63 protein-coding genes and 1 pseudogene are annotated in these 49,910 nt (G+C 70.7%); 23 read left to right on the forward strand and 41 right to left on the reverse strand.

The features are described from left to right. Nucleotides 1–219: 219 nt before the first annotated feature. Nucleotides 220–513: a hypothetical protein gene (locus tag ABT034_RS31250; protein ID WP_351220440.1), complete on the reverse strand. Its 294-nt coding sequence runs from the start codon at nt 511–513 to the stop codon at nt 220–222. A 312-nt stretch (nt 514–825) separates the two neighbouring features. Between ABT034_RS31250 and ABT034_RS31255 the strand changes: the two genes are divergently transcribed. The 3 genes and pseudogenes from ABT034_RS31255 to ABT034_RS31265 all read left to right on the forward strand — a co-directional run. Then, nucleotides 826–3,372 carry a DEAD/DEAH box helicase gene (locus ABT034_RS31255; protein ID WP_351220441.1) on the forward strand — a complete coding sequence of 849 codons (2,547 nt, stop codon included), beginning with the start codon at nt 826–828 and terminating at the stop codon, nt 3,370–3,372. Between the two features lie 87 nt (nt 3,373–3,459). After that, nucleotides 3,460–3,801, forward strand: a complete 342-nt coding sequence (locus ABT034_RS31260) for a PadR family transcriptional regulator (protein WP_351220442.1) — start codon at nt 3,460–3,462, stop codon at nt 3,799–3,801. Nucleotides 3,802–3,810: 9 nt separating this feature from the next. Continuing rightward, a pseudogene (locus ABT034_RS31265) lies at nt 3,811–3,996 on the forward strand (hypothetical protein); the annotation flags it as partial. A 485-nt stretch (nt 3,997–4,481) separates the two neighbouring features. On the opposite strand, the gene ABT034_RS31270 reads toward ABT034_RS31265, so the two are convergent. Then, nucleotides 4,482–5,009 carry a hypothetical protein gene (locus tag ABT034_RS31270; protein ID WP_351220443.1) on the reverse strand — a complete coding sequence of 176 codons (528 nt, stop codon included), beginning with the start codon at nt 5,007–5,009 and terminating at the stop codon, nt 4,482–4,484. Nucleotides 5,010–5,353: 344 nt separating this feature from the next. On the opposite strand from ABT034_RS31270, the gene ABT034_RS31275 reads away from it, so the two are divergent. Beyond that, nucleotides 5,354–5,554: a hypothetical protein gene (locus ABT034_RS31275; protein WP_351220444.1), complete on the forward strand. Its 201-nt coding sequence runs from the start codon at nt 5,354–5,356 to the stop codon at nt 5,552–5,554. 56 nt (nt 5,555–5,610) lie between these two features. Here the strand turns inward: ABT034_RS31275 and ABT034_RS31280 are convergent, their stop codons facing one another. The 3 genes from ABT034_RS31280 to ABT034_RS31290 all read right to left on the reverse strand — a co-directional run bounded on the left by ABT034_RS31280 (nt 5,611) and on the right by ABT034_RS31290 (nt 7,752). Beyond that, nucleotides 5,611–5,838 carry a hypothetical protein gene (locus tag ABT034_RS31280; RefSeq protein WP_351220445.1) on the reverse strand — a complete coding sequence of 76 codons (228 nt, stop codon included), beginning with the start codon at nt 5,836–5,838 and terminating at the stop codon, nt 5,611–5,613. A 236-nt stretch (nt 5,839–6,074) separates the two neighbouring features. Then, nucleotides 6,075–6,299: a hypothetical protein gene (locus tag ABT034_RS31285; protein ID WP_351220446.1), complete on the reverse strand. Its 225-nt coding sequence runs from the start codon at nt 6,297–6,299 to the stop codon at nt 6,075–6,077. 55 nt (nt 6,300–6,354) lie between these two features. After that, complete coding sequence (locus tag ABT034_RS31290) at nt 6,355–7,752, reverse strand: replication-relaxation family protein (RefSeq protein ID WP_351220447.1); 1,398 nt, start codon at nt 7,750–7,752, stop codon at nt 6,355–6,357. 691 nt (nt 7,753–8,443) lie between these two features. Between ABT034_RS31290 and ABT034_RS31295 the strand changes: the two genes are divergently transcribed. Beyond that, complete coding sequence (locus ABT034_RS31295) at nt 8,444–8,881, forward strand: hypothetical protein (RefSeq protein ID WP_351220448.1); 438 nt, start codon at nt 8,444–8,446, stop codon at nt 8,879–8,881. Between the two features lie 427 nt (nt 8,882–9,308). Here ABT034_RS31295 and mobF read toward each other — a convergent pair whose 3' ends face one another. Beyond that, nucleotides 9,309–11,276, reverse strand: a complete 1,968-nt coding sequence (gene mobF / locus ABT034_RS31300) for a MobF family relaxase (protein ID WP_351220449.1) — start codon at nt 11,274–11,276, stop codon at nt 9,309–9,311. A 290-nt stretch (nt 11,277–11,566) separates the two neighbouring features. Here mobF and ABT034_RS31305 point away from each other — a divergent pair, with 290 nt between their 5' ends. Next, entirely contained in the window at nt 11,567–11,956 is a 390-nt protein-coding gene (locus tag ABT034_RS31305; protein ID WP_351220450.1) for an ATP-binding protein, read from the forward strand. Between the two features lie 17 nt (nt 11,957–11,973). On the opposite strand, the gene ABT034_RS31310 is transcribed toward ABT034_RS31305, so the two are convergent. Both ABT034_RS31310 and ABT034_RS31315 read right to left on the reverse strand, forming a co-directional pair. Then, the gene (locus ABT034_RS31310) at nt 11,974–12,147 is read right to left on the reverse strand and encodes a hypothetical protein (protein ID WP_351220451.1); all 174 of its coding nucleotides are present in this window, start codon (nt 12,145–12,147) and stop codon (nt 11,974–11,976) included. Between the two features lie 27 nt (nt 12,148–12,174). After that, entirely contained in the window at nt 12,175–12,531 is a 357-nt protein-coding gene (locus ABT034_RS31315) for a PRC-barrel domain-containing protein (protein WP_351220452.1), read from the reverse strand. A gap of 333 nt (nt 12,532–12,864) precedes the next feature. On the opposite strand from ABT034_RS31315, the gene ABT034_RS31320 reads away from it, so the two are divergent. The 7 genes from ABT034_RS31320 (at nt 12,865) to ABT034_RS31350 (ending at nt 19,615) form a co-directional block, all read left to right on the forward strand. Then, nucleotides 12,865–13,557: a hypothetical protein gene (locus ABT034_RS31320; protein WP_351220453.1), complete on the forward strand. Its 693-nt coding sequence runs from the start codon at nt 12,865–12,867 to the stop codon at nt 13,555–13,557. Nucleotides 13,558–13,979: 422 nt separating this feature from the next. Continuing rightward, the gene (locus tag ABT034_RS31325) at nt 13,980–14,189 is read left to right on the forward strand and encodes a DUF6207 family protein (protein ID WP_351220454.1); all 210 of its coding nucleotides are present in this window, start codon (nt 13,980–13,982) and stop codon (nt 14,187–14,189) included. A gap of 134 nt (nt 14,190–14,323) precedes the next feature. Then, the gene (locus ABT034_RS31330; protein ID WP_351220455.1) at nt 14,324–14,839 is read left to right on the forward strand and encodes a lamin tail domain-containing protein; all 516 of its coding nucleotides are present in this window, start codon (nt 14,324–14,326) and stop codon (nt 14,837–14,839) included. 487 nt (nt 14,840–15,326) lie between these two features. Beyond that, the gene (locus ABT034_RS31335) at nt 15,327–16,193 is read left to right on the forward strand and encodes a hypothetical protein (protein ID WP_351220456.1); all 867 of its coding nucleotides are present in this window, start codon (nt 15,327–15,329) and stop codon (nt 16,191–16,193) included. Nucleotides 16,194–16,258: 65 nt separating this feature from the next. Further along, on the forward strand, nt 16,259–17,413 hold the full coding sequence (locus ABT034_RS31340; protein WP_351220457.1) for a ParA family protein: 1,155 nt from the start codon (nt 16,259–16,261) through the stop codon (nt 17,411–17,413). 80 nt (nt 17,414–17,493) lie between these two features. After that, the gene (locus ABT034_RS31345; protein ID WP_351220458.1) at nt 17,494–18,567 is read left to right on the forward strand and encodes a ParB/RepB/Spo0J family partition protein; all 1,074 of its coding nucleotides are present in this window, start codon (nt 17,494–17,496) and stop codon (nt 18,565–18,567) included. A gap of 610 nt (nt 18,568–19,177) precedes the next feature. Continuing rightward, the gene (locus ABT034_RS31350) at nt 19,178–19,615 is read left to right on the forward strand and encodes a hypothetical protein (protein ID WP_351220459.1); all 438 of its coding nucleotides are present in this window, start codon (nt 19,178–19,180) and stop codon (nt 19,613–19,615) included. A 415-nt stretch (nt 19,616–20,030) separates the two neighbouring features. Here the strand turns inward: ABT034_RS31350 and ABT034_RS31355 are convergent, their stop codons facing one another. The 33 genes from ABT034_RS31355 to ABT034_RS31515 form a co-directional block, all read right to left on the reverse strand. Next, nucleotides 20,031–20,195: a hypothetical protein gene (locus ABT034_RS31355; protein ID WP_351220460.1), complete on the reverse strand. Its 165-nt coding sequence runs from the start codon at nt 20,193–20,195 to the stop codon at nt 20,031–20,033. Further along, nucleotides 20,192–20,674: a hypothetical protein gene (locus tag ABT034_RS31360; protein WP_351220461.1), complete on the reverse strand. Its 483-nt coding sequence runs from the start codon at nt 20,672–20,674 to the stop codon at nt 20,192–20,194. Before ABT034_RS31360 ends, ABT034_RS31355 begins: the two co-directional genes overlap by 4 nt. Then, entirely contained in the window at nt 20,671–20,877 is a 207-nt protein-coding gene (locus tag ABT034_RS31365; protein ID WP_351220462.1) for a hypothetical protein, read from the reverse strand. Before ABT034_RS31365 ends, ABT034_RS31360 begins: the two co-directional genes overlap by 4 nt. 24 nt (nt 20,878–20,901) lie before the next feature. Continuing rightward, on the reverse strand, nt 20,902–21,168 hold the full coding sequence (locus tag ABT034_RS31370; protein ID WP_351220463.1) for a hypothetical protein: 267 nt from the start codon (nt 21,166–21,168) through the stop codon (nt 20,902–20,904). After that, complete coding sequence (locus tag ABT034_RS31375) at nt 21,165–21,611, reverse strand: ASCH domain-containing protein (RefSeq protein ID WP_351220464.1); 447 nt, start codon at nt 21,609–21,611, stop codon at nt 21,165–21,167. Before ABT034_RS31375 ends, ABT034_RS31370 begins: the two co-directional genes overlap by 4 nt. Beyond that, complete coding sequence (locus ABT034_RS31380) at nt 21,608–22,282, reverse strand: GGDEF domain-containing protein (RefSeq protein WP_351220465.1); 675 nt, start codon at nt 22,280–22,282, stop codon at nt 21,608–21,610. The genes ABT034_RS31375 and ABT034_RS31380 overlap by 4 nt, the downstream gene beginning before the upstream one ends. 89 nt (nt 22,283–22,371) lie before the next feature. After that, complete coding sequence (locus tag ABT034_RS31385) at nt 22,372–22,677, reverse strand: hypothetical protein (RefSeq protein WP_502973098.1); 306 nt, start codon at nt 22,675–22,677, stop codon at nt 22,372–22,374. 102 nt (nt 22,678–22,779) lie between these two features. Further along, nucleotides 22,780–23,127 carry a hypothetical protein gene (locus ABT034_RS31390; RefSeq protein ID WP_351220467.1) on the reverse strand — a complete coding sequence of 116 codons (348 nt, stop codon included), beginning with the start codon at nt 23,125–23,127 and terminating at the stop codon, nt 22,780–22,782. Between the two features lie 31 nt (nt 23,128–23,158). Beyond that, a complete protein-coding gene (locus tag ABT034_RS31395; protein WP_351220468.1) occupies nt 23,159–23,368 on the reverse strand; it encodes a hypothetical protein in 210 nt (69 codons plus the stop codon). After that, nucleotides 23,365–24,339, reverse strand: a complete 975-nt coding sequence (locus ABT034_RS31400) for an AAA family ATPase (RefSeq protein WP_351220500.1) — start codon at nt 24,337–24,339, stop codon at nt 23,365–23,367. Before ABT034_RS31400 ends, ABT034_RS31395 begins: the two co-directional genes overlap by 4 nt. Nucleotides 24,340–24,344: 5 nt before the next feature. Continuing rightward, nucleotides 24,345–24,695: a hypothetical protein gene (locus tag ABT034_RS31405; protein WP_351220469.1), complete on the reverse strand. Its 351-nt coding sequence runs from the start codon at nt 24,693–24,695 to the stop codon at nt 24,345–24,347. Next, on the reverse strand, nt 24,692–25,201 hold the full coding sequence (locus ABT034_RS31410; RefSeq protein WP_351220470.1) for a hypothetical protein: 510 nt from the start codon (nt 25,199–25,201) through the stop codon (nt 24,692–24,694). The genes ABT034_RS31405 and ABT034_RS31410 overlap by 4 nt, the downstream gene beginning before the upstream one ends. 109 nt (nt 25,202–25,310) lie before the next feature. After that, nucleotides 25,311–25,604, reverse strand: a complete 294-nt coding sequence (locus ABT034_RS31415; protein ID WP_351220471.1) for a hypothetical protein — start codon at nt 25,602–25,604, stop codon at nt 25,311–25,313. Continuing rightward, complete coding sequence (locus tag ABT034_RS31420) at nt 25,601–25,849, reverse strand: hypothetical protein (protein WP_351220472.1); 249 nt, start codon at nt 25,847–25,849, stop codon at nt 25,601–25,603. The genes ABT034_RS31415 and ABT034_RS31420 overlap by 4 nt, the downstream gene beginning before the upstream one ends. A gap of 20 nt (nt 25,850–25,869) precedes the next feature. Further along, entirely contained in the window at nt 25,870–26,298 is a 429-nt protein-coding gene (locus ABT034_RS31425) for an RRQRL motif-containing zinc-binding protein (protein WP_351220473.1), read from the reverse strand. 198 nt (nt 26,299–26,496) lie between these two features. Continuing rightward, nucleotides 26,497–26,733 carry a hypothetical protein gene (locus ABT034_RS31430; protein ID WP_351220474.1) on the reverse strand — a complete coding sequence of 79 codons (237 nt, stop codon included), beginning with the start codon at nt 26,731–26,733 and terminating at the stop codon, nt 26,497–26,499. Between the two features lie 113 nt (nt 26,734–26,846). Then, on the reverse strand, nt 26,847–27,101 hold the full coding sequence (locus ABT034_RS31435; RefSeq protein ID WP_351220475.1) for a hypothetical protein: 255 nt from the start codon (nt 27,099–27,101) through the stop codon (nt 26,847–26,849). A 39-nt stretch (nt 27,102–27,140) separates the two neighbouring features. Next, the gene (locus ABT034_RS31440) at nt 27,141–27,956 is read right to left on the reverse strand and encodes a hypothetical protein (protein WP_351220476.1); all 816 of its coding nucleotides are present in this window, start codon (nt 27,954–27,956) and stop codon (nt 27,141–27,143) included. A gap of 118 nt (nt 27,957–28,074) precedes the next feature. Further along, a complete protein-coding gene (locus ABT034_RS31445) occupies nt 28,075–28,632 on the reverse strand; it encodes a DUF6197 family protein (protein ID WP_351220477.1) in 558 nt (185 codons plus the stop codon). Between the two features lie 93 nt (nt 28,633–28,725). Next, nucleotides 28,726–28,872, reverse strand: a complete 147-nt coding sequence (locus tag ABT034_RS31450) for a hypothetical protein (RefSeq protein WP_351220478.1) — start codon at nt 28,870–28,872, stop codon at nt 28,726–28,728. Between the two features lie 103 nt (nt 28,873–28,975). Beyond that, complete coding sequence (locus tag ABT034_RS31455; RefSeq protein ID WP_351220479.1) at nt 28,976–29,164, reverse strand: hypothetical protein; 189 nt, start codon at nt 29,162–29,164, stop codon at nt 28,976–28,978. Nucleotides 29,165–29,238: 74 nt separating this feature from the next. Next, complete coding sequence (locus ABT034_RS31460; RefSeq protein WP_351220480.1) at nt 29,239–31,383, reverse strand: chromosome segregation protein ParM; 2,145 nt, start codon at nt 31,381–31,383, stop codon at nt 29,239–29,241. Between the two features lie 68 nt (nt 31,384–31,451). Further along, a complete protein-coding gene (locus tag ABT034_RS31465; protein WP_351220481.1) occupies nt 31,452–31,868 on the reverse strand; it encodes a conjugal transfer protein TraB in 417 nt (138 codons plus the stop codon). A 23-nt stretch (nt 31,869–31,891) separates the two neighbouring features. Next, nucleotides 31,892–34,096: an ATP/GTP-binding protein gene (locus ABT034_RS31470; protein WP_351220482.1), complete on the reverse strand. Its 2,205-nt coding sequence runs from the start codon at nt 34,094–34,096 to the stop codon at nt 31,892–31,894. Nucleotides 34,097–34,225: 129 nt separating this feature from the next. Then, nucleotides 34,226–34,534, reverse strand: a complete 309-nt coding sequence (locus ABT034_RS31475) for a hypothetical protein (RefSeq protein ID WP_351220483.1) — start codon at nt 34,532–34,534, stop codon at nt 34,226–34,228. Continuing rightward, a complete protein-coding gene (locus tag ABT034_RS31480; RefSeq protein WP_351220484.1) occupies nt 34,531–35,004 on the reverse strand; it encodes a hypothetical protein in 474 nt (157 codons plus the stop codon). The genes ABT034_RS31475 and ABT034_RS31480 overlap by 4 nt, the downstream gene beginning before the upstream one ends. 114 nt (nt 35,005–35,118) lie before the next feature. Beyond that, the gene (locus ABT034_RS31485; protein ID WP_351220485.1) at nt 35,119–37,005 is read right to left on the reverse strand and encodes a DUF2637 domain-containing protein; all 1,887 of its coding nucleotides are present in this window, start codon (nt 37,003–37,005) and stop codon (nt 35,119–35,121) included. Nucleotides 37,006–37,250: 245 nt separating this feature from the next. After that, the gene (locus ABT034_RS31490; protein WP_351220486.1) at nt 37,251–37,610 is read right to left on the reverse strand and encodes a hypothetical protein; all 360 of its coding nucleotides are present in this window, start codon (nt 37,608–37,610) and stop codon (nt 37,251–37,253) included. A 112-nt stretch (nt 37,611–37,722) separates the two neighbouring features. Then, the gene (locus ABT034_RS31495) at nt 37,723–37,899 is read right to left on the reverse strand and encodes a hypothetical protein (protein ID WP_351220487.1); all 177 of its coding nucleotides are present in this window, start codon (nt 37,897–37,899) and stop codon (nt 37,723–37,725) included. Between the two features lie 113 nt (nt 37,900–38,012). Next, a complete protein-coding gene (locus ABT034_RS31500; protein WP_351220488.1) occupies nt 38,013–38,315 on the reverse strand; it encodes a WhiB family transcriptional regulator in 303 nt (100 codons plus the stop codon). 160 nt (nt 38,316–38,475) lie between these two features. Next, nucleotides 38,476–38,661, reverse strand: coding sequence for a hypothetical protein (locus ABT034_RS31505; protein ID WP_351220489.1), 186 nt, complete (start codon nt 38,659–38,661; stop codon nt 38,476–38,478). A gap of 82 nt (nt 38,662–38,743) precedes the next feature. Next, nucleotides 38,744–38,920, reverse strand: a complete 177-nt coding sequence (locus ABT034_RS31510; protein ID WP_351220490.1) for a hypothetical protein — start codon at nt 38,918–38,920, stop codon at nt 38,744–38,746. A 168-nt stretch (nt 38,921–39,088) separates the two neighbouring features. Then, nucleotides 39,089–39,694, reverse strand: a complete 606-nt coding sequence (locus ABT034_RS31515) for a hypothetical protein (RefSeq protein WP_351220491.1) — start codon at nt 39,692–39,694, stop codon at nt 39,089–39,091. 348 nt (nt 39,695–40,042) lie between these two features. On the opposite strand from ABT034_RS31515, the gene ABT034_RS31520 reads away from it, so the two are divergent. The 10 genes from ABT034_RS31520 (at nt 40,043) to ABT034_RS31570 (ending at nt 49,819) form a co-directional block, all read left to right on the forward strand. Next, entirely contained in the window at nt 40,043–40,801 is a 759-nt protein-coding gene (locus tag ABT034_RS31520) for a GntR family transcriptional regulator (protein ID WP_351220492.1), read from the forward strand. Beyond that, entirely contained in the window at nt 40,798–41,385 is a 588-nt protein-coding gene (locus tag ABT034_RS31525) for a P-loop nucleotide/nucleoside kinase family protein (protein WP_351220493.1), read from the forward strand. Before ABT034_RS31520 ends, ABT034_RS31525 begins: the two co-directional genes overlap by 4 nt. A 116-nt stretch (nt 41,386–41,501) precedes the next feature. Then, entirely contained in the window at nt 41,502–42,932 is a 1,431-nt protein-coding gene (locus tag ABT034_RS31535) for a helix-turn-helix domain-containing protein (RefSeq protein ID WP_502973099.1), read from the forward strand. A gap of 4 nt (nt 42,933–42,936) precedes the next feature. Continuing rightward, nucleotides 42,937–43,617, forward strand: a complete 681-nt coding sequence (locus tag ABT034_RS31540) for a RibD family protein (RefSeq protein WP_351220494.1) — start codon at nt 42,937–42,939, stop codon at nt 43,615–43,617. Beyond that, nucleotides 43,617–44,081, forward strand: coding sequence for a deaminase (locus ABT034_RS31545; RefSeq protein ID WP_351220495.1), 465 nt, complete (start codon nt 43,617–43,619; stop codon nt 44,079–44,081). Before ABT034_RS31540 ends, ABT034_RS31545 begins: the two co-directional genes overlap by 1 nt. 149 nt (nt 44,082–44,230) lie before the next feature. After that, a complete protein-coding gene (locus ABT034_RS31550; RefSeq protein WP_351220496.1) occupies nt 44,231–44,464 on the forward strand; it encodes a helix-turn-helix transcriptional regulator in 234 nt (77 codons plus the stop codon). Between the two features lie 944 nt (nt 44,465–45,408). Continuing rightward, nucleotides 45,409–47,292 carry a hypothetical protein gene (locus tag ABT034_RS31555; RefSeq protein WP_351220497.1) on the forward strand — a complete coding sequence of 628 codons (1,884 nt, stop codon included), beginning with the start codon at nt 45,409–45,411 and terminating at the stop codon, nt 47,290–47,292. Beyond that, nucleotides 47,292–48,131 carry a DciA family protein gene (locus ABT034_RS31560; RefSeq protein WP_351220498.1) on the forward strand — a complete coding sequence of 280 codons (840 nt, stop codon included), beginning with the start codon at nt 47,292–47,294 and terminating at the stop codon, nt 48,129–48,131. The genes ABT034_RS31555 and ABT034_RS31560 overlap by 1 nt, the downstream gene beginning before the upstream one ends. A gap of 122 nt (nt 48,132–48,253) precedes the next feature. Next, complete coding sequence (locus tag ABT034_RS31565) at nt 48,254–49,120, forward strand: GIY-YIG nuclease family protein (RefSeq protein ID WP_351220502.1); 867 nt, start codon at nt 48,254–48,256, stop codon at nt 49,118–49,120. 249 nt (nt 49,121–49,369) lie between these two features. After that, entirely contained in the window at nt 49,370–49,819 is a 450-nt protein-coding gene (locus ABT034_RS31570; protein ID WP_351220499.1) for a DUF6042 family protein, read from the forward strand. Nucleotides 49,820–49,910: the final 91 nt, after the last annotated feature.

A 49,910-nucleotide genomic window follows, 5' to 3' on the forward strand; every position in this document is an offset into this window, starting at 1 on the left:
GCGGGGCGGCGCCCGGGGGTTGTTGCTCGGTGCGCGGCCCTCCGGGCGGGGGTGGGCCACCCCCCCCCCCGCCGGCCTTCCGCTTCGCTCCAGGCCGGCTGTGGCGGGTCCGCTGCGCTCCCCCGCCGAGGGTCCTTCGGCTGCGCCTTCAGGACCTTTGGGCCCGCTGACGCGGGCCCGGCTGGCTACAGGATGGTGGGTGCTCTGGGCTTGCGGGGTTCAGGCGTTTGCGTGGCGGGGGGTGACGGCCCGTCGGGGCGCGGCGTGATGGGCCGGCCGGTGCCCTGGGGTGGTTTGGAGGCGGTACAACCACAGGGATGCGGTGGCGAGCAGGCCAGTGAAGACGGCCAGAAGGAGAAGCGAGACCCACATCTGCTGGCTTCCGGGATGGGTCCATCCCGTCCAGGCCGCGGCGGCCGCCCACAGCAGGACGCCTGCCGTATAGAAGGCACGGATCCGGCGCAGCTGCCGTACGGCCCGCAGGGACATGAGGTGTTCAGTCTTCGGTGCCATGCCTGCCCGTGTACCCCCATCCACGCGATCCACCGGACGAAGGTCTGGTCTCTGGTCTGCTTGTCTCGCCTGCCGTCCGGGCGTCCACGTGACTTTTCGGTCCGGGTGCTTCATTTTAAAGAGCTAGATATACTCTGGGATCAGACAGCACCACTGCTAAGGTCAGAGATCGGTTTTCGATCTCGCTCCCCCGCTACTGGTCCGAGGATGTGACCGGGTTCCGGTGAGATTCACCGTAGCCGATCGCACGCTGCCTACGTGCAGGTTTCCGGTTTCCTGTCCCACCGAGAGCCCAGGAGAAGGAATACGGATATGTTGACCACGAGCCGAACCGATCAGCGTGAGGCGGCGCAGCAGGAAGCCATTGACGCGGTTGTCCGTGCTCTGGAATTGCCTGCAAGATTGCTTGCGCCCGAGAGGGGGCTGCGGACTCAGGTGATCATGGCGACCGGGTCCGGGAAGACCCGGGTCGCGGCCCGCAGCGCGGAGAAGCTCCGTGCGGGCCGTGTGCTGGTGCTCGTCCCCTCGCTGGACCTGCTCACCCAGACCGAGGCCGCGTGGCGCGAGGGAGGCCGTACGGGCCCGATGATCGGGGTCTCGTCCCTGCGGGGCGAGGACGTGTCCTTCCCCAACACCACGGACGTGGAGGAGCTGGTCGACTGGGTGCGGCCGTTCGACAAGGTCACCGTGTTCGCCACGTACGCCTCCCTCGGGCTCGGCACCCTGGAGCGCGCGCATAAGGCCGGCCTTCCGGGCTGGGACCTAATCGTGGTCGATGAGGCGCACCGGACCTCCGGCCGGATCGGAAAGCCGTGGGCCGTCGTCCACGACAACACCCGCATCCCGTCCCTGCGCCGCCTCTACATGACCGCCACGCCCCGCCTGTGGCAGCTGGACGAGGACGCCGGCCAGGGCGCGCCAGGCGAGCTGGTCGCATCCATGGAGGACGACCCGGACGGCCCGTTCGGCTCCCGCTGCTTCACGCTGACGCTCTCGGAGGCGATCGACCGGGGAATCTGTGCTCCCTACCAGGTGGTGTGCGTGGACATCACCGACACCCAGCTCCAGGCCGCACAGCTCCTGGGCGCCGGAGGCCGCTCGGACGAGGTCCGCGGGGCCCGGCTCGCCACCCTCCAGACCGCCCTGCTCAAGGCGTCGGCCGAGGAAGGCTTCCGCAGGACGCTCGTCTTCCACCACGTCGTGAAAGAGGCCGAGGCGTTCGCGGCCGGCCTTCCCGACGTCGCCGCGCAACTGCACGCCGCCGACCCCGAGCTGTACCCGCGCACGATCTGGGCGGACTGGCTGTGCGGCGACCACAAGCCGGGCCACCGGCGGCGGGTACTGGGCGAGTTCGCGGCCGGGATCGCCACGGACGGCACGGTCGTGGAGAAGGGCTTCCTGGGCTCGGTGAAGGTGCTCGGGGAGGGCGTGGACACCCGGGAGTGTGACTCCGTCTACTGGGCAGACGTCCGCGGCTCGATGCCCGACCTCGTCCAGGCCGTGGGCCGGGCGCTGCGGATGCACCCGGGCGAGGGCAAGGTGGCCAGCCTGGTTGTGCCGGTCCTGCTCGGGCCCGGCGAGACGGCGGACAACATGCTCACCAGCCGGGCGTTCGGCGGGCTGGCGAAGCTCCTGGAGGCGCTCAGGGCGCACGACGCCCGGGTGGTGGAGCAGCTTGCCGAGCAGCAGGCTCCGAGCGCCTACAAGCCCGTGCAGAAGGCCGCGCAGGGCCAGGAGGGCCAGGGTGAGGGGAACGGGTCCGGCGGGCCGTCGGCGCCCGCGCGGAAGCTGCTGAAGTTCTCCACGCCGCGCGACCCGGCGCAGCTGGCGGCGTTCATCAACCTGCGGGTCCTCAACCCGGAGCACGAGCACTGGCGGCGCGGGGTGGAGGCCGCCGTCATCTACGCCCGCGAGCACGGCGACCTGAAGGTGCCGTTCACGTACCGCGTGCCCGAAGGTGAAGAGGCGGAGGGGGTCGGGTGGCCGGCCTCGCTCGCGAACTTCCCCCTCGGGCAGTGGATCGCCGACGCTCGCCGGTTCTACGCCCGCGGGGACATGGGCGAGGACCGCGTCGCCCAGCTGGAGAAGCTGGGCATGGTGTGGTCGCACTTCGACGTCGCGTGGGAGGAAGGTCTCGCGGCAGCGCGCAGGTGGGCCGAGACGAACGGGCACCTCCTGGCCCCGCTCAACGCCGCCCACCAGGGCTACCGGGTGGGCATCTGGCTGAAGAACGCCCGCGCCGCCGCCCGGCGCGCTCTGGAGCTCGAGCAGCGCCAGGCCGAAGGGCTGCCGGTGGAGTCGTGGGCCGGCGCTCTGTCGCCGGAGCGGCGTGAGCAGCTGGAGGACATCGACCCGTCGTGGTGCCCGGCCTGGCCGGTGGAGTGGCAGCGCGCCTTCCACCTCGTCCGGCTCCATCTCGAAGAGGCCGGCGGCACGCTGCCGACCGAGCCCGGCAAGGACATGCACCAGGGCGAAGACCTCGGACGATGGGTGCGGGCGCAGCGGCTCGGCTGGGACAAGCTCACGACCGTGCAGCAGTGGATGTGCGAGCAGGTCCTCGGAATCGACCCCGCGACCGAGGACGAGAAGCCGAAGCCACGCCGTACACAGGCCGACAAGTGGGCGCTGAACTATGAGGCCGCCCGGCAGTTCTTCGAGCGCGAAGGACACCTTCGAGTGCCGAGGAAGCACATCGAGCGGATCGTCATCGGCGGCCACGGGAACGGCGGCAGCGGCGAGGACCAGGAGGAGCGGGAGCTTCGGCTCGGTGCATGGATCGGGAACCAACGCAGCCGGGCCGCGACACTGACACCCGAGCGGATGGAACAGCTGTCAGCGATCGGCATGCGCTGGTCGTAGGTGGTGGCAGTTCGGGGTGCGGCATCTGCCAGAGGCAGATGCCGCATTCTGCTGTTGCACAGGTGGATCCCATACTAGAGTTCTTGCATGGCAAAGACGCCGCGTATGACGCTCCAGACACAACTGGTGCTGCGGACCCTGCTGGAGAGCCCTGCCGAGGCCCGTTACGGCCTGGAACTCTCCCAAGCAGCAGGCCTTCCCACCGGCACCATCCACCCGATCCTCGCCCGCCTAGAGAACACAGGATGGCTTGAGTCCTTCTGGGAAGACCAGAGCGAGATCGAGAAGACCGACCCGCCCCGGCCCCGCCGCCGCTACTACCGCTTCGCCCCAAGTGGTGCCGAGTCCGCCCGCGTCGCTCTCGCCGCCGCCTACCAGGGGGGCGCCACCTCTGCCCGACTTCGCCCTGCTGACGGTCTGGGGAGTTGAGGCCGCGTTATGCATGGCGCCGACAATGAGGTCAGCGAACCGTTCACGCTCCCCTGGTTAGTGATCCGCCAGGACGACAACGGCAACCGGTACCGGGTCGGTAGGTATGCCACCCGCGACGAAGCCCAAAAGATCAGCGACAGTCTCGATGACCGCGGTCATCGGCAGCTCTACTGGGTGGAAGGCCTCGGACAAGGTCATGCGACTCCCCGTGCCGACGGCCGTGACTCTGGGCTCAACGTCGTGCGAGGTCACTCCCTGGGCAACTGGCGCGGGCTCGGGCAGAAGCCGCCCCCGCCCCAGGAATCCGCTGACACAGTCAGGGATGATCCCGCAAGCGACACGGAGGATTACGCTGGCCAGCGCCTACAACGGGCACGGCCTCTGTTCGAAGCACTCTCCCGTCTGCTGCCTGCGGACGCCCGCGAGCGCTGGTCCGAAGAGTGGATGGCAGAGTGGGTCGACCTCGGCAGACAGCCTCTGCGTACCCGGGTGGCGTGGCTGATGCGGGTCACACTGCGCGGCGGACTGTACTTCGCCTGGGCTCTTCGCCTCGCGGCGCGACGGCAGCGTGTCCAATGAGGTCCCAGGTAACAGGAACCACCACGCATACCTCGCCGCTTCCTCGTCAGGACAACGTGGCTGATCACAGGCGATTGGCGGGCCGCAGGTGCACGCGCCTAGAAGGGTTCGTCGGAGTAGTCGCCCTTGGCTGGAGTAGTCGGAGCCGGCGTGGGCGTGGTGGACCATGGATCATCCTGGGTTGGCTGGGTACGGGTGCCGCCCCATCCCGAGTTGGACCGCGCCGGCGGGACAGGAGCCGGAGCGTTCTCTGGTTCAACGCCGTCGATGTCGTCGTTCAACAGCTGGCGCAGGCGCTCCCTACAGGTGGTCGGATCTCCGTCGTCGTTCCAGTCGGACGACTCCGACCAGCGCCTGCGGTCAGGGTCCTGGCCACCGATGTGGCACAGGGCGCGCAGGACCGCGTCGACTCTCTCCCATGTGCTGACTGTCTGCCCATTGAGGAGCCGGCGGATGGTTTCCCGGCTTACTGGAAGCGGATCCTGCATGGAGCTGGTCGTCGCTGCGATGCGGGCGGGTGTAGGGCGCCCTGCTTCCTTGAAGTGGATGAACAGCTCGGCTACAAAGTCGCGCCTGGTTCCATCAGGCAGGTCGGCTTTGCTGGGCATCCGCAGCATCTGAGGCATCCACCAACTCTGGCACGCTTCAACTCAGTTAGACCCACGATTCCTCACGAATACTCGGTAGGACTCCCCAGGTGAGCCTGGGATTGCGCGTGTTGAGGTCACAAAGACCTGAGTAGAACCGCATTGGCATCTCGTTGGCACAGATGGACTTCTTTCGACAATTCACCGTTTCCGCTGGTCAGAGTGGGTTTCGAGGTGCTTTTGTTTGTCTCGTCCACCCCACGAGACCTAGAAGATCTCAATCGGTGGGCAGCGGCACGGCCGTCACCGGAAACGGCGACGGCCCCCTGGTGGGCAGGGAGCCGTCTGCAGAAGACCGAACATCCCCGACGAAGGAGAAGCTCATGTCCAAGCCCGAGCGTACGGGCAAGAGCCCGGACCCGGAACCCCTCCCGAAGCCGGATGGCGGATCGTCGAGGGCCCGGTGGGCCCGGCGTGCCCGGCGGCTCCGCAACGAGGCCGGCCTGCATCTGATCCGAGGGGCCGCAACCGCGGTCGGCGGCGCCATCGTCGCCTACGGCGGCCTCTGGATCCAGTCGCGCTGACAGCAGCCAGACGGATCGAAGCGTGGCCGACGGCAGCCTGCATGGCCGTCGGCCCGCTACGGGCGGTCCTCAAGCCGGGCAAGCAGGCCAGCTGCGGTGGCGACTGCCGCAACGGCGTCGGCGCGGGTCCAGACGAAGTTCTCGGTCGTGCCCGAGTCGTCGTGCGGGGCACCGCTGAACAGGGCAAAGGCGCTCTGGATGAGTACCGCCCAGCGCTCCTCCTGGTCCCGCTCCGCAACCTTCTTCTTCGCCGCCTGGTCGTGGCCCCCCCAGCACGCCCGCACCCGCACCCGCCGTAAAGCCGGCGCTCCTGTCGCAGCGCACCGCGCTAATCCTCTTCATAGCCGTTGGCGTCGGCATCGGCTTCGGCGTGCTGACCTTCTTCGCCGAGAAGTCCCACCCCAAGGCGGTCCTCGCCGGTGTCCTCGCCGCTGGGGCCTGCACGGTAGGGCTGCACAGCCTGATCGACTGACCTGCGAGGTCGGGCAGGTTCTTCCTGTCCGACCCCGTGGCGCGGACGTCAGGCGGCGCTGAACTCGTGGGCGGGGCCGCCGCGCCACTCAACCCACTGCGGGTCGTCCCAGATGGCCTCGGGTTCGGCGACGCCAGCGCCCTCGAGGAACACGTCCAGGTCGTGGTCGCTGTAGGCGGTGCCGAGGATCTCGTCCTGGCCGTGGCTGTGCACGGTGACTCTCCGGCCGCCCGAGAGGGAGGGCCGGTGCACGACGATCGGCGCGCTGGTCACGCTTTCCAGCGTGCCCCGGGCCGGTTCGCTGGGCGAGTCGGCCCGGGGCGTCATGTCACCTGCGGAAGCGGGGGAGCCAGGTGCCGCCGGCCTTCTGCTCGGGCACGGCCTGGTCGTGCTCCTGGTGCTCGGGCCCGGCCTGCGCGGCTTGGCGTTCGGCGGTGATGGCGCGCTGCTTGCAGTCGTCGCACAGGTGCGGGTGGGTCTCGCGTGGGGCGCCCCACCCGGCGGGCTCGATGGCCTTCCACCGTTCGTCGGTGAACCGGGTGCCGCAGCCAGCGCACACCGGACGGCTGGCCTCTCGCTCGGCCTTGTGCTGTGCGGCGATGCGGCGCAGCTCCTCCTGGTGCTCCCGCTGGCGGGCGGCGTACTCGGCCTGCTGGCGGATGTCGTGGGCTTCGCGGCGCGGGTTGCCGATCGCCTCGAGGAGCGTCTGGTTGTGCGGTCGACCGAAGCGCCGGAAGACCGCTCCGGCCGGGCCGTGCTCCTGGAGTTGCTTCATGCCGGTGACGACGATGGGCAGCTTGCCGTCGTACATGTGGAAGCCGCCGTCGTACGCGGTGCCCTTCCAGTGCCGCTCGGTCAGCTCGGCCAGCTGCGCGATGACGGTGTTGGGGTTGCGCGGGCCGATCCGGTTGAAGACGAGCAGCAGCGGCGGGTGCGGCTGGTCGCCGTGGCGGCCGTCGGGCACCCACCAGCGGGTGCGCCACATCGGCCGCTCCTTGCCGTCGACGTCCTTCACCTTGCGCTGGCAGAACCGCATGTACTTGTCGATCTTCGCGGCGAGGACCTGCGCGGACTCGAAGCAGTTGTCGATCTCCACGAACAGCAGCGGCACCCCGTCCTCGGGCGCGGTGATGACGATGTCCGCCTGGGCGCCGCCCTTGCCGGGGTTGGACCAGGTGCCGGTCGCGGGCAGCGCCACCTCGGTCGCGTAGGAGGCGATGGTGCCCAGCCCGGCGGGCGCGTCGACGGCGGCCTGCGCGGCGGCGCGGACATCGGCCGGCTCGCCTGTGAGCTCGGACAGGTTCGGCTTCGGGCGCAGCAGGGCGAGCACGGCTTCGTTGACCGTCATCGGGTGGGAGGCACCAGTGCGGCCCGCGCCGCGGGCCGTGTCGCCCATCTCCCCCACCGGCCGCCCCAGCTCGCGAGCCGCGGCCTTCAGGCCCATCGGGGTGAGGTTGCGCAGCCTGTCCCCGCCCGGGAGCTGCCCGCCGTTCTCCGCCAGGCCGTGCTTGCGCAGATCGGACAGCGCCCCGGTGTGCGCGGCGGTGCGGGCCTGTTTGCGCTTCGACGGGGTCGGCTTGTCGGTGTGCCGGTAGCTCAGGTGCGGGGCTGAGATCTGTTGGATCTGTTCGACGGTGGCGACCTTCAGCACTCCGAGCACGCGCAGCACGTCGCCGCGCAGGTTGTTCGACGACCCCGCCGGGTTCTCCTCACTCTTCCCTGCCATCAGCTGCGCTCCCTCTCCGTCGTCTGGCGCGCGCGGCCGTCTGCCGAGCGCCGGCCGCGCCCGGCCGCCAAGGGCATCCGGCCCCCGGACCCGATGATCTCCTCCTCCACGGACATCACAGAGAAGTTCAGGAGGAGAGAAGAGGGTTGTGACAACGCGGCGCGCGGCCGAATCTGCGTGGTGACCTGGGCTTTCTTCATCCGGCTTGGTGCCGGGCACCAAAGTGGGTTCCACAGTGGCCTCCCAAGTGCGCACCGCAGGAGGGCGGGACGGGTTGGCCGGCGCTGGTCGGGCCCGTGGTCGGGGCGGGCGTGCCGGGCGCCTGGTGGGGGTTGGTGCGTGGTCATCGCGGTGGCTCCTTCGCTTCCGGCCCGCCCTGGTGGGCGGGACCTCGAGGGAGCAGCGTGCAACCGACCCCCTTGTCCGCGGTCTGACCGTGGCCGGCAGCGGACGCTGTCTAGGGGAAACGCGGCCGTGGGCGGGGCGGTAGCAGAGGTGGACAAGGGGTCGGGGCCGAGTTCGCGATCCGGCCGGCCCTGGCGGACAAGGGGGCCCGGGTTGGCCCTTGCAGACCCGATTCGCCGGTTTCGGCTCGGGGGAGAGTTCTCCGTCCCTCTGTCCACAGGGCAGCGCGCCGACCATACGAAGACGACACCGTGAGACGCACGGCGGTCATCGTGAGGAGCGCTTCATGCCGTACCTGATCCCGACCCGTACGCCGCTGACGCCCGAGCAGGTGGAGCGGGGCTTCGACTACCTCCTGACGCTGCAGACGGGCGGCGGCACCTACGCCGCTGGTCGGGTGGAGGCGACCCCGGAGCTGGCGTTCACCCTGCTGCGGCTGGCCGAGGACATCATCTGGCCCGTCACGGCCGTGGACGGAGAGGCCGCCGACCTGTGCGCGGACTCCTTCGCGCTGGACGAGGTCGGGTGCGCGCTGCGGGACTGGGCGCGCGACTCCCCCACCACAGCGGTGCCCGGCATCGCCCGCAGCATCATCCGCTTCGTCGAGAACGTCATCCCCGACCCCGATGACCACGGAGACACCCTCGCCACCCTGGAGGCGATGCGCGACGAGCACCTGGCGCTGGCGCACGCGGTGCACTCCGCACCCGGTGCGCACCGCTGACCGCACCACCGCACCACCGCACCGGGTGGGAGCGCACCGGTGCGGTGGAGCGCGCCCCCTCGGTCCGCACCGGTGCGGTGGAGCGCCCAGCCGGTGCGCACCGAGCCCATCCCGTGCGCACCACGATGCGCACCACCGGCCGTCCGGTGCGCTCCACTCGGTGGGCGGCGCGCGCACCGGTGCGGCCGGCGCGCGGAGTGGTGCGCACCGGGTGGAGACGGTGGAGGCGGTGCGTTTCTCCTTGACCTGAGCTGAAGTCAAGGCGAAACGCACCGGGTGGAACGGCCCTACGGTGCGCTCCACTCGGTGCGCACCACTCGGTGGAGTGGGTGCGGAGCGCGGTGGCGTCCACTCCCGGGCGGTGGGCTCCACTCGGTGGAGTGGACGAGGGCGCACCACCGCACCGGGTGCGCACCATCGGGTCCACTCAGTGGCCGACCTCCCGGCCGCGGTGCGCTCCGGATTGCTGTGGGCGGTGCGCCTGCTGGTCGTCCGGGCGCACCGGGTGCGGCGGCTCGGAACCGTCGCGGCGCACGTAACGGTCCATCGTGGTGTGGGCCCGGTCGGCCGCCTCGGCGAACGCGTCCTGGAGGTGGCGCAGGCGTTCGGCGGTGAGGTCCAGAGCTTCCACATCCGTGCGGGACTCCCGCAGGGCCCGCAGTGCCGTCAGGTCCAGGGCCTCTCGGCGGCCAGGCTTCTGCTCCTGGTCGTCGTGGTCGGGGTCGGCCGGCTCGGGCGCAAGCAGCTGCTCGGGCATCGCCGCCTGCTGGTGGGCGACGACGTCATACGCCCGGCCCCGCACTGCGGTAGCGGTGGTGCGCAACTTCTGCCGGACCACCGCGCCGGCGAGGACGGCGCGCTCGTACTGGAGCGGGACGCGGGGGATCTCCCACTCCCCCGCATCCTGATCTGGGGGCCGGGGTTCGGCCGGCTCGCCGGGATCGGCCGGGGGGTGCCGGTCCGGGTCGGGCGCGGGGGCCGAGGGGCGGCGGCGGGCGGGGAGGTCGGACAGGGACCACCGGGCGGTGTAGAGGCGGTAGCCAGCCTCCCGGCCGCGTACGGTCTTCGGCTCGGTGATGTCCAGGCAGTGGGTGGAGATGGCGGCAGCCACGATCTCCTCGTCCAGGCCGGGGGCGCGGCGGCGGCCGCGCAGGACCAGGGCGAGGTGGCGGCGGGCTTCGGCAAGCAGGTGCCGACGGTGGAAGCGCCCGCCGTCGTTCATCACGAACACCGTCGCGGTGACGTCGACGGCCGCCAGGGCGACGTCGACGACGGCCGCGACCCGGACCCGGATCGCGGTGGCCGCGGCGCGGGCGTGCTCGAGGAGAAAGGTGATGACGTCGGCGGCGACGCCGGAGGTGAGGATCGCGCTCACCTTCCACCAGACACGCAGCTGCGCGAGCGGCCGGGCCGACTGCTTGGGCGGGCGGGTCTTGCGGGCGGCGATCCGGTTCATCTTGGCGCGGGCACGCTCCGAGACCACGGGCAGGAACTTCAACTCGCCGTCGTCGTCGACGGCGGTGACGTACTCGTGCTCCAGCTCGGCCAGGCAGGCGGCGATCTGGTCGCTGCGGCGGGCGGTCCAGCGGATCAGCTCGTGCGGTATCCCGGCGATCTCCATCACCGGCCGGCGCCCCGGGGTGACGGTGCGCGGCTCGGTCGCCAGCCCGAGCGTCTCGCAGACCTCAGCGGCAATGAGTTCGTTGTAGAGCGCGGAGGCGGCCACGGTGTTCTCGTGCAGGGCCGTGGTGTGGATCGAGCCCCACTTCCCGTCCAGGCGCTGCCCCTTCACGTTCAGAAGCAGATGGTCATGGAGCAAGGGCCGCCCGGAACGCGCCTCGTAGTGGCGGAAGCGGGCGGCGACCAGACCGCCGGGCGGCCGAACCCGGTAGATGCCGTCCTTGCCGTACCGGATCACCGCGACCTCGTCCTCGATCCACTCCAGCACCCGCTCGATCGCCCGCTCGTGCGCGGCCTCGATCACCCGTCGCGTCTCCTCATCCCCGAACGCCCACAGGAGGTAGATCGTCGGCTGCGGCCGGAAGACGAAGTCGACGCCGGTGACCGTCACGCGGCGTCCGAGGGCGCCGGCCTTGAACGCCTTCTTCGGGGAGTCGCCCGCGGCGAGCCGGTCGGCCTCGATCCGGTCCGCGTACGGGTGCCGGCCCCGCTCGCCGAACAGGTTCCGCAGCTGCGCCTCGGTGACCTCCTCACCCAACGCGAGTCCGAGCGCGGCAAGTCCCCGGCCCATCCAGCGCCCGCCCGGGACCCCGGCTTGCTCCTGGGCGACGCGCAGCGGCGTGCGGGCCGGGCGGCGGGCGTCGCCGACAACGGTCTCGCGGAGGTAGTAGCGGTACATCTGACCGGCCCGGATGACCCTGATATCCACTGTCATGCAGACCACGCCACACGGCTCTGACCTGCAAGAAAAGGCCGATCAGTGGTACGTCCCGCCAGGCGGGAGCAGCGGCCGAACTTTCTTCTCAGGTGCCCGCCTGGCGGGAAGCGGCCCCGGGCCGGACGCGAATATCATCGCTCTCCGGCAGCCCTCACATCACGACCCGGACGACATGCCATCGAACAGTGATGGATGCCGGGACGAGCCGGGTTAACGGACCGCCGCCGGGGCACAAGCCCCGGGCAGGCAAGACCAGACGTCGACGATCCAGAGACCGGGGTGCCCTGATGGACACGACGAGCGTCAAAGTCGCAACCCTCCGCTCGGCGACATCCGTAGCCGGCGCCCGCGACAGCGCTCGGGAGTTCCTCGAAGGTCTCCTGCCGGCGCTCGCACGCGAGGCCGCCGACACGGTGGTGCTAGTCGTCTCCGAGCTCGTCACCAACGCCCTGCGCCACGGCGGCGGTACCTGCACCATGGACCTGACCGCGCACCAGGACAGCATCGAGGTGGCCGTGCACGACCCCAGCCCGCAGGCGCCGCGCATGCGCACCCCCGATCTGAACGGCGGCACCGGAGGCTTCGGCTGGCCCATGGTCAACCGCCTCGCCCGCACCACCGCCGTGACCCGCCAGACGACCGGCGGCAAAACCGTGAGCGCCCTACTGGCCCGGTAGCGCCAAGACGCAGGCGGTCAGCGGAGCGTGCGGCTGCGGCGGCCGGAGCGCCGCAGGTGCATCCCCAGGTAGACCAACGCGGCGGCGAACACCACGATGCCGATGACCAGCAGGTAGAACAGCCCTTCGGCGACGGCGCCGATGATGCCCAGGATGATCGCCGCAATGACGAGGATCAGGAACAGAATCATGGGTCAGACACCTCCTCGGTGAGCCGGTCAGCGGCGGGCAAGCTGCCGCTCACCGTTCGTGCCGGGCTGGTAGGGCAGGCCGTAGTGCGAGAAGATCGCGGCTTCGTCCTCGGCGGGCAGGACGTCGTCTGTGCCGATCGCCGGGCACTTCTTCACCAGCGACTTATCGTAGTTGACCTTGACGTAGCCCGGCCCCACGATCGCGTCGGCCAGCGGGACGAAGACCAGGTGGCGGCGGGTGGGCAGACCGACCAGGACGGTCGCCATGGCCGGCTCGTCGCTGCTGGTGTCCACATAGACGGCTTCCAGCACGCCGATCTTGTTGCCACCGACGTCGACGACGTCATGGGTCCGCCACTCACGGATATCCGCACTGTGAATCATCAACGGTTCCCTTCACATGGCGGTGTACCCCGACCGGTGCACTTCTCAGCCTGCCCTCCCGACACCTGCCCACACCAGCGGTGCGCGAAGCAGCGTGGCCGCCGGCCTGCCGGGCTGTGAAAACTCACCTGGGCATCGGACGGGCGCGCGACACGGCCCGGAGGCAGTCCGCGGCGCCCGCCACATCGTGTGGCACCGGATCGGGACCCACAGCATCCTGGACCGACCCCTGACCGAAGGCCGTCTTGCGGGCCCAGGGATGGGGCGGATCACGGACGTCATCATGTGATCAGCGCGCACCACCTCGCGCGGTCACATCTCGTTGGGCGGGACATGAAGCTGACTACCGGACCGGGCAGGGTCGAGGCACTGGCAGAGGAGGCCGTCGTCGCGGCGTGCACGCTGGCCGACGCCGCCGGCCCGTCGCGCTGGAGCGCGGACGCGGTAGAGGACGTGGCCGCCGCCCTCGAGGTCCTGGCCGGTGCACTTGCCCAGCTCGACCCGGAGTGCGCGGAGATCCTCTCCGTCGTGCCGATCGCCGCGACCGCTGTCGTCGAGCGCGCCGAACAGGTCGCAGCCGGGACGAGTGAATCCGTCGGCGGCAGGGCGACGGCCGGGACGAGTGTGGCGCTGCGCCAGGCACTCGCCGCTCACGGCCTGACCCGGCACCGTGTCCACCAGCTCGGGGCCGCGCTGGTCACCGTGACGCTGGACGCACCCGAGGCGCAGGCCCTGGCTGTGCTCCTCAGCCGACGCGAGGCCCTCCCCCGACAGGCGCAGCAGGGAGACGAGGACGGCTGGGGTGCCGGGCCGGCGGAGACCGCGGCCGCCGCGCTCGCCGACACTCTCCGCGCACACGGCACGGGCGCGTACGCGCGGGTCCTCGCCTCCGGGCAGGTGAGCGTCGGCCTCACCCCGCAGACCGCCCAGGCGGTGGTCGCGGCCCTCACCGCCCGGCCCGCCGCCGCGCCGCGTGGCAAGCGGCGCGGGCTCGGGTCCGGCTTCAAGGGCATCGCCGCCCGGTAGGCGGCACCGCCGCACTGGCCCCTCCTACCGTGATACGTGCGGGAGATACCGCCCTCGTACGACACCGGCTACCACGACGCTTCAACGGAACTCGGCCTCGAAGACGGGGGCGCCGGGCAGGACGCCGCCGGGGCCGGGGACGGTCTCCTGGGGCTGGGCGAGCATCGGCTCCACGGTCAGGCACAGCACACCAGGTCCTCCCGGAGGGGAGCCGTGCCGCTCGGGGGAAAGCACGGCTCCCCGACAAAGAGGCGCGCAGCCCGCCCGGTCCTGTCAGCGAAGCGCGGCCGCCCCCTCCTGTCTACGGCCACGCCACCCTCCGCGCGACCGGCGCCGAACGAGTGGGCGGCTTGAGTCCCTCGTACGGGTTGTCTCCCCGCGATCGGCGAACCGGCCAACCGGGCGGAACCGTCGGTCGAGGCATGGAGATCGATCAGCAGCGCATCGCCGAACCCGGGCTCGTGGTCCTGGACGTCGCCGCTGCGGACGAGGACACCGTCCGCGCGGTGATGGAGGTCCTTCAGAAGCAGTGGGCGACCTCCGGCATCACGCCGGTGTGGCGTACACCGGGTGAGCCCGGCGTGAGGGCGCGGGTGTACGCCGACGTACGTCGTCCTGGCACCGCGCGCTAGCGGGCCGCTCGTACGGCGTGAGCAGCTGCTGACCGTCGTTCCGGTTTCCACATCGGCGGAGCTCGTCGGGTGCGAGCATCGCACCCGACTGGTTGCCGCCCCCCGTCCCTCTTATTACTGCTGAAAGGCCCTTGGTGAGCCGTACCGTACGCACCACCGCACTCGCTTCCGCCGCGCTCGCGCTCGTGGCCCTGGCCACGCCGAGCCAGGCCGCCTCCACCACCGGCGCCCTGATGCTCACGCACGTGCGGCCCAACGCCGCCGGAGCCGACACCCGCGACGGCGCACAGCTGAACCTGAACGGGGAGTACTTCGTCATCAAGAACGTCACCACGAGGACGGTCAACACCGGCGGCTACGTCCCTGACATCACCACCAACACCTACGGCCGTGCCCTGCCCTCCTATAATCTGCCAGCCGGAGCGAGGGCATACGTGCACACCGGCAACGGCCGCCACTACCGCGACAGCAGCGGCGCCCACCACATCTACCGCGGCTACGCCCGCCACGTCCTGCTGAACATCAGCACCGCCAAAAACCCGGACCTGCGGCTGAAGAAGCCCGGCAGCCCGGACAACAACACGAGCACCGGCAGCATCACCGCCTGCAACTGGAACACGGCCGCCGACGGCACCACCTACGCCTGCTGACACCACCGCAGGCCCCGTGCCGCGGCAGTTTCGGGGCTGGGCGCAGGTCGACTCCGCGTAGTCGATGTTGGTGACCGCACCCAGCCCTGGGCTCGTCGGCCGGCTACCACCATGGGCGCGTTCCGGAGGTGTCGGCTACAGCTCTCTGATCCTCCAGTGGGGCGACAGCGGTTCGCCGTGATCCGACGCCACCGTGCCGAGGACCCTACTGATTCGGTTCCTCGTCCGCGTCCGCGCTGGTGCGGAGCAGGAGCGCTGTGCTGGTCACCCGATCGTGTCTTTCTGGCGAGGTGCCGTTGGCGGCCGGGGTGTTGAGGCTTAGGGTCGGCATCGTGCCGGTCAGCGAAGGCCCGGCGAGCCACCCCGTTATTCCCGGACTGGCGAGTGGTGTGTAGAGGGTGTGGGGCGCCCACTTCGTTCTCATGGAACCGTCATCGCGATATGCGTGCGACCGTCTGCTGACCGGGCAGCTCAGGGACGAAGCATCATGTCTCATTCCTCACGCCGGTCCCTCGCCAGCCTGCGGGCGCGCTACACCGGTGAAAGCTCCTGCGCAGCGGCACTCGGCGTTGCGCGAGGGGCTGGCAGCATCGGCCTGGATCACTGCACGTCAGCGCAGCGCCGCCTGCGCTTCCTCTTGGCTCTCGGAATGCTCAACGAGGGGCTGTGGCAGGCGTGGCCTGGCGAGTGGGCTGTCCACGGGATCGTCAGGTATGAACTCGTGATCGCCCCGCAGAACGAACACCTGGCCTTCGTGTGTGCCACCCCCTACAACGCTGTCCGCTGGTTGGTGACGACCGGCCCGGAGGGCACGGTGAGAAGGCTGCCTGGGCTGCGCCTTGAGGAACAGATCGGTGACACCTACCGGCTGCGCCACCTGCCGACCGGAGCCACGATGTCAGTGACCGCCCAGTCGAGTACACGCCCCGACTCTGACTCTGGTCATGAAGTGCGAGACCGGCGCATGTGGCGCACGGACACACCTCTGAATGATGCCGAGCGGGACTCGTTGGCTGACCTGCCTTCCGCTGGCCCCGCCAGCGAGGCCCTTCTTGCCGGACTGCTCGTCCGTCTTTGCCTGCAGGACCCGGGCCGGGCCTGGGCGGTGGGAACCTTCTTCGACGATCCCCTCAACCGGGAGAAGGCTTTGCTCCCGGGCGCAGTCTCGCGTCGGCTGTGGGGCAACGGCACGCGCTGGGAGCTCGAATGGAGCTCCTACCCCGACGAAGAGGACCTGGTGTCGGCCCTGACCGACCCCGTCGCCGGCCTGAGCGGTGCAAAGGCGGCCAAGGTGCGGCGGGGGTGGGACATCACGTTTGATGACGCGCTGCTCGCCCTCAGGCCACGCCGGTAGCCCCATTCCGGGCTATTCCGGGGGTGGTGCCTTGCCACCACACGGAGGGTGAGTAAGGTACCCACATGACCGCCCCTTACAGTCCCGACGATCGGGAAAAGGTAGTTGCCAAGTTGCCTGCCGCTCTGCGGCAGGAACTCAAAATCCGCGCAGCCGAGCTGGGCGTGGACATCAAGGATGCCGTCACCGAAGGTGTCCACGCCTGGCGAACCGAAGAGGCCCCCCGTGCACAGGTCGATACCGCAGGCGGGGCCTCGTTCGCCACATACCTTCCCACCGGGCTGTACGGGGAGTTCAAGGAAGACTGCAAGTCGCGTGGCATTGCCTTCAACCAGGGCATCGCCCAGTCGATCCGCCTGTGGCTCGACTCGCACCCCTCCCCTCGCCGCATCCCCCGCACGACGGGCGCCCGCCGCCTGATCTTCGGCAACCAGAAGGGAGGCGTCGGCAAAACCGCAACGTCCGCCGGCGTCGCAGAAGCACTCGCGGAAGCCGGCCAGCGCGTGCTGCTGATCGACTTCGACCCCCAGTGCCACCTGACGAAGCAGCTCGGGTACCCGATGCTCGACATCGACGACCCCAGCCTGGCCAAGCACATGCTGGGCGAAGGCAAGGGCAAGCTGCGCGACCTCCTCGTCCCGATAGAGGAGGGAAGCTTCGGCGGCCGACTCTTTCTGCTGCCCGGCTGCAAGGACGCCTTCCTGCTGGACGCCAAGCTGGCCACCACCCGCCACGTACGAATCAAAGAAACGGCCCTGGAGAAGGCGCTCGAGCCACTGGAGAGCGAGTTCGACTACATCGTCATCGACTGCCCGCCCAGCCTCGGCTACTCCATGGACACCGCCCTGTACTACGGCCGCACCCGCGACGGCGAGCAGCCCAACGCCTCCGGCGTACTGATCCCTGTCCTGGCCGAGGACTCCTCCGCAGACGCATACGACATGCTGTTCGACCAGATCGAGGACCTGACCGCCGACCTGGACATCGAGATCTCCAAGCTCGGATTCATCGTGAACATGTACGACAGCCGCAAGGGCTACATCGCCACCTCCTCACTCGACAGCTGGAAGGCCATCGGAGACCCACCGGTCCTCGGCGTTATCCCCGAGCGCAAGGAGCAGCGTGAAGCTGCCCGTCTTAAGCAGCCGCTGTTGACTTCCGCACCTGATTGCGAGCAGTCCGAGGTCATGCGCACGATCGCCCTGGCGGTGAACGGATGAAGGCCGCCGATCGATTGGGCACAGGAACCTCCTTCGGAAATGTGCCGCGTGGCCGCAGCGCGCGAGGCCGGGCGAAAGCCGTGACCCAGGGCGACATCCCGGCCTACGAGCTTGTGCGCTTGCAACTGGTCGATGTCTCCCCCACGCCGCTCAACCCCCGCCGCAACTTCGGCACCACGGAGGAGCTGGCCCGTTTCGGCGAGGAACTGCGGGCGGCGCAGTTGGCCGCGTGCGTGGCTGTCTCGCGTGATGTCTACCTGACCTTGTGGCCTGATCATGAAGACCACGTCGGCGGCGCCAAGTACGTGCTCGTCAATGGGGAGCGCCGCTACCGCAGTGCCTGCCAGGTCGGGTTGGAAGCGCTGGACTTCGTCGTCCGTGACGAGCTGGCGGCCTCACGCGAGACGTTCATAAACCATCTCCTCAAGGAGAACCTGGACCGCGCGGACTTCGACATCATCGAGCGAGCCCGCGGTATCAATGAACTCGTCGCGGTGTGTGCCGAGGAGTCGGAGCGGGGAGCTCGTGCCCGCGCTGCGGACCACTTGGGCAAGGACCGTTCTTGGGTCACGCACCAGTTGTCTCTGCTTGAGCTCCCCGAAGAGATTCAGGCGATGCTCAGCTCCGGTGACCTTCCGGAGCGCGACGGGCGCTTCCTCGTCCGGCACGTCAGAGACAATCAGGGCCTGTCCGCAGCGGAGCTGCTGCAGGTGTTGAAGCAGGAAAAGGCAAGGCAGTCTGCGGAACGAGAGGCAGAACGGACCCTCCTTGCCGAGGCACGAAACCGCACCGAGAACGCCGTAGAGCGGACGGATCGACAAGCCCCAGCACCCCAGCCACCCGTGGCAGACGCCACAGAGAAGACTTCCGGCTCCCCCACGCCGGTCGTAGGGGCGGGTGAGATGGCCGCTGGTAAAGAGCCCAACACCAGGCAGTCCCGTGCTCCGCAGGAGACGGGCGCCGTCGGCCAGCAGTCGACCGTGCCGGTGCAGAACAAGGAAGGGCGCTCCGCTGTAGCGCCGACGCGGGCGGTGATCGAGCTTGGCAGTGTGGATCAGGTTGCTGAGGCTCTGGCTGATCACCTGTCCGCAGAAGAGCTGATGGAGCTCGCCGAACGTCTGATGGAACGAGCAGACAGCAAAGTGGACGCCTGACTCCGTTACGGGCGCTGTCACTCACGGGCTGGGATGTTGTACGCGTACAACATCCCAGCCCGTTTCCCATCCCCTGCCAGCCCGCAGCGGCAAGATGCCTCTATGGCTTCCAGCACCCAGCTTGAGGTTGTACGTGTACAACATTCACGCTCCGGCCGAGTCGATCCGCAAAGTTGTACGCGTACAACTTTGCTCCCCCGCGGCCTGTGGCTGACAGGCTCACCGTTGGGGAGCAAGTGCTACGCCGTACCGACCTTGGTGCCCTTAAGGTCTCGGACTGGCACCTGCCGGGCGGAAGCGAGGCCGGGCTACCGAGCGAAGATAAGGCGGAGCTCGACACCGGCCTGCTGCACCACCTGGGGCCACTCGACCTTGCCAGGCGGGCACTGGGAAGAGGGCCAACTCCTGAGGCGGTCGATACCGTCCTTGCTATGGATGAAGGTGACTGGATTGCCCTCGTAGCGGTTGTCGTGTCTGTGACCGCTGCCGGCATCAGCATTTGGCAGGCATGGATCGCCCGCAGGTCGGCAGACGCTGCCAAGGAACAGGCCCGCTATGCACGCGAGCAGGAGAGGCCGCGACCCAGGCGAACGAGCTGACCCGTCAGCAGATGGACCGCGAAGAGGTCCGTATTCAGCAGGCTGCTGCCGAAGCGGAGTCGGCAGCCTTGCGAGAGGCTGAGAAGGTGAAGTTGGAGCTCGCTGGTAGCGGCGGCTCCGTAGTGGTGTCGATCACGAACAACGGCATGGCTTCCATCACGGAAGTGGAGTTGCTGCGGGTGTGGGCGCTCCAGGAAGGGCCGTGGGCGGCGTGGAGCGTGAACCGCAACATGCCTGGAGGGCCGCTGACTCAGACCAGGCGCAGCATCCTGCATCCCTACGAGGAAATGAAGGTGGCCACGTGGCTCCTCGACCGTGACGGGCAGCATGTACGACAACTCCCCGAGGCCGTGGAAGCCCTTGTTCGTTTTCGCGACCAGGACGGCCAGGGGTGGGAGGTCACTGCTGGAGACGAGCCGCCCGCACGGGTTAGCCCGCCCACGGCGTGAGCGGCTGCATCGCTCGCGCACCCGCACGAACCGCCGAGGTCACCACGCGGGCCCGCCCTGCACCAGATCCTGGTCGCCGTACCCCGATGGCCACACCCGCAGCAGCTTCAAGCGCTGGGACACCGGCGTGGACAAGGACGCTCATGGCCGAAGTCATCGGCTAATCAGCCTCAGCGGACCTGGACCGCAGACACGTTTGTATGTTCCCCCCTGGCCTGCCAGGTGAATCAAAGTTGTACGCGTACAACTTTGCGGCCTGGCTCGGTCGGAGGGTGGATGTTGTACGCGTACAACATCTTGGCTGAGCGCAGGCCCGGCGCCCCGACGTTGTACGCGTACAACATCCGCTCCGTGGAACGCAAAAAGGCCCCTGCTCCGGTGTTCACCGGAGCAGGGGCCTTCTGTACTTGCGGGGTCAGGTAGTGGATGCAGGAGGAGCGTCGGTGGCGGCCACAACGGTGTGTGGCTGCTCGATGTCGGTGTGGCGCTCCGGGAGCGGGTGTAGGGCGATGGAGTCGGCGGCGATGCCGACGGGGAATCGTTCCAGGACGGTGCGCTGCGCGGGGAGGGTGGTCGTCATCGGATGCCGCCTTCCTCGTAGACGTCGATGAGGTCGCTGATGGCGTCGGCGGTGGTGGCCTCGCCGACCCAGCGGCCGGATGCGGTGAACACCGGGACCTGGTCGCGGTCGGCGTCGAAGACGACGACGTAGTTCCCGAACCGCTCCAGTACGAGGCCGTAGACCATAGGGGCCGGGGCGGCCTCGAGGACCTCCAGGCCGTCGACGGTGAAGCGGGCCGGGGCCTGGGGGTCGTCGGTCTGGACGAGGGTGCCGGTGACGCGCAGGAGGTCGCCGGGCTGGATCTCGCGCAGCAGGACGTCGGCGATGCGCGGGTCGCCGGTGGTGCAGGCGTACACGGTGTCCGGGGTGTCGGGGGCGATCCGGTCCGCGTCGGCGGGGGAGTGGATCAGGTCGAAGCGGGCGGTGCCCCAGCTGGTGCCGGGTGCCGGGATCGCGTCGACGTAGCCGTCTATGGCTAGGTGCGTCTGGGGGTTCATCGGTTGGCCTCCGCCAGGGTCTTGGTGGAGCAGGGGGAGCGGGGTCGGGGGGAGCGCTGTGCCAGGACGAGCAGCTCGCGGTTGCGGCGCTGCTGCTCGGGGGTGAGGGGACGGACCGGCGGGCCGGACCGGTGCCAGAGCGGCGAGGCCGGCGGCTCCGGGTAGGCGAGGGCGTTGTCGACGTCGGGCTGGGTGCTGCTCATGGGGGCCTCCGTCTGGGGGAGAGGTCAGGCGTGGTCGGTCGTCTGGCCGCCTTTGGGCGGGTCGGAGACGAACCGGGTCTCGCCGGGGTGCGCCCCGTTCCAGAGCTCCGCGCAGACCTTGTGAGCGGGCGCTTTGGCGTGGGACCTCAGCGGGGTGGTGGCGCCGCACAGCGCGCACGGGGCGGGCGGCCCGAAGTGCGAGGAGTGGCGCCAGTTCAGGAGCTGAACCGGCGCCACGGGCTGCTCCGGCTGTGCGGGCACCGCGCGCAGGTGGCGGCGCCGGGTGGTCACGGCCGCAGGTGCGGGAGCTGCTGGAGGACCTGGTCGACCAGATCCTCGGTGGGCCGCCAGGGGCCGAGCTGCCCGCGCGCCGGGATCGGCAGGGCGAGGGCCTGGACGTCGCTGAGTTCCAGATGCCATGCCCCGGGCTGCGAGAACTCGGTGCAGGACGGGGAGCCGTCCGGGTCCTGGTGGCAGCCGGTCAGCCGGGCGACGCCGATCACCGCGCCGGTCGGCAGGTCGCGGCCGCGGACCGTACGGCCGATCAGTGGCACGCGCAGGGCGGAGCGGTCGATCTGCTGGCTCGTGTGCAGCAGCAGCCAGCCACGCCACGACCACGCCCGGGGCCGGTTCTCGATCGTCTTGGCCCCGGCGAGGATGCAGGCGGCGTGTGGCTGCTTGACGCTGATGCCGCGGATCCAGTCGCCCGCCGGCGTAAGGGTCTCGGTCCTCATGCCGCTCGCCCCCACATCGCCGTGCCGGGCCTGCCCGCGCGGCGCCCGTTGAGGGACGGCACGGTGGCGTGCGCGGCGGTCGCCAGGACCGCTCGGCCCGAGTGCTTGCCGTCGTACAGGGCGGCGTCGGCTGCCCTCTGCAGGCGCGTCAGGTCGCGTGCGCCCATCACGTCCGGGGTCGCGGCACCGACCGAGGCGGCGACGTCAACGGTGCGGCCGTCGTCCAGGACGACCGGGGTGTGCAGCATCCGGACCAGCTGCTCCAGGCGGAGAGCGCGGCGGTCGGAGGGCAGCTCCAGGACCACGGCGAACTCATCGCCTCCGAGCCGGCCGACCGCAGCACGCGGGCCTGCCCACGCGGTGAGGCGGGCCGCGATCGACGCGAGGACGCGGTCGCCCGCCGCGTGCCCGAGCCGGTCGTTGATCTCCTTGAACCTGTCGGCGTCGACCATGACCACGGCCACGTGGCCGTGGCGGGCCAGGAGGCGGCGGGCGCGGGCGGTGTAGGCGTCGCGGCGCAGCAGGCCGGTCAGGGGATCGCGGCGGCTCGCGGCGAGCTTCTTATGCAGGGCGATGGCGTGTACGGCCCAGCCGGTCAACGGCACGGCCGCGGTCGTCAGCAGGAGTGCGCGCTGCCCGAACCGGGACTGTGTGCGCAGGACGGAGTCCATACTGGGATCTCCCTCTCGTCTCGTACGGGATGGGAAAGCCCGGGGCAGGCGATCGGTTTGGACGCCTGGACGCCTGTCCCGGGGCGGATCTACAGCTCGAAGTCGCCGTCGTCGGCGCGGGTCCAGCTGTACGGGTCGTTCCAGCGGCCGGCGGTCGCCGCCTTCCAGTCGAGCTCCCAGCCGGGCCGGTAGCCGCGTGCCGTCCATCCGTCCAGCCGCCTGCCGGGGGCCTCGAGCCCGGCCTGCCGCGCGGCGGCGGCCTGGTCGTAGACCTCGTGGGCGATCCGTACTGCGGCGCTGCGGCTGTCGGCGTGGCCGGTGAAGACGTGCACACCGCGCAGGCCGGCGGTGTTCCTTATGGGGACGTCGACCTCGTAGAGGGGGAGCAGGGTCATGACGTCCATCTCCTTTCGTTGTTCTCGGCGGTGAGGGACCACCGCGACCGCCCCGGCCTGCGTCGTACGCGGGGCCGGGGCGGCACGGAGGACCATCACCGGCTACGGCACAGCCGGCTCCTCGGTGGGGACCTCGTAGACGTCGATGACGTCCTCGCCGCCGGACCAGGTGCCGGGGGCGTGGCGGATGTAGACGATGCGCAGCGGGGAGCCGTCGCGGGTGGTGACGTCGTACTCGTGGACCAGGTGCTTCTTGAGGGCCGAGCGGACGGCCGGGGCCACGGACCGGGCGGGCATCCGGGACGGGAACGGCAGGAGGCGGGCGCCGTTGACGGTGGTGTACTGCAGGGCCTGGCGCGGCCAGAGGCGGGCGGCGTTCATCGCGCCGTGGTCGCGCAGGGCCTGGAAGTGGGCGTCGTAGTACGCCTTCGCGGCGGCGGACATGGGCATGAGCGGGTCTCCTTCGGCGTGCCGGTCCGGATCAGAAGTCGAGCTGGATCGTGATGGGCCTGCGGTGGTCGCCGTAATCGCGGCGGGGGTCGTGGACGGTGCGGCGGTGCGCGGCGAGGCCCGCCGCACCGCCCTGGACCGGGATGCGGCACTCACCACAGCCGTGCCACCACTCGTCCCCGGCCGGCAGGTCGGCCGGGGTGAGCGGGTGCGGGTGCGGGCCGTCGGCGGCGCGGCTCATTCCCGGACCGCCGCGGCGTACTGCTCTTCGAGGTCGGCGCGGCCGTCGGGGTCGTCGTCCATGCTGGCCGCGTGGTCGTCGGCCTCCTGGTCGACGTCGTCGTAGCCGCCGTGGACGTCGCAGACGATTTCGTCGCGGTGGTCCAGGTCGCCGGTGAGCGCGCGGTGCAGGCAGGTGACGCTGTAGGCCGGCGTCCAGGCGGTGTTGCTGCACTCGGGGTCGAACGGGCACGGCACGCGCACGTCGAACCCGATGTCGCCCTCGCCGTCGACGTCCATACGCAGGGCGAGGGTCAGGTGCTGCTGGCCGAGGCGGATCTCGCCGACGCGGTCGCCGTCGGCGATGTCGGAGTCGTCGTTCCACCGCCACATCGGCAGGATCTCCTCGCCGAAGAAGCGGCATACGAGGAGCAGGTGGCCCAGGCCGTCGCCGCCGTCCAGGCCCAGGTCGGCCTGGCGGGCTGCGCTCAGCCGCCGCAGGTACGGCTCCAGCCGGTTCAGGTCGTGGGCGAAGAGGACCTGGGTGAAGCCCTCCCGGGTGAGGCTCTGGTGGGAGAAGGTCATCGCCTCGTGCTGGCGCCGGACGACGTCGCCGGGGACCCGCCGGTTCGCCGGGCGCGGTTGCTGCCGCTGGAGGCACAGCGACAGCGGCGTGGAGACGACGACCGCGACCGTCGGCACGCCGTACTTCTTCGCCGTCATCACCAGCTCGACCCTGATGGCCTCTTCGACGTTGGTCGCGTCGACGACCGTGTTCAAGCGGCGGGCCATCCGGCGCTCCAGGATGAGCTTGAGGACGTCGGCGGCGTCGGCGGTGGCGGCCTGATTGCCCGGGTCGTCGCTGACCGTGCCCCTCAGACCGTCGAGGGAGAGGACCTGGGAGGCCGGCCAGGTACGGGCCAGGGTGCTCTTCCCGGCGCCGCTGGCGCCGATCAGCACCATGAGCGCGTTCTCCGGAAGCCGCGGGTGCATCTGACTCACGTGTCGTCTCCTTGCGGGTCAAGGGCGCGGGCGGCCCAGTTCATGCGCTGCCCGGCGTTGTCGGTGATCAGGGCGGCGGCCTCGTGCAGGGAGCGGGAGGCGACGCCGTCGCGGTAGGGCTCGAGCTGCTCCGCCCGGCGGGCGGCGGTGCTGACGAGCTGGGCGAGCGCGGGGAAGAGGCCGCCGGGGACGTCGATGTCCTCCTGGAGCTCGCGCAGGATCGCGGCGAGCTCGGGGGCCTCGATGTCGTCGGCGCTCAGGTCGTCCTCGATCTGCTGGAGGGCGAGCTGGGCGATGCCGAGCGAGGCGCGCACCCGGTCCAGGCGCGTGCGGGGGCGGGCGGTCATCGGGTCTTCGCCCCGATGGTGGCGACCAGCGCGGCGGCCGTCTCCCAGCCGTGGTGCCAGGCGCTGTCCAGGCAGTACGCGCCGTTGATGCCGTGATCGGCCAGGCGCCAGAAGTTGCCCTTGCCGGTCTTCGCGGCGAGCGTCTCCAGGAGCCCGCCCTCCACGCGGCGGTCCGCGGCGTAGTGCGTGAAGAAGGACAGGGCGAGCGCGGCCCCGGCGGCGGCGGGGTGCAGCCGGATGCCCAGGGTGCGGGCGCCGGCCCCGACCGCGAGGGCCTGGGTGGCGGTGTAGGTCAGGCAGTGCCAGGCGCATGCCTTGATGCCGTCCTTGGTGCCGTGGACGGTCGGCTCGTCGTCCGGGTCGTCGGTGGTGAGGTACACGGGCTGGTCGTCGGTGGCGCCCTTGACCCGGGCGCAGTGGTCGCTCTGGATCCAGTGGTCACCGATGTTGGAGCCGGCGCGGCCCAGGCCGAGGACGGCGGCGAAGAGCGCGGGGCGGTGCGTCATGCTGGATTTCTCCTGATCTCGAAGAGTGAAGGAGCGGGGGGCCGGCCCTTTGCCGATGCGCGGCCGCCCGAGGTCCGACCCCGGCCGCACCGGCCGGGGTCGGGTCGTTTCAGAACGGGGGCTCGTCCGGCCAGGCCGGGACGGGCAGGAGCCGGAAGCGCCAGGTGGGCCGGTTCGCCCAGCAGCCGCACGCCTCCATCTCCGGGTTCGCGCCGTCGACCCACCAGCCGCCGTCGCCCCGGCAGTCGGGGCAGGAGCGGCGGGGCTGGGGCGTCAGCTCGATGCGGTGCCGGTCGGCGTGCAGCCGCCGGTGCCCGGCCTTGAGCGCGACGGCGACGGCCCCGGCCACGGCGGCCGGGAGCGCGGCGAGCAGCAGGGCGGCCCGCAGGCGGCGGCCGGTCACGTCAGCGGGATCGCGCGGCAGGCGGTGGCGTGGTCGTTGGCGTCCGGCCGGATGCGGAACAGGTAGCTGACTTCCGGGCTGCGGGAGGAGTCGCCGCAGCCGTGGCAGCTCCAGCGGTTGTCGTGGGCGTTCTCGCCGGAGCCGGTGACGTCGACGTACGAGCCGCCGGTGGTGACGGACCGGATCAGCAGGTCCTTGGGTCGGGTGGGCTCGGTAAAGGCGGAGGCGCGAACGGCGGTGCTCATTGGCTGGTGGTCCTCTCAGTTCAGGCGGCGAGCCGGTGGTCCGGCGTCGGGGGAGCGATGTAGGAGTTGGGGTCGGCGGGCGTGCCGTCGAAGCACTCCAGGCAGGACCCCAAGGTCTTCAAGGGGATGCAGTGGAAATAGCGGCGGCGGCAGGCCCCGCAGGTCTGGCGCTTGGCCATCGCCTTGTCGAGCGCCGCCTCCTTCGCGAGCGTCATCGGGCGCTTGGGCTTCGCCAGGTCGATCCGGTACAGCCACGCCCACCGCTTCCCGCCGCGGCATTCGATCCGGGCGACCGGCTCGGCTCCGCCGGGGCGCAGTCCCATCTCCCGCAGCTGGCGGCGGGTCGCGAGGTTCGTACGCCCGGCCTGGCGCCACCGGTAGATCGACAGCGTGCCGTCGCGGGGGTCGTTCGGGTCGATGTCGACCAGGTCCTGGTCCTGGCCGTTCATAACCTGCTCCAGGTGCCGGGGAGGCGGGCGGGGGGCTGCGGGTAGCGGGGGCCGGGGCGCTGCGGGCGGGGCCGGCCGATCCGGCGGCGCGGGCGGGGGATGAGCACGAGCGGTCTCCTCCAGTCGTCGGTGGGCAGCCCTGCGTCCCGCCGACGTCGTGCTGGTGTCGGCGGGGCGCAGCGGGGTGGTGCGGCTGGGTTATGCGGCGAGGCCGTGGGCCGTGTGCGTGGGGTGCTCACCGGAGCTGGCCGGGGCGGGCGTGGTGCGGCCCGGCTGCGGCTGGTCCGGCTGCTGGGGGGCGCCTGCCAGGTGGGTGCCGATCAGGTAGCCGATCAGCAGCCCGGCGACGCCGTAGACCTGGTGGCGGTTGGCCTTCCACCAGGTCGGGGCCGGGGGCTCGGTGAGCACGCCTATGACGGTCGGGGCTTTCGCCAAAACGGGGTCTCCTTCTCGCTCGGAACGGGATGGTGCGTGCGGCCGGGCGGCCTGTCCGGTCCTCGCCCTTCCCGCGGGCGCGGGGTGGGGCGAGGGCCAGGCAGGGCGTCAGGTCAGCGGGCGCTGCGGGTGCGCAGTCGGCGGGTGGTCCACTGCCGCAGCCGGTCGAGGCGCGTGGGGTGGGTGTGCCGCCAGGCGGTGGGGAACACGCCGTCCTCGGTGAGGAAGGACTGGGAGGCGCCGCAGGTGCAGATCCAGAAGTAGGGCTCGGGGCGGGTGTCGTCGCGTACGGCGGTGACCTTGGCCTGGGCGCCGTCGTGGCGGCCGTGGAAGGTGCCGATGCGGAACTCGGTGCCCTTCAGCTGCATGGGATGTCCCTTCGTCAGTTCGGTACGGCGGGGTGGGGTTCAGCCCTGGAGCGGGTGGAAGTTGACGGGTTCGTCGCCGAAGTCGTCTCCGGCCGGGGTGGGGGCGGGGAGGGTGGCGTGGAGGTGGAGGGCGGGGCTGAACACCGGCGCGGGTGCCGGGTGGTTGTGGACGATGGGCCGCAGGGTCAGGCCGCGCAGGGCGAAGATGCTGGCGAGGGCCCACATGAGGGCGGCAAGGCCGGTGGCGGCGGCGCGGCCGCCGGCCGGGGTGGCGGACCAGATCATGGCGAGGGAGCCGATCCCGAACAGCAGCCAGGCAATGCGGGCTCCGGCGTTGCCGAAGAACCCGCCGATCAGACCGAGCAGCCCGGTCAGCTGCCAGAACGCGTACAGGGCGGCCGGGGCGACGGGCAGGTGCGCGGCCTGGTCGGCGAGGAAGACCCTGATCGGGTGGTCGACCGTGCCCCACAGGCCGCTGCCGTCCACGGCGCCGGAGGCCGGGACGTCGGACAGGCCCTTGAGCGTGGCGGAGGCGATGTCGCCGACGGCGTCCAGCATCAGCACGATGAGGCTGAGTCCGCCGAACAGGAGAGTGGCCTTGATCCAGGTGGCGATCTCGTACCAGCTGACGTGCCGGGCCTGGCCGACCTCCTCCCACCGCTCGTAGAGGAAGCCGCCCTCCTTCCAGGTCTTCTTCCACGCGGCGCGCAGCCACGCGAGGCGCCCGGCGCCGTGCTGGCCGTCCGGTTCGGGGGCCGGCGGCTCGGGCGGCAGCTGGTTGAACAGTTCGAGGAAGCTCAGCTTGTACTGACCGTTGGTGGGCTGGCCGTTGGTGGGCTTGTCGTCGGACTGCATGGCGGGGCGACTCCTCGCTCGGGTGCGTGTGATGGGTGGTGGTGCGCAGGCCGGACGGCCTGGCCCGCACCCGGCCGTGAGGGGTTCGGGTGCGAGGCAGGTGGTCCGGAGCAGGGGGTCAGAGGCCGCGGGCGTCGGCGAGGCCGGCGGCCTGGTCGAGCATGCGCATCGGGACGCGGCCGGAGCCGTGGGCGTCGTTGAAGGACGGCACGGAGTCGACGTGCTCGCCGAACGTGCGGCGGATCGCGTCCAGGAGCACGGAGGCGGCGTCGGCCTCCAGGCCGCTGTCGCCTCCGGCCTCGGCGCGGATGGCTCCGAGCATGCAGCGGGCGCCGTCCTCGTCGACCAGGGCGCCGGAGCACCAGCCGCCGGTGAGCAGGCGGTGGTGGGCGCGCTGCAGAAGGGCGGCGACCGGGGTCGGGTAGGAGGCCGGTGGCGGCTGGAGCGTCGGGGTCAGCGGGACGGTGACGACGTCGGCCAGGTCCACGGGCTCGATGGGGATGTGCGCGGTGTTGACCGCGTGGGCGACGGCCGCTTCGTTCAGGCGCGCGGTCATCTCCATGTTCACGAGGGTGAGGCGTTCCTCGAGGGTCAGTGCCGCCGGCGGCGCGGTGGCGGCCTGGCGGGTGGTCGGGACGGGCGGGTGTATCGCGGGGGAGGGTGCGGTGTCGGGCATGGCGGGCTCCAGGCGGGAACGCGAAGGGCGCCGCCGGGATCGTTCTCCGGCGGCGCCCTTCGGCGTCGTGCAGCGGGGGAGGGGAGGGACGCGTTAGTCATCGGGGGTGTAGTTCAGCGCGCCGCAGTTCCAGCAGTCCCATTCGTCGGGGACGTCGACCAGGTCGCAGCAGTTACAGCCGTCGCCGTGCACGATGCAGTCCTCGCCGCAGCTCCAGCAGGTGTAGTGCAGGTGTGCCATGCCCTTGTCCCTTCCCCCGTGATCGTGGTGGGGCCCGACAAGAGCATGCGCCAGCTACCGGCGTTTTACTGCGGAGTTGATGAAGCTGGCCGGACGGGCTCGGTCAGAGGCTGGCGATCAGTCCGGCGAGCGAGGTGAGGCCGTTGTTGATGGTGGGGGCCAGGCCGGTCGCGGCGAGGGTGAAGCCGAACAGGGCGCAGGTGGCGGCGGAGCCTACGCGGACGTAGCCGCCCTTGACGAGGACGACGACGATGATGCCCAGCAGGACGGCGGCGGAGATCGACAGGGCCACGGCGGGTGCTCCTTCGGGTTGGGGGTGGGGCCGGCCGTGCTCGGGCAGGCCGGCCCCGGGGTGGATGCGTGTGATCAGGCGTCGGTGAGACTCTTGATGGCCTCCAGCGCCTGGCGGGGCGAGGTGACCTGCGGCTCGGAACGGCGGCTGCTGCTGCGCTTGCCGCCATCGCCGCCGCCCTTGCCGCCGCCGCCGCGTCGGCTGGACTTGCCCTCGCCGTCGTCGCCTTCCTCGGGCTCGGGCCAGAACTCGCCCGGCCTGACGGGCTCGTTCCAGTCGAACCACAGGCCGCGCTTCTCCAGCTCGCTGATCTCGTAGTCGGTGAGCCGGACGACCTCGTCGGGGAAGAGGGTCGCGAGGTCGGTGTCGAAGTCCGCGAAGAGGCTGCGCATGAGGACGGCGCGGCCGTTGTCGAGGACGATGACGGCGACGCCGCCCGTGCTGACGCCGTTCTCCGGGTCGGCCTCGCCGCGCATGGCCCGCTCGATCGCGGAGCCTTCGCTGCGGGAGTAGCGGGCCGGGATGGTCGGCACGTCGTGCGGGTTCTCCATCGTGCCCTCCGCCGCCTTGCGGGTGGCGCCGGGCGAGCCCATGTTGAAGATGACCGGGCGGGAGTTCTGCCGGAGGTTGTCCTTCATCTCCGTGGAGAACCCGTTGTGCGCGAACGGCGACTGGCCGGCGGGCTTGAAGCCGATGCCGTACTTCAGGCCGGTGACGGTGAGGTCGTCGCCGTCCGACTGGATGAACTCGCCGAAGTCCCCGTCCTGGGCGGCGGTCATGAACTCGTCCGCGTACACGTTCAGCTGCCGGTAGGGGCAGCGCGGGTCGCCCGGCTTGTAGTCGTGCGGCTTGCCGTCGTGCGGCCAGGGCATCTCCGCCCTGATCTCGCACAGCGCCTTCGCCGCCCGCAGCTGGCGGGCCATCCACAGCGCGTTCGAGCCCTGCCGGTCGATGTACTGCCCGAGCGTGGTCGTCTTCTCGTCCTTGCGGACGGTGGACAGCCACACCACCTGACCGGCCAGGGACTCCGACGCCATGTTGATCGCGAAGAATTGCGTCTTGCCCGACCGGCTGACACCGAGGACCAGGCCGTGGGCGGCGGCGTTCTTGTCGTGCTGGAACACCATGTTCTTCACCGGCTGTCCGGTGATGGTGAACCCGCAGACGAACATGCCCTTCTCGTCCGGGGTCAGCAGCTCGCGGGTCGCGGGGAAGATCTGCGACAGCGGCGGCGCGTCGAACGCGCTGATCAGGAACTCCGCGCCGTCGATGAGGACGAACACGCAGGAGTCGTCCTCGGGCAGGCCCAGGCCGCGGCAGACCTTGGCCAGGTCGATGCGCGGCGTCTCGGTGGAGTCGGCCATCTTCGCCCGGTAGAACGTCACGCCCCGCTCGGTGTCCCGGGTCCGGTGGACCAGGACGGAGCCGGGGGCGCCGCCCTTGGGGCCGGCCACCCGGTCCACCCAGCGCTCGGCGTCGGTCGGCTTGGTACGCCGCCGGACGTTGGCCTCGGGGGTGATGCTGGCCTCCATCCAGCCGGGACCGCCCTGGCGGCCGGGCTGGAGCGGGACGTCCGCGAGGGTGACGTCGGCCGCAGGCACCCCGAAGGCCGCGCCGACGGCCTCCGGTGACAGGCCGGTGATCGGCCGTCCGGTCTCCGAGGCCCGCAGCAGCAGGGTGAGGTCGTGCCGCATGCCGGGGTGCCGGGTGGCCTTGACGACGTGGGTGCGGGCGGGCATCCCCGCGCGCTCCCACAGCATCCGTGCCTCGTGGGTGAGCCGGTCCGCGCCGTCGTCCGGGAGCGCCACGGTCGGCTCGGGGGTGGCCTCGGCGGGCGCCAGCTGCGGGGCGGGGGCGGCGACGGCGGGACGGTGGCGACGGCGGGCGTGACGGGAGTACGGCATCACCAGGTAGCCGGCCACCGCCCATCCGGCGGCGAGCAGGCCGTCCATCCAGTACGGACCCCAGCCGGTGGTCGTCTTGGCGGCGACGTCGACGGCGGCGGCCAGGACCAGCGGGGCCCACCGCAGGATCTTGCGTCCGGCGCCGGTCTCCTCGCTCTTGGCCGCGAGGACGATGCCGCCGATCCCGGCGGCGCCGGCCAGCTGCACGACCTGGTTGACGGGGCTGTCGGGGTAGAGGTTCGGGGCCACGGCCAGCACGGGCGCGGCGAGGGTGTAGGCGAGGCGTTCGAGCGCGACACTGCGCGGCGTGGTCACCGGGAGGCTCCTTCGGGAACGAGCGCGGGCGGCCCCGCAGTTCGCGGGGCCGCCCGTGGGGGAGGGGGTCAGCGGTTGAAGAACCCGGGCCTGGGCGTCCTCTCGCGCCGGTTGGAGCGGATGTCGTCCAGCGCGCCGTAGAGCCTGGCGTGGGTCCGCCGGGTCTCATGGGTGAGGTCGGCGGTCTCCTGGGCGGTGTCGCACAGCGTGCGGACCTCGCGGGCGGCGCCGACCAGCGCGGTCTCCACGTTGTTCGTGAGTGACACGAACTTCGGGTCGAGGTGGGCGTTGGCGATGTCCTGCGCCATGTCGCCGGTGTCGTTGGCGTTCTTCTGCATGCTGCGCTGCAGCGCCTCCAGCTCGAGGCCGGCGTCGTCCAGGGCCTGACCGAGCTTGTCGAGCTTCGCCTGGACGGCCTTGTACCGGTTATCGTCGTCGGCCACGACGGGGGCCGTGCTGCTGCGGGGCGCGAGATCGCTGCTCATCAGCGGGATTCCTCCAGGTCGTTCTAGTCGTGGTGGGCGGCGGCCGACGCGTGCGCGAGACCGGCGTCCTCCTTGGCGGCCATGTCCTCGCCGTACACGCGGGCGACTTCCTTGGCCGCGAGCCGGGCGGCCTCCTTGGCGATGCCGCACTGCTCGGCGCACCGCTCGGCCTGCGCCTTCATGCGGGCCGCGGAGTCGGCCAGGTCCGCGATGAGGTCGGTGACCTTGGTGTCGATGTTGTGGTCGCCGACCAGGTCGGCGGCCATCTCCCGCAGCGCGTCGGCGAGCTTGCCGAGCGCCTCCATCAGTGCCTCGGCGCGCTCCTGGTCGGAGGCGGCCTTGACGGCGACCTTCGCCATTCCCATCAGGTACTCGTCGAACGTGATGTCCGTGCGGTGCTGGGCGGCCAGTCCGCTCGCACCGGACGGCCTGCTGACTTCCGAGCTGCTCACGCTGCTCCCTTCCGTGCTGGTCGGCCGGCTGCTGCCGGGCCGTGCGGTGTGCGGTTCCGGCGCGGGCGGCAGGCCCTTCACGCCGGTGGTCACGGCCGCGGGCCCGTCGGGGACGATGTCCGCGTCGACGATGTCGTCCTCGCCCTTGCTGCCGGTGCGCGGCGGGCGGGTGGGCCGGTCGGGCCACTCCACCGTCGGCGTGGAGTCCTCCTCGCCGAACGGGCTGTCCGCCGGGCGGCCGCGCCGCCGGGACCGGCCAGCACGCCCGCTTCCCGCCCGCCCGATCCGGCCGGTGCGACGGGCGCGTCCACGCCCACCGGCCCGGGCGGCTCCGGTGCGTCGCCGCCGGAACCGGCGCCGCTTCTTCGAGCCGTCAGACGCCCCGTCACCGGTCTTGGAGTCCTTGTCCGGCTCATCGGTCGCCTTGCTGTCCTTCGCGGCGCTGGAGGCCCCGTCAGAGCCGTCCTTGGCGGTCTTCTCGCCCGCGCCGTCGGCGCCCTTGTCCTTGGCCTCCTTGTCCTTGTCCTTGGTCAGGCTGACCTTCTCGGTGCCCGCCTTCCCGTCCTTCGCGTCGGCCCGGCGCTTGTCGAAGCGGCGCTGGGCCTCTTCCGCGACGGCCTGGCCCAAGGTGGTGCGACCCGGCTCGGACGACGCCGCGGATTCCCGCTTCGCCTTCCGCGCCGCGTCGCGCTCCGCCCGCTTCGCCCGCCGGTCCTCCCACGCCTGCTGCCGGTTGGCGCGGGCCTGGTCGCGGTCCTTGGACCGGTCGGCGAGGCCGGCGGTGTGACCGGCGCTGCGCCGCTCCTGCCGCCCGGACTGCCGGACCCCGGCGCGGTCCTGGCGGCCGCGGGCCCGCTCGGCACGGGCGCTGGACGCCGGACCGCGCTCTGCCCGGCCGCCGCCGTCGCCCTTCGAGCTGCCGCTGCGGCCGGAGCCTCCAGAGCCCGCCTGGGAGCCTTTCGACCCCCCGGACGCCCCGTTGCGCCCCGAACCGGCTGTATGGCCGCCAGAGGACCGTTCAGGGCCCTTCTTGCGGTCCTTGCCGCCTCCGCCGCTCCCGGTCGATCCGGCCCCCGAACGGCTGCCGGACGCACCGGAGTTGGGGCCGCGCGAGGCCCCGGGCTTGTTCGGCCCCGGGCTCGAGTTGGAGCGGGAGGGCCCCGTGCCGCCACCGCCGCGCGAGGACCCGCCGCCACCGCCGCCGGCCTTCGAGCGGCCCTTGTCCGCGCCCATGCCGGAGCTGGACGACTTCGTGCGGTCGGCGTCGGCCTTTCCGCGCGCCGCCGCCTTGTCGCCCTTCGCTTTCATCATCGCGGCGTGGAGCTTTCCGTTCTGCTCCATCATCGCGACTTCCTGCGCGGTGCGGCCCTCGATCAGCGCGGCCTTCCGTGCGATTTCAGCCTCACGGAAAGGCGCTTCGCCTTCATGAAGCGCCCGCGCCTTTTCCAGCCGGAATTCGAGCCAGTCACCGAGACGATCGGCGAGAGAACGAGGCTGGGCGTATTCGCCTTCCTCGTATTCGCCGTATTCCTCGGCGGCTTCCGGTGCAGAAATTCCTTCCGACCGCATGGCCAACGCCGGGTCCGGGGCGGCCGGAATCGGCGGCAACTCCATCGTCGTCTCCTCCGGGGACTCCGGCGGAGCCTCCGGAATGTCACGCGGCGACGGAATGGTGTCGGCGAAATCCGGGATCGGCGGCGGCGCGTACGAGGAATCACCGCTCCAGGGGCCGCGGACCAGGGTCCCGCTGCCGGACTCATCGGACTCGTCGGACACGGTGCACCTCCCTCCAGGGGGACTTGACAGACAGTGGGGTCTCGTGTGCACGCGCGTGCACGTGCACGTGTGCACGCTTTACGCGCGCGAGGCCCCGCCGGAGCCCGGCGGGGCCTTCGTTGGTGACGTTCAGTTACGCGGGCCGTGCTGCTCCAGCACCTGCTGCGCGTACTGCATGAGGTGGTTCCACAGCCTCGCGTCGCCCTCGGCCCGCTTGTCGATCGCGAGCTTGAACAGGCGGCACACGCTGGTGAATCCGGGGATGACGTCATTGCGTCCGGCTTTGACGTCCTTGGAGATTCGGGACCGAGTAACGCGGAGCCAGAATTCCATCCGGCCGATCTCGCCGCGACTTTCGATCGCCCTGCGCTCTTCTTCCTGCAACCAGCTGTTCCGCCCTTGAATGGAGCGTTCGACGCTGGTGAGGGGGCGCGTCATGCCGACTCCCGACCCATGTCGTAAATCGACGTGGGGCCACCATAGCCGAGATTCCGGCTCTGCGCACCCTCCTGCGGCGGATTCGGTGCGGCCTGGAGCGGCTGCGGGTTCTTCTTACGCTGCTTTTCCAGCTCCTTTCCCTTCCTTTCCTTGAGCGTATTCACCACGGCCTCGTCGTGGGCGCGGCGCTTATAGGCGCTCTTTTCCAGGCCCTCGGTGAGGTTCTTGAGGTTCTTGAGGACGTTTCCGAGGGCCCTTTCGACGGGCATCGCGCGCAGCCTGGCGTGGTACCAGCGGTCGCCCTCCACGTGGGTGTCGCGCAGGTGCACCTGGGTCTCGATCGAGAGGGTCTCCAGGTTCTTGCCGATGTCCAGCAGGACCCGCTGGACGTCGGCCAGGTACCGGGCGGTGGCCTCCGGGCTCTGCGCGACGTCGCGCAGGGGGGAGTAGTTCGGGTCGTTGCTGTTCACGGCGGGGATTCCCTCCTGGTGTACTGGTGGGGCTGTGACTGCTTCCGGCAGTCGCAGCGAGGGCCAGCCCGATTAGCGCGGGCTGGCCCTCACTGGTGTGTGCCGGACGGTGGATCAGGGGCGGTAGCCGCCGGCGAGCAGCTCGGCCGCCTCCTGGCGGTACTCCGAGGCCGTGCCGGGCGAGGTGACCGCCAGCTCGTGCTGGATTTCGGAGAGCGGCAGCCGGTCGGCGTCGCCACCGGCGGCGAGGATCATCCGGGCGACCTTGCGGACCGCCCGCTCGCGCGGCTTGAGCTTCGCGGCGTCCTCGGCTTCGACCGCGCGCCGCTCGATTTCGGCGGCGGCCCGCCGCGTTTCGGCAGCGGCCCGCTCGGCTTCGGCGGCCTCCTTCTGGGAGCGCGCGATGTCCGCGAGAGCGGCCGCCTGGCGGCGGTCCTCCTCCGCCTTCTTGCGGTCGGCTTCGGCAGCGGCCCGCCGCGTTTCGGCAGCAGCCCGCCGCGTTTCGGCAGCAGCCCTCTCCGTTTCGGCAGCACGCCGGTCCGCTTCGGCAGCGGCCTCGCGGGCCTCGGCGATGGCCTGGGTCTCGACGGCCTGCGCCTCCGCCGCGGCGACCCGGTCGGCCTCCGCAGCTTCCTTCCGCTTCTGCGCCGCCTGGCGCTCCAGCTCGGCCGCCTCCAGGTCGGCGGCGGCCTTCACCTTGCGCGCCTCGGCGATCCGGGCGGTCTCGATCGCGCCGGCCTCCGCCGCCGCGACCTTGTCCGCCTCGGCCGCCGCCCTGCGCTGCTCGGCGGCCTTCCGCTCGAGCTCGGCCTTCGCCAGGTCGGCGGCCGCCGCCGCCTTGCGCTCCTCGGCCTCCGCTCGCTCCGCCTCGGCCTCACGGGCGCGGGCTTCGGCGACCACGGCGTTGTCGAGGGCCTGCAGCTCCAGCTCAGCGGCCCGCTCTGCGGCGCTGACCTGGGCTCGGGCGTGCGCTCGGGCCTGCCCGGTCTGGCCGTCGACCTCCGCCTGGACCAGCTCCACCTTGCCCTTGGCGCGCAGCCGCTCGGCTGCGGACTCCGCCTTGGCGACCTCGCTGCGGGTCTCCGCGTCCAGGCGGCGGCGCTCCGCCTCCTCCTCACGCTCGGCGGCTGCCTGTTCCTGCTCGTCGGGCATGGCCAGGGCCTGGGCGACGGTGTAGCCGTACGGGGCCATCTTCATCGGCAGCAGCTCGTCCTCGGTGGCCTGGGAGATGTCGCCCTCGTACTTGCGCTTGAGCCACTGCTCGTAGGCGATGAGGTCCTGATCGCGGCGGATCATCTCCGGGTAGGAGGTGACGCCCCACAGCCGCATCCGGCGAAAGATCCGGGCCGTCGCCACGGGGGCGAGCACCCACCGCAGCCATGGGATCGAGTCGCGTTCGGCCTGGTCAGGGCGGACAACGCGGTCGATCGCGTCGCGGCCGAGCTCCACCACCATGATGAACAGGACCGGCACGACGCCGTGGGCGCCGGCCGCGACGTAGTCCATCAGCGCCCACGCCCGGTCCCGGGGAGCGCCGGACGCGGCGTTGAGGACGACTGTGACGGCCGTCAGCAGCCACACCGGGTAGCGGATCCAGCTGATGGGGCGCTTGAGCCAGGCCATCAGCAGGTCGACGGCGATCATGACCATGATGCCGACGTCGACGCCGACCGCGAACATCTGGCCCTTGCCCAGCGAGCCGAAGCGGAGCCGCTCGAAGGCGAAGACCGCGACGTGCCCGAAGGACAGGTACAGGCCGATGCCCGCGAGGACGAGCGCGGCGATCACGATCGCCCCGGCCGCCCACTTCTGAGTGCCGGTCAGCTTCCCCGGGGAGGGCTTCGCTCCGGTTCCGCTTTCCGTCTCCGAAACGAACTCCGCCGCCTCCGAAACGACGTCGGTCGTCCGCGAAACCGGCGTGGACGTTCCCGAAACGGCGGCCGGTGAGGCCGTCTCGGGGTCGGGTTCAGCCGCGGTTCGCGGCCAGTCGGTGATCGTCATGAGGGCCTCCGAGAGGGGTCATTCAGGTGTGCGCGAAACGGCTGGGGCTGCTCCCGAAACGCGGTGAGGCGTTCCCGAAACGGCCCGGGGTGGGGATGGTTGCTTGCGAACTGGACACCGGCTCTACCCGCTCCGCACCCACGGAAAGGCCGACGGCCCGGGGGGCGGGCGGCCGTGCTCGCGAAGCAGCGCGGGGCGGGCTCGAAACTCGGTGCGGCTCCCGCCGGGCGGACGCGAAGTCAGCGTCAGCGCTCGGGGAACTGCGCGCCGTGCCGACGAAGGTCGGCGGTGGTGATGCCGAAGTGGCGGCACCGGTCGATCAGCGGCTGGAGCCTGGTGCCCTCGGCGAGCGCCTCGGGCGAGCCGACGCCGTACAACCTCTGCATGGCGAACAGCTCGTTGAGCGCGGTCGCGGTGCGGGCGGCGTGCCGTACGAAGCGGCCCTCGCCCACCCACTCCTCCGCGATGACGTGGAGGGTGGTGCGCCAGCTGCCGTCGTAGTCGTCGGGGTCGATCGGCGGGATGTCGCTGCCGAAGATCGCGAAGGCGCACGCCTGGGCGGCGGCTTCCGTGCCGGGCTGGAGCGGGGTCATCGTCGTGGCCATGAGGGCCTCCCTCGACTGTTCGGTCCGGGCTGTCCGGCTCCCCCTCACCGCTCGTCCCGGCCGCCGTGGTGTGCGGCGGCCGGGACGAGCGGATCAGGCAACCGGCAGTCCGTCACTGCGGGTCGGTGGTGACCTCGTCGCGGGTGGGGAAGTTGTGGCGGCCGTCGTCCATGCGGACCGTCAGGTGGCCTCCGGTGTGCACCTCCTCAACGGTCCCCTGCTCTCCGGCGCGGTGCCGGGTGCCCAGGGCCTCGATGTCCGCGGTGAGGGTGATGCGGTTTCCGCGCATGTCGTCCTGCCTTCCAGGAATCGGTCCGGGCTGTCCGGCTCCCCGTCACCGCCCGTCCCGGCCGCCGTGGTGCAGCGGTCGGGACGGGCGGATCAGGCAGCCGCCAGAACGGATCAGGCAGCGCGGTTGCGAGCGGCGCGGCGCTTGAGGGAGCGGCGTTCCCTCTCGGACAGTCCGCCCCACACGCCGGCGGTCTCGCCGCGCTCCAGCGCGCCCTGGAGGCAGGACTCCATCAGCGGGCAGCGACGGCAGATGGCCTTGGCCTCTTCCTCCTGGAGCAGGGCCGGGCCGCTGTCGCCGATGGGGAAGAACAGCTCCGGGTCCTCGTCGGCGCAGGCCGCGCGGGGACGCTGGGGCGCGGTAGCGGTGGAGACGGCGCCGTAGTACGGGGTGCGTACGATGGACGTGCGATTCATCAGGGCCTCCCAGAAGGTCCAGTGCAGAAGACAGCCCCGGGGCGGCCACCCCGGGGCTGTTGCGTTGTACGGCGGCCGGACGGCCTGAGCGGGCGGGAGTTCCCGGCGCTCTCCGCCGGCCCCGGCCGGGAAGGCGCGGGGACGACGGGCAGGGCCGGGTTCAGCGCTGCTGCTTCTGTCGTGCGAGGTAGGTGTCCTGGAGGCGGGCGAAGCGCTCGTGGATCGGCGCTCCGGTCTCGCACGGCTGCTCGGCCTGGCAGGCCGCGCAGGCGCCGAGGTGCGTCGTCGAGTCCTCGAAGGACGTCATGTAGCGGACGTACAGGTCATCGGTCGGTCGGGCGCTCACTTCTGGTGCCTCTCCGACCGCTGGTTCTGCTCCCGGTTCTTCTGCGAGAGCACCTCGCGCTCGGCGTCGGTCAGGCTGGTGATCACGCCGCCACCTCCCAACCGGCCACCACCGGCGCGGCGATGGGCACGAGGACCAGGGCGACGTCGACGTGGGCGACGTCCTCGGGCTCGTAGCCCCGGGAGTCGTCCTCGCGCTCGATGTCGTCGATGATCCCCGCCTGCGGCTGCGCCGCGGTGCGTGCCATGCTGTTCTGCATCAGGTCCTCCAGTCAGGTCCTGGACAGCCCGTCGGGCCGCAATCCCAAGGGCTGTCGCGATCACTCACTCCCCGATTGGGGAGCTGACTGCTTGTACGAGCAGCCACGGCCCCGGCCACCCCGGTTTCTTCGGGGTGGCCGGGGCCGTGGTCGTTCGTCCGGAGCAGATCAGCTCGCGCGACGCTCGGGGTGCAGCGTCTTGAGCGGCACCGGCGGCGCTCCCAGCGGCGCAGCACCGGCGGGCAGCTGCGCGCGGCGGGTGTCGGCGTCGCGAACCGCAGGCTCGGTCGCCGCCCACTGTTCCTTGCGCAGCCGCCACAGGGGCCGGCCGTTGCCGCGCTCGTCGTTCGCCGGCGCCTGCTTCTGCGCGGCGATCTGGCTGACGGCCGGGGCGACCGCGACCTTGGGCTTGCGCCGCACGGTGGTCCGGCGGCGGTGGCCGGTCTCCGCGTGACCGTCCTCCAGGCGCTCCGCCCACTTCTTCACCGTGACGTCGACCGTGACCAGGCGGTTGCTGCCCAGGCGGCAGCGGACGGCCGGGGCCTCGAACGCGCGGCCGGTGTCGTGCGGCACGAGCTTGGGCTTGGTCTGGAGGCCGGTGATCGGCACCCACGTCTCACAGTCGGGGCAGACCAGCGACGCGCAGGCGGGGCGCAGGTCGTACTGGTTGGGCTTGAGGGTGGAGAGGGCAAGCGCCGGGCGGGCGTTGACGGTGCGGGAGCGGGTCCGGCTCTTGCGGGGCCGGGCGGTGCGCTCAACGGTCGAAGCAGACATCTGAACTCCTCGTGACGGAGCGGCAGGGGGAGCGTCGCGATGCTCTCTCCGCCCTCCGGGCCGCACGGCACAAGGCCGGCGTCCCGCAGGACAGACAGCGCACAGCGCTGCGACGTGCACGCAGTCGTCGTGCCGTCAGGCTCCGGGGGAGTTCGATGGTGCTCTCGCGTCCTGGGTGACCCCGAGGACTACCCCGCCGCCCCGAAGAGCGGACGACTACTGCGGTGGTGCGACTACGCGGTGTTCCCGGGGGATCACCGCCTTACCTACATCAGGTTGCCTCAGGTACCCTCAGGTGTCAAGCGGTATAGTGAGGCACCTAGACGGAAGAGAAGGAGGCGAGGCGACATGCCAGGGCAACCGCGGGCCGACAACCGGCCGCCATACGCGCGCATCGCGGGCCACTACCGCGACCTCATCAGCTCCGGGGAGCTGGCGCCGGGCGACCTGCTGCCCAGCATCCGTGCCCTGGCAGATCAGTGGCAGGTCAGCACCGCAACGGCCGACCGCGCCATGAAACTGTTGCGAGACGAGAAGCTGGTCAACGGCATCCCGGGCGTTGGCACCGAGGTCATGGCGCGTCCCGTGTCGCTCGCGTCCGGATCGGAGCGCCACGATCGGAGCGCCACGACGAAGTCGTCGTGGGGCGTGGGGGAAAAATCCTCCGGCCACACCGCGGGCATGGTGCCGGCCCCCGAGGACGTCGCGGATGCGCTCGGCATCGAGCCTGGTGAGGACGTGATTCGTCGAAGCCGTGTCTACCGAGATGCTCACGGGATCGTCTCCCACTCAACGTCCTGGATCCCGGCGGAGTTCGCCGAAGTGCTGCCCGAGCTCGCGCGCAGCGAGCGCCTCAAGGGCGGGCTGTCGCTGGACCTCGTCGCCGAAGCCACTGGGCGCCACGTCGTACAGCGTGTGGATGAGGAGACGGCGCGCATCGCCACTGCCCGCGACCTCAAGCTCCTGGAGCTGGAGCCCGACACCGTCGCAGCGATCCTTGTACTGACCGCGCGCTTCCTGGACGCCGACGGCGAGCTGCTGGAGTACGGCGTGGACCTGGGCGCCCCCGGCCGCACCCGGCGAACCACGTCCGCGGTTCTGCGATGACCGGGCGCACCACCGGCCGCCCGGCTCCCACGCCTCGCGCGATCCTCATGTCGGGCTTGCAGGGCGCGGGCAAAACGACCCTCGCTCGCGCCCTGGAGAAGGCTGGCTTCCGGCGTCTCTGCCCCGACGAGGAGATGTTCCGCCGCTACGGCCACTACGGCCGAGACTTCCCCCGTGGGCAGTTCAGGATTCGAGAGGCACCCGTGCTCAAGGACATCGCCCTTGAGCTCGAAGAGCTCCTGGCGGCCGGACACGACGCCGTGGTCGACCACGGCTTCTGGACTCCGGAGGAACGGGCCCAGTGGGCAGCGACTGTGGTGAAGGCGGGCGGTGAGCCCATTTTGATCTACCTGCCGCTCCCGCACGAGGTGCGCTGGGACCGGATCCGGAAGCGCAACGAGCAATCGCTGATCGACGCGAACTCGATCGAGTTCAGCGAGGAGGACCTCCTTCGGCATGCGGGACGCTTCTCCCCGCCGACCGACGACGAGCCGCACCTCGTGTACGACGGCAATCCGGGCAGCGTCCTCGCCCTGCTCCGCCGCGCGCAGCAGCCGGATGCGGATGGAACCGTAGAACACTGAGAGCCTCCCGAGTCGGCGGACCGTTGTTTCGGTTCTAGGTCCGTCACACTCGGGAGTGCCAGATCCGACATGTGGCCGGATCATCTGGCCACATAGGCCACGAGGTTGGGGGCGGGATGGCACAGAAGCCGAGGGAGCTGACGCCCTGGGTGTCGCCCTTGCACAACTGGGGATACCAGCTGCGGGAGCTGCGGACCTCACGGGGACTGAGCCTTCGCGAGCTCGGCAAGATCACTCGCATCGACCACAGCCACCTGGGACGATTCGAGCGAGCGGAGCGAACTCCCGACCGGTCGCAGGCCGTGGTCCTGGACGACAAGCTGGGCGCCAGCGGGATGCTGCTCCGCCTGTGGGAGCGGATCGGTGACGAGCGTGGCCATGTGGCCAATCCCCGGGCCCATGTGGCCAGATCATCAGTGGACCTAGCTTTCGCCGTGGCCGACCAGGCAGCGTCGGACGAAGGGATCTCGGTCCCGTGTCGTCTAGCTGATGGGTCGGTGATTTGGGTGGCTCTGAATCGGCGTGCGCTGCTGCGCACGGGGATGGGGCTCGGGGCTGCGGCCGCCGTCGGCGTCGGTTCGCCGGCCTTCGCGGACTCCGGTGCCGTTCCCGGTCTGGTCCGCAAGGCCCGGGCCGCGTACGCGTACGGCTCGACGCCGGTGGAGCACCTGCGTCGCACCCGCCGCCTGCTGATCGACAACGACAACCTGCTCGGGCCCCGGCACGCCGTCGCCGCCGTGCGCGACCACATCCAGGTCATCCAGGAGCTGCGCCGGGACGCGAAGGGCGCCGACCGGCGCGACCTGATGGAGCTCCAGACGCAGTACGGCGAATTCCTGTCCTGGCTCTACCAGGACCTGGGCAACCCGCAGGCGGCGTCGTACTGGCTGGACCGGGCCATGCAGTGGTCCCACACCGTCGGCGACAACGACCTGACCACGTACGTCATGGCCCGCAAGGCACAGCTGGCTGGTGACACGGCCGACCTGGTCGACGTGGTCGACCTCGCCGAAGCCGCCCAGCGCATGGCCCGTCCCCGCAGCCGCCTCGCCGCCGTCGCGCGCACCTATGAAGCGTACGGACACGCGCTGCGCGGTGACGCCGACGAGAGCGAGCGGGCGATCGACGACGTCCGCAACGCCCTCGATGGCGCCGCCGCCGACCCCACCCCGTGGGGCGTGTGGCTGAACGCCTCGTACGTAGAGGTCCACCGCGCTCAGGGCCTCGAGGCCCTCGGTAAGCACGACCAGGCCGCAGACGCGTTCGGCGCCGCCATCCGGCTGATGCCGGACGGCTACCACCGCGACCGGGGCGTCTACATGGCGCGGCAGGCCGTGGCGTTGGCCGGCGCCCGCGCCCCGGAGCAGGCCGCCGCCCTCGGGATGCACGCGCTGACCGTCGCGGAGGACACGGGCTCCGGCCGGATCACGAACGAGCTCGTCCGGCTCGACAAGGCCCTGATCCCCTGGCAGCGCGAGCCGGCCGTAGCCGAGTTCCGCGCCACCTTCGACTCCACCCTCTTCCACGAGACTGAAACGGAAGCCTGAGCAGATGACTGCCCGCCCGTACGTTCTGCTGTCCGCCGCCATGTCGGTCGACGGCTACCTGGACGACATCAGCCCCGAGCGGCTGCTGCTCTCCAACGCTGAGGACTTCGACCGCGTCGACCAGGTCCGCGCGGAGTCCGACGCCATCCTGATCGGCGCGAACACCATGCGCCGGGACAACCCGCGCCTGTTGGTCAACAGCGACGAACGCCGTGCTCAGCGCGTCGCCGACGGCAAGCCGGCCTACCCGCTTAAGGTCACGGTCACCCGCACCGGCGACCTCACCGCCGACCTGAAGTTCTGGCACCACGGCGGCGACAAGTTGGTCTTCACCGTCGACAGCACGGTGGAAAAGGTCCGCGCGACGCTCGGGGACCTCGCCGACGTCGTCAGTGTCGGGCCCGACCTCGACTGGGGCCTGGTCCTCGATGAGCTCGGGCGCCGCGGCGTCAAGCAGCTGATGGTGGAGGGCGGCGGCACGATCCACACCCAGCTCATGGCCCAGGACTTGGCCGACGAGGTCCACCTCGCCGTCGCGCCGCTGCTCGTGGGCCAGGCAGACGCCCCGAAATTCCTGGGCGCCGCCGACTATCCGGGCGGGTCGACCGCCCGTATGCGGCTGCTGGAGGCCCGCGCGATCGGCGACGTCGTGCTGCTCCGCTACGCCCCGAAGGAGCGTGGCTGATGCACGCTCCCGACCGGGACGAGGACCTCCGCTGGATGCGGCGCGCGATCAGCCTCGCCGCGCTGTGCCCCCCGGCCGCCGGGGCGTACTCGGTGGGTGCGGTCATCGTTGCCGAGGACGGCACCGAGCTCGCGGCCGGCTACTCGCGCGAGGCCGATCCGCGTGAACACGCGGAGGAGGCCGCCCTCGCGAAGCTCCCGGCGGGCGACCCGCGGCTGGCCACGGCGACGATCTACTCCTCCCTGGAGCCGTGCTCCCAGCGGAGCGCGGATCGTACGCCGTGCACGCAGCGGATCCTCGAGGCCGGGATCCCGCGCGTCGTCATCGCCTGGCGCGAACCGCCGTTGTTCGTTGCCGACTGTGTGGGGGTCGAGCAGCTCGCCGAGGCGGGCGTGGACGTCGTGGAGCTGCCGGAACTCGCGGAGGCCGCACGCGCCGCGAACTCGCATTTGGGGCTCTCGTGACCGCGCCTGTCCGTGATCTCGGCATCGCCGTTTCGTTGGCGGCAGGCCAGGCGCTTCCCTCACAAAGATCCAGTGATGTATGGTTTCGGAGAACATCAGGTGGGATGGAGGCTGCCATGTCGGATCCGCTGCGTCGAGACGATGCCCTAGTGGATGCTGACACGCTGCCTCCGCCGCACATTCGTCGGCAGCTGCGCATCGCCGCGAACCTCACTCAGGAGGAAGTCGCCGAGGCCCTCGGCGTCAGGCGCCTCGCCGTCGTCGGATGGGAAGCCGGCCGCACGCAGCCCCACCGCAGCAACCGCCTGAAGTACGCGGAGTTCCTCCGTGGCCTGGCCAAGGAGCACCCGGCCGTCGCCCAGGGAGGTCCGCGTGAGGACTGACCTCGGTCCCGGTTTTGGGTACGCCGACTCCGCCTCTGTTGTCGAGGGGGTCGGCGTGACGTAACCGCCATGGCCGCGCTGCTTCGGCGGACTAACCATCCGCTCGGCCGCGTCGGCCTCGTCCTGACCGGACTCACTGTCCAGGTCAACGCTCAGTCCCGGTCTTCACCCGGTCCTGAGCTTCGGCTCATTGAGCCAGATCTCTATCAACAACACCGGCCGCTAACCACGGCCACCACAGCCGCGCAGCACCCGCTGTGCGTGTCCCGCAGGGCCCCCACCACAGGGGCTCTGCAGTCCCACCGAGACGAGAGGAGAAATCTCCCCCTGCCGTTCGGTGTCTGCCCCGCTTCGCGAAGAAGGGGGCTGCACCCTCATCCACTCGCCGGCCGTCCCGTGTGAACGGGGTGGTCCGACTCGCATATGGAAGCAGGTGTCTTCGCCATAGTGCCCGATCTGGTGTCCCCTGAAAAGTCGAGCACCGTCCGTTTCTGTGCGATTCGCACGGTTCACGCGTTTCACGTGACGGAACAGACGTCCGTGATCCGTACCTTCGCGCCTTTTGTTCAGGAAGAGGGTCTTCCTGTAGGAAGCCACAACCCTGCCGGGTCTGTCCGGTCGGTGTCCGCCCGCGTCCGCAACAGCTCCGCCGGTGGCGTCCTCGAGGGGGTCGTCCCGTGTGGCGGGACGCGATCCGAGGTTTCTGCCCGCCGTGCGGGAGCGCTGGGGGCAATCGGGGTTCGACGGTCTCTGTCCACAGGGCGGCCGGTCCAGGCTGACGCGGTGATCACTTCTCGCTCCACTGTGCCCAGCCCTCGCTTCGCCCCCCAGGGGGGTGTCCGGTTTAGCCGGTACACCACGGCCATGAACATCTACACCGCTCTGCCCGCCCCGAGCGTCCGTTCGCTCGCCGCGTTCCGCCTTCCGGCCGTTGTGGGTGCTCGATGAGCGCCGTGGCGACGGCCGGCGCCGCTTCGGTGGACGAGTCCGTCGACGACGTCGCCGACAACCTGGTCGGCACTGCGTCCGTCCCGGCCGGTGAGGTTCGGGTGCGGCGTCAGCGGGTGCGGGTGCCGATGCGTCTGGTGTGGGAGCCGTCCTACCAGGATGTGGCGCTGGCTGTATACATCAAGGTCAAGGCGCTCGCGTCGCGGCCTGAGGGCTGCCAGGCACGGACGGAGACGATCGCGTCGTACCTGGGGCTGTCGGACGCGTCGGTGGAGCGGGGGATGACGCAGCTGCGCCGCCCGGGCCGGGACGGCGTGGTGGAGCTGTTCACGCAGCGGCGGACACTGCCGGGCGGGACGGGGCAGTCGGCGGTGCGCACGGTGCGGTCGATGTCGCCGACGGAGGCGTTCGTGTGGCTGCCGGTGGCGGCCGCGGAGGACCTGACGCCGCGGCAGCTTCGGGTGTTCGCGCTGGTGGCGTACGCGCAGGCGCGGGGGATCTCGCTGACGGAGGCGGACCTTGCGTCGTCTCTTCGGCACTACTCGGGCAAGAAGGTCGGCCAGGCGTTGTCGGTGACGGCGGCGTCGGTGGTCGTGGATGAGGTGGAGGCGGCGCGCTGGATGACGGTGCAGCGGCGTGCGGGGGCGCGGGGCCGTCACCGGTACATCGCGCACGACCTTGCTCCGGAGGCCCGCGCGGACGCCCTGGCCGACGGATGCGGGGCTGCTGCGGAAGTCGCTGAGACGGCTGTGGACAGCGGTTCTGAGGGGCTGGCCAGTTCCCAAGTTGGTGAGGGATCGGGTTCCCCGGTTGGTGAGGGATCCCTCGCGAATGAGGAATCACCTAGGACTGACTCACCGGAGGACGGGCGAGCGCTCTTCTCATCCGCCGTAGGCGAGGTACAGGTAGGTAAGGGCGCTGAGCCTGTGGAAAGCCCGGCCGGTGAGAAAGCTGCCGCGGGCCGGGGCACCGCTGGTCTCGCGCTTCGCGCGGGTGGGAAGAACAAGCCCTCGCCGAAGAAGCCGGTCGTCGAAAAGCGCAGCAGTAGGGCCGGGGGCGGCCGGGGATCGTCGTCGTACACCGGTCCGCAGCTGGCGATGAGCGCGGAGATCTACGCCGTGTTGGAGCCGGTGCACCACCTCCTGGCTCAGTTGACCAACGTGTTCGTCGCCCGGCAGATCGCCCGCGAGGTCGGCCACCAGATCGACGCCGGCACCTGCGCCGAGCGCCTCCAGCACCGGCTGACCACCCGGCTGAACGGGACCATGTCGGATGAGATCCGTGACCCGGGCCGGTGGTTGCTCGGGGTCGCCCTGCCCCGCTGGGGCTGCGGCTACGCCGACTGCGAGTCCGGCACCATCTGGCGCACCCAGACGACCTGCGAGCTGTGCGCCGAGATCGTCCAGGACCAGGCCGCCGCCCGCGAACGCGCCCGGCGTGCCGTCGAGGGGCTGTGCTTGGAGCATGGCACCCGCCCCGGCCCGTCCGGCCACTGCATCGACTGCGACCTCGAGGCTGCGACCGCCCGGCCCGCCGACGTCCCGGCCCAGCGGGTCGTGGAGGGACCGAAGCGGGGGACGTGCGGCGAGTGCGGCGCGGTGATCTTCATGACCGGCCACGCCCTGGACGATGGCCTGTGCAAGCCCTGCCGCGAAGAGCTTCACCCGGACACCGCCTCTGCGCCCCGGGCCGTTGCGGTCGTTCCGGTGCCCGCTCAGGTCCGCACCGCGACGCCTGTGCCGGTCGAACCGGTGGAGGAATCCAGTCCGAGGACCTGCCAGGGCCGGGAGGGAGACGCGGCGTGCACGCGCGAGGCCCTGCCGATGCGCCGGTTCTGCCGACGGCACGTGGTCCAGCAGATCGCCGGGGTGATGGCCTGATGACCAGCACTCCGCAGTCCTCCGGCGTCGACCTCGCCCGCCAGGCCCTCCTCGCCGCCCGCGAAGCGGCGAAGAAGCAGGGCACCGCCCGACAGAAGCCGAAGCGGCGGACCACCGTCGTCGTCCGCGACGGCCGCTTGCCGCTCGCGTTCGGTACGGCGATCGGCATGATGATGACTGAGCGCGGCCTGGTCGCCCCGGCCGCCGGCGGCAGCGTCCTGGCCCAGTGGGAGGCCATCCTCACCGCGGCCTCGCCCGAGCTCGCCGGGCGCGTGAAGGCCACGGGGTTCGACGAGGAGTCCGGGCGTCTGGACGTTGTCCCCGACGCCCCCGCGTACGGCACGAAAGTTCGCTGGATCGCGCCGAGGCTCATCGAGGTGGCCAACAGCGCGGTGCCCGACGCGAACGTCCGCGCCGTGCGCGTCCTGGCACCCGCCGCCCGCACCGCTGCCACGGCGATGTCCCCGGCGGCCGCCGATGAACCGGCACCGCGGCAGGTCGTTCCGGCCGGGCCGGTGAAGACGAGGGAGACGGCGTCGGCCGGCTACCGCCGCGCCCTCGCCGCCCACCATGCGGTCGCCCCGCCCCGCCAGCAGGATCCGGCTCTGGCCGCGGCCGTCGTACGCCAGGAGCAGGTGCGCCGCGAGCTCGCCGCCACCGTCTTCCCCGGCGTCGAGCAGGACCAAGAGGACGAGGTGCCGACGTCGCTCGAGGACGTCCGTGCCCAGCAGCGTCAGGCCGCCGAAGCCGTCCGCGCGGCTGCGATCCGCCGGGCCCGCACCGAACGTAGCGGCCAGACCAATGTGGACGGAGCGCCAACGTTGCGCAAGGTCGGATGAGTCTCCCAGCCCGGCTGGTTCCGGCCTGATCTCTCTGAGGGGAGGACAGCTTGTCGGTGGCGTACGCCACTATCAGTCAACCAAGCGACTGAGTTGGGGGGGTCATGACCTCGTTCGTTTACATGATCGGCGAGGAAGGCGAGTCCGTCGTCAAGATTGGAAAGGCGAACAGTCCAGCTGTCCGTCTCGCGTCTCTTCAGACAGGCAACCCAACGCCTCTAAGGGTCCTGTGGGTACACGAAGGGGACCGTCAGCTCGAAGGACACCTGCACGCCGTCTTTGCTGACTATCGGGTGCGTGGCGAATGGTTCGATCTGGCGCCGCTGGGAGATCCAGTAGTGGCAGTCCAAACGGCAGTCGACGTCGCAGCCCACGGTCTCCTGCCCAGACCTTCTCGCCAAGGATCAAGAACCTCCGGCCAGCTTCCTCAGAACGATGCCATGTCAGGGGCCATTGGCCGCGTGCCCTGCGTATGCGGACACAAGCCCGTCGTACATGGAAGAGACGGATGCACCGTCGCAGGTTCGGAGGAGCACCTCGACTGCCAGTGCGAGAGGTTCGTGTCGGAGGAGGTCTTACACGGGATTCCCGCCGCACAGGGGTCGCCACTCGCCCGCGTCGAGACGAAGGGCTGGAAAGGACCCACTCCACCGGAACGCGTCGCAGCTTGCCGTGACCCCCGATTCGCCTCCGTGCTTGCTGAAGTTGAGAAGACCACGTGGCCCGACGGTCGTCTGGCCCTCAGCGGGTATTGGCCTGAGGCTCTGGCGACCAACATGCTCTGGCGCCTTCAGCACCTGAAGGATGGAGCGCAACAGTTTGCGACCGTCCTAGATGAAGCACTCAGGCTGCAGTGGCCGGAAGGAACAGCGATGTTGCCAGGCCGCCTCGCGGAAGACCTCGCGCACGCGGTAGTTGCCCGTTCGCTCTCGGTCGAAGACCCGGCTGCTCGTGCGAGCACGTCGACGTCTCGCCAGCGTCCGACCTGAAGGGGGCTGAGGGTCCTGGCTGTAGCGACGTTGCGACCGCTGCGGTTCGATGGCCTGTGGACCTGCCAGCCGCAATCTCGCCGTCGAGGTCTGCCCCAGCATCGAGCAGTACGAGGAGTGAGAGGACGACTCTCGAGCCCGAATCCTCTGGGGCAGACGGCGGCTCCACGTGACCCGGCGCAGCGGGCTCTCGTTGGCCCGACGGCAGTATGTGTCGGCGGATGTCCACGACTGAACCGGAGAGAACCGATGAACCTTCCGACCCGGGAGGAGTGCATTGCCAATGCGCGGCGCGTTATCGACATGGCGCGGGCTCGGATCGCGCGCGAGCGAGCGCTCGGTCTGCTCGCTCCTCAGGTCGAGTTCATGCTCCGGCGCCTCGAACGGCAGCAGCGCGGTCAGCCCAGCACCGACGGCGCGGCCGAGGAATCTCTGCTGTTGCACTTCGCCGGCCTGTGGAGCAGCCCTGGCCCCATCTACACCTCGCTGCGGACGCTTAGCCAGAAACTTGATTGGGGCACGGACGAACTCCGGGCAGCACTTGATCATCTTGTCGGCAGGTCGGAGCTCCGCCTGTACTTCGCGAGACAGGAACTAGAGGACACCCGTAACCTGCCCGTCCGTCGCAATTTCGAGGTTGTCGCGGACTGGCAACACATCAACGAGAACCGGCCTCGGTCTGCCCAGCTCCCTGGCTAGGGCCTGTTGCGAAAGCGGCTGAGGAAGCAGTTCCGCACGCCTCCGTCGCTACTCTGGGTACGACCGCGATGCAGGGGGCAACGGTGGGACG

This window comes from Streptomyces sp. NPDC002773 (assembly GCF_040295605.1).
Classification (GTDB): Bacteria; Actinomycetota; Actinomycetes; order Streptomycetales; family Streptomycetaceae; genus Streptomyces.

Bases quoted from the DNA above. Each gene is read 5' to 3' on its own strand.
- ABT034_RS31250 (WP_351220440.1), bottom strand. From the start codon at position 513: ATGGCACCGAAGACTGAACACCTCATGTCCCTGCGGGCCGTACGGCAG.
- ABT034_RS31255 (WP_351220441.1), top strand. From the start codon at position 826: ATGTTGACCACGAGCCGAACCGATCAGCGTGAGGCGGCGCAGCAGGAA.
- ABT034_RS31260 (WP_351220442.1), top strand. From the start codon at position 3,460: ATGGCAAAGACGCCGCGTATGACGCTCCAGACACAACTGGTGCTGCGG.
- ABT034_RS31270 (WP_351220443.1), bottom strand. From the start codon at position 5,009: ATGCCTCAGATGCTGCGGATGCCCAGCAAAGCCGACCTGCCTGATGGA.
- ABT034_RS31275 (WP_351220444.1), top strand. From the start codon at position 5,354: ATGTCCAAGCCCGAGCGTACGGGCAAGAGCCCGGACCCGGAACCCCTC.
- ABT034_RS31290 (WP_351220447.1), bottom strand. From the start codon at position 7,752: ATGGCAGGGAAGAGTGAGGAGAACCCGGCGGGGTCGTCGAACAACCTG.
- ABT034_RS31295 (WP_351220448.1), top strand. From the start codon at position 8,444: ATGCCGTACCTGATCCCGACCCGTACGCCGCTGACGCCCGAGCAGGTG.
- mobF (WP_351220449.1), bottom strand. From the start codon at position 11,276: ATGACAGTGGATATCAGGGTCATCCGGGCCGGTCAGATGTACCGCTAC.
- ABT034_RS31305 (WP_351220450.1), top strand. From the start codon at position 11,567: ATGGACACGACGAGCGTCAAAGTCGCAACCCTCCGCTCGGCGACATCC.
- ABT034_RS31310 (WP_351220451.1), bottom strand. From the start codon at position 12,147: ATGATTCTGTTCCTGATCCTCGTCATTGCGGCGATCATCCTGGGCATC.
- ABT034_RS31315 (WP_351220452.1), bottom strand. From the start codon at position 12,531: ATGATTCACAGTGCGGATATCCGTGAGTGGCGGACCCATGACGTCGTC.
- ABT034_RS31320 (WP_351220453.1), top strand. From the start codon at position 12,865: ATGAAGCTGACTACCGGACCGGGCAGGGTCGAGGCACTGGCAGAGGAG.
- ABT034_RS31325 (WP_351220454.1), top strand. From the start codon at position 13,980: ATGGAGATCGATCAGCAGCGCATCGCCGAACCCGGGCTCGTGGTCCTG.
- ABT034_RS31335 (WP_351220456.1), top strand. From the start codon at position 15,327: ATGTCTCATTCCTCACGCCGGTCCCTCGCCAGCCTGCGGGCGCGCTAC.
- ABT034_RS31340 (WP_351220457.1), top strand. From the start codon at position 16,259: ATGACCGCCCCTTACAGTCCCGACGATCGGGAAAAGGTAGTTGCCAAG.
- ABT034_RS31350 (WP_351220459.1), top strand. From the start codon at position 19,178: ATGGACCGCGAAGAGGTCCGTATTCAGCAGGCTGCTGCCGAAGCGGAG.
- ABT034_RS31355 (WP_351220460.1), bottom strand. From the start codon at position 20,195: ATGACGACCACCCTCCCCGCGCAGCGCACCGTCCTGGAACGATTCCCC.
- ABT034_RS31360 (WP_351220461.1), bottom strand. From the start codon at position 20,674: ATGAACCCCCAGACGCACCTAGCCATAGACGGCTACGTCGACGCGATC.
- ABT034_RS31365 (WP_351220462.1), bottom strand. From the start codon at position 20,877: ATGAGCAGCACCCAGCCCGACGTCGACAACGCCCTCGCCTACCCGGAG.
- ABT034_RS31375 (WP_351220464.1), bottom strand. From the start codon at position 21,611: ATGAGGACCGAGACCCTTACGCCGGCGGGCGACTGGATCCGCGGCATC.
- ABT034_RS31380 (WP_351220465.1), bottom strand. From the start codon at position 22,282: ATGGACTCCGTCCTGCGCACACAGTCCCGGTTCGGGCAGCGCGCACTC.
- ABT034_RS31385 (WP_502973098.1), bottom strand. From the start codon at position 22,677: ATGACCCTGCTCCCCCTCTACGAGGTCGACGTCCCCATAAGGAACACC.
- ABT034_RS31390 (WP_351220467.1), bottom strand. From the start codon at position 23,127: ATGCCCATGTCCGCCGCCGCGAAGGCGTACTACGACGCCCACTTCCAG.
- ABT034_RS31395 (WP_351220468.1), bottom strand. From the start codon at position 23,368: ATGAGCCGCGCCGCCGACGGCCCGCACCCGCACCCGCTCACCCCGGCC.
- ABT034_RS31400 (WP_351220500.1), bottom strand. From the start codon at position 24,339: ATGCACCCGCGGCTTCCGGAGAACGCGCTCATGGTGCTGATCGGCGCC.
- ABT034_RS31405 (WP_351220469.1), bottom strand. From the start codon at position 24,695: ATGACCGCCCGCCCCCGCACGCGCCTGGACCGGGTGCGCGCCTCGCTC.
- ABT034_RS31410 (WP_351220470.1), bottom strand. From the start codon at position 25,201: ATGACGCACCGCCCCGCGCTCTTCGCCGCCGTCCTCGGCCTGGGCCGC.
- ABT034_RS31420 (WP_351220472.1), bottom strand. From the start codon at position 25,849: ATGAGCACCGCCGTTCGCGCCTCCGCCTTTACCGAGCCCACCCGACCC.
- ABT034_RS31425 (WP_351220473.1), bottom strand. From the start codon at position 26,298: ATGAACGGCCAGGACCAGGACCTGGTCGACATCGACCCGAACGACCCC.
- ABT034_RS31435 (WP_351220475.1), bottom strand. From the start codon at position 27,101: ATGCAGCTGAAGGGCACCGAGTTCCGCATCGGCACCTTCCACGGCCGC.
- ABT034_RS31440 (WP_351220476.1), bottom strand. From the start codon at position 27,956: ATGCAGTCCGACGACAAGCCCACCAACGGCCAGCCCACCAACGGTCAG.
- ABT034_RS31445 (WP_351220477.1), bottom strand. From the start codon at position 28,632: ATGCCCGACACCGCACCCTCCCCCGCGATACACCCGCCCGTCCCGACC.
- ABT034_RS31450 (WP_351220478.1), bottom strand. From the start codon at position 28,872: ATGGCACACCTGCACTACACCTGCTGGAGCTGCGGCGAGGACTGCATC.
- ABT034_RS31465 (WP_351220481.1), bottom strand. From the start codon at position 31,868: ATGAGCAGCGATCTCGCGCCCCGCAGCAGCACGGCCCCCGTCGTGGCC.
- ABT034_RS31475 (WP_351220483.1), bottom strand. From the start codon at position 34,534: ATGACGCGCCCCCTCACCAGCGTCGAACGCTCCATTCAAGGGCGGAAC.
- ABT034_RS31485 (WP_351220485.1), bottom strand. From the start codon at position 37,005: ATGACGATCACCGACTGGCCGCGAACCGCGGCTGAACCCGACCCCGAG.
- ABT034_RS31490 (WP_351220486.1), bottom strand. From the start codon at position 37,610: ATGGCCACGACGATGACCCCGCTCCAGCCCGGCACGGAAGCCGCCGCC.
- ABT034_RS31495 (WP_351220487.1), bottom strand. From the start codon at position 37,899: ATGCGCGGAAACCGCATCACCCTCACCGCGGACATCGAGGCCCTGGGC.
- ABT034_RS31500 (WP_351220488.1), bottom strand. From the start codon at position 38,315: ATGAATCGCACGTCCATCGTACGCACCCCGTACTACGGCGCCGTCTCC.
- ABT034_RS31510 (WP_351220490.1), bottom strand. From the start codon at position 38,920: ATGCAGAACAGCATGGCACGCACCGCGGCGCAGCCGCAGGCGGGGATC.
- ABT034_RS31515 (WP_351220491.1), bottom strand. From the start codon at position 39,694: ATGTCTGCTTCGACCGTTGAGCGCACCGCCCGGCCCCGCAAGAGCCGG.
- ABT034_RS31520 (WP_351220492.1), top strand. From the start codon at position 40,043: ATGCCAGGGCAACCGCGGGCCGACAACCGGCCGCCATACGCGCGCATC.
- ABT034_RS31525 (WP_351220493.1), top strand. From the start codon at position 40,798: ATGACCGGGCGCACCACCGGCCGCCCGGCTCCCACGCCTCGCGCGATC.
- ABT034_RS31535 (WP_502973099.1), top strand. From the start codon at position 41,502: ATGGCACAGAAGCCGAGGGAGCTGACGCCCTGGGTGTCGCCCTTGCAC.
- ABT034_RS31540 (WP_351220494.1), top strand. From the start codon at position 42,937: ATGACTGCCCGCCCGTACGTTCTGCTGTCCGCCGCCATGTCGGTCGAC.
- ABT034_RS31545 (WP_351220495.1), top strand. From the start codon at position 43,617: ATGCACGCTCCCGACCGGGACGAGGACCTCCGCTGGATGCGGCGCGCG.
- ABT034_RS31555 (WP_351220497.1), top strand. From the start codon at position 45,409: ATGAGCGCCGTGGCGACGGCCGGCGCCGCTTCGGTGGACGAGTCCGTC.
- ABT034_RS31560 (WP_351220498.1), top strand. From the start codon at position 47,292: ATGACCAGCACTCCGCAGTCCTCCGGCGTCGACCTCGCCCGCCAGGCC.
- ABT034_RS31565 (WP_351220502.1), top strand. From the start codon at position 48,254: ATGATCGGCGAGGAAGGCGAGTCCGTCGTCAAGATTGGAAAGGCGAAC.
- ABT034_RS31570 (WP_351220499.1), top strand. From the start codon at position 49,370: ATGAACCTTCCGACCCGGGAGGAGTGCATTGCCAATGCGCGGCGCGTT.